Origin of the sequence: Chitinophaga qingshengii (assembly GCF_014529935.1) — a bacterium.
GTDB lineage: Bacteria > Bacteroidota > Bacteroidia > Chitinophagales > Chitinophagaceae > Chitinophaga > Chitinophaga qingshengii.
Map to the genome: position 1 here is coordinate 3,114,259 of NZ_JACVFC010000001.1, position 57,671 is coordinate 3,171,929.

At 48.1% G+C, this 57,671-nt stretch carries 53 protein-coding genes (2 of these 53 only partly in view); 30 read left to right on the forward strand and 23 right to left on the reverse strand.

Going from position 1 to position 57,671, the window contains the following annotated elements; genetic code table 11:
* Positions 1-1,306: the final stretch of an alpha-2-macroglobulin family protein gene (locus tag ICL07_RS12010; protein ID WP_188088139.1), read on the forward strand. 4,289 nt of this gene lie to the left of the window's left edge; the window shows 1,306 of its 5,595 coding nt (coding positions 4,290-5,595); the start codon falls outside the window, past its left edge; it ends in the stop codon at positions 1,304-1,306.
* Between the two features lie 36 nt (positions 1,307-1,342).
* Here the strand turns inward: ICL07_RS12010 and ICL07_RS12015 are convergent, their stop codons facing one another.
* Positions 1,343-2,509 (reverse strand): MFS transporter, encoded by a 1,167-nt coding sequence (locus tag ICL07_RS12015; protein ID WP_188088140.1) that lies wholly within the window; start codon positions 2,507-2,509, stop codon positions 1,343-1,345.
* Positions 2,506-3,453: an alpha/beta hydrolase gene (locus ICL07_RS12020; protein ID WP_188088141.1), complete on the reverse strand. Its 948-nt coding sequence runs from the start codon at positions 3,451-3,453 to the stop codon at positions 2,506-2,508. The genes ICL07_RS12015 and ICL07_RS12020 overlap by 4 nt, the downstream gene beginning before the upstream one ends.
* A gap of 88 nt (positions 3,454-3,541) precedes the next feature.
* Here ICL07_RS12020 and ICL07_RS12025 point away from each other — a divergent pair, with 88 nt between their 5' ends.
* The gene (locus tag ICL07_RS12025; protein WP_188088142.1) at positions 3,542-4,426 is read left to right on the forward strand and encodes a LysR family transcriptional regulator; all 885 of its coding nucleotides are present in this window, start codon (positions 3,542-3,544) and stop codon (positions 4,424-4,426) included.
* Between the two features lie 111 nt (positions 4,427-4,537).
* Here ICL07_RS12025 and ICL07_RS12030 read toward each other — a convergent pair whose 3' ends face one another.
* Positions 4,538-5,584, reverse strand: coding sequence for a PDDEXK nuclease domain-containing protein (locus ICL07_RS12030; RefSeq protein WP_188088143.1), 1,047 nt, complete (start codon positions 5,582-5,584; stop codon positions 4,538-4,540).
* A 171-nt stretch (positions 5,585-5,755) separates the two neighbouring features.
* Between ICL07_RS12030 and pbpC the strand changes: the two genes are divergently transcribed.
* The gene (gene pbpC, locus ICL07_RS12035; protein ID WP_188088144.1) at positions 5,756-8,152 is read left to right on the forward strand and encodes a penicillin-binding protein 1C; all 2,397 of its coding nucleotides are present in this window, start codon (positions 5,756-5,758) and stop codon (positions 8,150-8,152) included.
* Between the two features lie 44 nt (positions 8,153-8,196).
* On the opposite strand, the gene ICL07_RS12040 is transcribed toward pbpC, so the two are convergent.
* The 3 genes from ICL07_RS12040 to ICL07_RS12050 are packed head-to-tail and all read right to left on the reverse strand — an operon-like array spanning position 8,197 to position 10,003.
* A complete protein-coding gene (locus tag ICL07_RS12040; RefSeq protein WP_188088145.1) occupies positions 8,197-9,453 on the reverse strand; it encodes a replication-associated recombination protein A in 1,257 nt (418 codons plus the stop codon).
* 18 nt (positions 9,454-9,471) lie between these two features.
* The gene (locus tag ICL07_RS12045) at positions 9,472-9,663 is read right to left on the reverse strand and encodes a globin family protein (protein ID WP_188088146.1); all 192 of its coding nucleotides are present in this window, start codon (positions 9,661-9,663) and stop codon (positions 9,472-9,474) included.
* On the reverse strand, positions 9,641-10,003 hold the full coding sequence (locus tag ICL07_RS12050) for a hypothetical protein (RefSeq protein ID WP_188088147.1): 363 nt from the start codon (positions 10,001-10,003) through the stop codon (positions 9,641-9,643). Before ICL07_RS12050 ends, ICL07_RS12045 begins: the two co-directional genes overlap by 23 nt.
* A 286-nt stretch (positions 10,004-10,289) precedes the next feature.
* Between ICL07_RS12050 and ICL07_RS12055 the strand changes: the two genes are divergently transcribed.
* The 6 genes from ICL07_RS12055 to ICL07_RS12080 all read left to right on the forward strand — a co-directional run bounded on the left by ICL07_RS12055 (position 10,290) and on the right by ICL07_RS12080 (position 16,221).
* Positions 10,290-12,359 carry a M13 family metallopeptidase gene (locus tag ICL07_RS12055; protein ID WP_188088148.1) on the forward strand — a complete coding sequence of 690 codons (2,070 nt, stop codon included), beginning with the start codon at positions 10,290-10,292 and terminating at the stop codon, positions 12,357-12,359.
* A gap of 250 nt (positions 12,360-12,609) precedes the next feature.
* On the forward strand, positions 12,610-12,945 hold the full coding sequence (locus ICL07_RS12060) for a hypothetical protein (RefSeq protein ID WP_188088149.1): 336 nt from the start codon (positions 12,610-12,612) through the stop codon (positions 12,943-12,945).
* Between the two features lie 156 nt (positions 12,946-13,101).
* Positions 13,102-14,010 carry a transporter family protein gene (locus ICL07_RS12065; protein ID WP_188088150.1) on the forward strand — a complete coding sequence of 303 codons (909 nt, stop codon included), beginning with the start codon at positions 13,102-13,104 and terminating at the stop codon, positions 14,008-14,010.
* A 12-nt stretch (positions 14,011-14,022) separates the two neighbouring features.
* A complete protein-coding gene (locus ICL07_RS12070; protein WP_188088151.1) occupies positions 14,023-14,832 on the forward strand; it encodes an MbnP family protein in 810 nt (269 codons plus the stop codon).
* Between the two features lie 17 nt (positions 14,833-14,849).
* On the forward strand, positions 14,850-15,131 hold the full coding sequence (locus ICL07_RS12075; protein ID WP_188088152.1) for a YHS domain-containing protein: 282 nt from the start codon (positions 14,850-14,852) through the stop codon (positions 15,129-15,131).
* 25 nt (positions 15,132-15,156) lie between these two features.
* The gene (locus ICL07_RS12080) at positions 15,157-16,221 is read left to right on the forward strand and encodes a cytochrome-c peroxidase (protein ID WP_188088153.1); all 1,065 of its coding nucleotides are present in this window, start codon (positions 15,157-15,159) and stop codon (positions 16,219-16,221) included.
* Positions 16,222-16,383: 162 nt separating this feature from the next.
* On the opposite strand, the gene ICL07_RS12085 is transcribed toward ICL07_RS12080, so the two are convergent.
* Positions 16,384-17,247: a hypothetical protein gene (locus ICL07_RS12085; protein WP_188088154.1), complete on the reverse strand. Its 864-nt coding sequence runs from the start codon at positions 17,245-17,247 to the stop codon at positions 16,384-16,386.
* 163 nt (positions 17,248-17,410) lie between these two features.
* Between ICL07_RS12085 and ICL07_RS12090 the strand changes: the two genes are divergently transcribed.
* From ICL07_RS12090 to ICL07_RS12115, 6 genes are all read left to right on the forward strand, one after another.
* A complete protein-coding gene (locus ICL07_RS12090) occupies positions 17,411-18,013 on the forward strand; it encodes an RNA polymerase sigma factor (protein ID WP_188088155.1) in 603 nt (200 codons plus the stop codon).
* 72 nt (positions 18,014-18,085) lie between these two features.
* Complete coding sequence (locus ICL07_RS12095) at positions 18,086-19,267, forward strand: FecR family protein (RefSeq protein ID WP_188088156.1); 1,182 nt, start codon at positions 18,086-18,088, stop codon at positions 19,265-19,267.
* 415 nt (positions 19,268-19,682) lie between these two features.
* On the forward strand, positions 19,683-23,273 hold the full coding sequence (locus tag ICL07_RS12100) for a SusC/RagA family TonB-linked outer membrane protein (RefSeq protein WP_246485009.1): 3,591 nt from the start codon (positions 19,683-19,685) through the stop codon (positions 23,271-23,273).
* 11 nt (positions 23,274-23,284) lie between these two features.
* Positions 23,285-24,733: a RagB/SusD family nutrient uptake outer membrane protein gene (locus ICL07_RS12105; RefSeq protein WP_188088158.1), complete on the forward strand. Its 1,449-nt coding sequence runs from the start codon at positions 23,285-23,287 to the stop codon at positions 24,731-24,733.
* Positions 24,734-24,744: 11 nt separating this feature from the next.
* Positions 24,745-26,064 carry a zinc-binding metallopeptidase gene (locus ICL07_RS12110; protein WP_188088159.1) on the forward strand — a complete coding sequence of 440 codons (1,320 nt, stop codon included), beginning with the start codon at positions 24,745-24,747 and terminating at the stop codon, positions 26,062-26,064.
* 9 nt (positions 26,065-26,073) lie between these two features.
* Positions 26,074-27,390 carry a DUF4302 domain-containing protein gene (locus ICL07_RS12115; protein ID WP_188088160.1) on the forward strand — a complete coding sequence of 439 codons (1,317 nt, stop codon included), beginning with the start codon at positions 26,074-26,076 and terminating at the stop codon, positions 27,388-27,390.
* Positions 27,391-27,711: 321 nt separating this feature from the next.
* Here the strand turns inward: ICL07_RS12115 and ICL07_RS12120 are convergent, their stop codons facing one another.
* Both ICL07_RS12120 and ICL07_RS12125 read right to left on the reverse strand, forming a co-directional pair.
* The gene (locus tag ICL07_RS12120) at positions 27,712-28,086 is read right to left on the reverse strand and encodes a hypothetical protein (protein ID WP_188088161.1); all 375 of its coding nucleotides are present in this window, start codon (positions 28,084-28,086) and stop codon (positions 27,712-27,714) included.
* Between the two features lie 195 nt (positions 28,087-28,281).
* Complete coding sequence (locus tag ICL07_RS12125; RefSeq protein ID WP_188088162.1) at positions 28,282-29,109, reverse strand: UDP-2,3-diacylglucosamine diphosphatase; 828 nt, start codon at positions 29,107-29,109, stop codon at positions 28,282-28,284.
* Positions 29,110-29,290: 181 nt separating this feature from the next.
* On the opposite strand from ICL07_RS12125, the gene ICL07_RS12130 reads away from it, so the two are divergent.
* The 8 genes from ICL07_RS12130 (at position 29,291) to ICL07_RS12165 (ending at position 36,173) form a co-directional block, all read left to right on the forward strand.
* On the forward strand, positions 29,291-29,941 hold the full coding sequence (locus ICL07_RS12130; protein WP_188088163.1) for a DUF47 domain-containing protein: 651 nt from the start codon (positions 29,291-29,293) through the stop codon (positions 29,939-29,941).
* Positions 29,942-29,982: 41 nt separating this feature from the next.
* A complete protein-coding gene (locus tag ICL07_RS12135) occupies positions 29,983-30,984 on the forward strand; it encodes an inorganic phosphate transporter (protein WP_188088164.1) in 1,002 nt (333 codons plus the stop codon).
* A 154-nt stretch (positions 30,985-31,138) separates the two neighbouring features.
* Complete coding sequence (rfbA, locus tag ICL07_RS12140; protein WP_188088165.1) at positions 31,139-32,011, forward strand: glucose-1-phosphate thymidylyltransferase RfbA; 873 nt, start codon at positions 31,139-31,141, stop codon at positions 32,009-32,011.
* 31 nt (positions 32,012-32,042) lie between these two features.
* Positions 32,043-33,071 (forward strand): UDP-glucose 4-epimerase GalE, encoded by a 1,029-nt coding sequence (galE, locus tag ICL07_RS12145; protein WP_188088166.1) that lies wholly within the window; start codon positions 32,043-32,045, stop codon positions 33,069-33,071.
* Between the two features lie 51 nt (positions 33,072-33,122).
* Entirely contained in the window at positions 33,123-34,085 is a 963-nt protein-coding gene (locus ICL07_RS12150) for a transketolase family protein (RefSeq protein ID WP_188088167.1), read from the forward strand.
* Between the two features lie 215 nt (positions 34,086-34,300).
* Entirely contained in the window at positions 34,301-34,858 is a 558-nt protein-coding gene (locus tag ICL07_RS12155) for an RNA polymerase sigma factor (protein WP_188088168.1), read from the forward strand.
* Between the two features lie 100 nt (positions 34,859-34,958).
* Positions 34,959-35,675 carry a hypothetical protein gene (locus tag ICL07_RS12160; RefSeq protein WP_188088169.1) on the forward strand — a complete coding sequence of 239 codons (717 nt, stop codon included), beginning with the start codon at positions 34,959-34,961 and terminating at the stop codon, positions 35,673-35,675.
* Positions 35,676-35,681: 6 nt separating this feature from the next.
* Entirely contained in the window at positions 35,682-36,173 is a 492-nt protein-coding gene (locus ICL07_RS12165; protein WP_188088170.1) for a hypothetical protein, read from the forward strand.
* A 71-nt stretch (positions 36,174-36,244) separates the two neighbouring features.
* On the opposite strand, the gene ICL07_RS12170 is transcribed toward ICL07_RS12165, so the two are convergent.
* From ICL07_RS12170 to purD, 9 genes are all read right to left on the reverse strand, one after another.
* Entirely contained in the window at positions 36,245-36,595 is a 351-nt protein-coding gene (locus tag ICL07_RS12170) for a nuclear transport factor 2 family protein (protein WP_246485010.1), read from the reverse strand.
* A gap of 60 nt (positions 36,596-36,655) precedes the next feature.
* Entirely contained in the window at positions 36,656-37,498 is an 843-nt protein-coding gene (locus tag ICL07_RS12175; RefSeq protein WP_188088171.1) for a helix-turn-helix transcriptional regulator, read from the reverse strand.
* Between the two features lie 23 nt (positions 37,499-37,521).
* Entirely contained in the window at positions 37,522-38,268 is a 747-nt protein-coding gene (locus ICL07_RS12180) for an MBL fold metallo-hydrolase (protein ID WP_188088172.1), read from the reverse strand.
* A gap of 41 nt (positions 38,269-38,309) precedes the next feature.
* A complete protein-coding gene (rodA, locus tag ICL07_RS12185) occupies positions 38,310-39,596 on the reverse strand; it encodes a rod shape-determining protein RodA (protein WP_188088173.1) in 1,287 nt (428 codons plus the stop codon).
* Between the two features lie 31 nt (positions 39,597-39,627).
* A complete protein-coding gene (gene mrdA, locus ICL07_RS12190) occupies positions 39,628-41,565 on the reverse strand; it encodes a penicillin-binding protein 2 (RefSeq protein WP_188088174.1) in 1,938 nt (645 codons plus the stop codon).
* Between the two features lie 116 nt (positions 41,566-41,681).
* Positions 41,682-42,191, reverse strand: coding sequence for a rod shape-determining protein MreD (gene mreD / locus ICL07_RS12195; protein WP_188088175.1), 510 nt, complete (start codon positions 42,189-42,191; stop codon positions 41,682-41,684).
* Positions 42,188-43,075 carry a rod shape-determining protein MreC gene (gene mreC, locus ICL07_RS12200; RefSeq protein WP_188088176.1) on the reverse strand — a complete coding sequence of 296 codons (888 nt, stop codon included), beginning with the start codon at positions 43,073-43,075 and terminating at the stop codon, positions 42,188-42,190. The genes mreD and mreC overlap by 4 nt, the downstream gene beginning before the upstream one ends.
* A gap of 109 nt (positions 43,076-43,184) precedes the next feature.
* Positions 43,185-44,207 (reverse strand): rod shape-determining protein, encoded by a 1,023-nt coding sequence (locus ICL07_RS12205; RefSeq protein ID WP_078669179.1) that lies wholly within the window; start codon positions 44,205-44,207, stop codon positions 43,185-43,187.
* Between the two features lie 226 nt (positions 44,208-44,433).
* Entirely contained in the window at positions 44,434-45,711 is a 1,278-nt protein-coding gene (gene purD / locus ICL07_RS12210; protein ID WP_188088177.1) for a phosphoribosylamine--glycine ligase, read from the reverse strand.
* A 185-nt stretch (positions 45,712-45,896) separates the two neighbouring features.
* Between purD and ICL07_RS12215 the strand changes: the two genes are divergently transcribed.
* The 3 genes from ICL07_RS12215 (at position 45,897) to ICL07_RS12225 (ending at position 50,434) form a co-directional block, all read left to right on the forward strand.
* Positions 45,897-47,609: a peptide MFS transporter gene (locus ICL07_RS12215; RefSeq protein ID WP_188088885.1), complete on the forward strand. Its 1,713-nt coding sequence runs from the start codon at positions 45,897-45,899 to the stop codon at positions 47,607-47,609.
* A gap of 128 nt (positions 47,610-47,737) precedes the next feature.
* Complete coding sequence (locus tag ICL07_RS12220; RefSeq protein WP_188088178.1) at positions 47,738-49,786, forward strand: OPT family oligopeptide transporter; 2,049 nt, start codon at positions 47,738-47,740, stop codon at positions 49,784-49,786.
* A 132-nt stretch (positions 49,787-49,918) separates the two neighbouring features.
* Complete coding sequence (locus ICL07_RS12225; protein WP_188088179.1) at positions 49,919-50,434, forward strand: hypothetical protein; 516 nt, start codon at positions 49,919-49,921, stop codon at positions 50,432-50,434.
* 132 nt (positions 50,435-50,566) lie between these two features.
* On the opposite strand, the gene ICL07_RS12230 is transcribed toward ICL07_RS12225, so the two are convergent.
* The 3 genes from ICL07_RS12230 to ICL07_RS12240 are packed head-to-tail and all read right to left on the reverse strand — an operon-like array spanning position 50,567 to position 54,493.
* Positions 50,567-51,769: a DUF1501 domain-containing protein gene (locus ICL07_RS12230; protein WP_188088180.1), complete on the reverse strand. Its 1,203-nt coding sequence runs from the start codon at positions 51,767-51,769 to the stop codon at positions 50,567-50,569.
* Positions 51,770-51,793: 24 nt separating this feature from the next.
* A complete protein-coding gene (locus ICL07_RS12235; protein WP_246485011.1) occupies positions 51,794-53,242 on the reverse strand; it encodes a DUF1800 domain-containing protein in 1,449 nt (482 codons plus the stop codon).
* Positions 53,243-53,284: 42 nt separating this feature from the next.
* Positions 53,285-54,493 carry a molybdopterin molybdotransferase MoeA gene (locus tag ICL07_RS12240; RefSeq protein WP_223151821.1) on the reverse strand — a complete coding sequence of 403 codons (1,209 nt, stop codon included), beginning with the start codon at positions 54,491-54,493 and terminating at the stop codon, positions 53,285-53,287.
* Between the two features lie 46 nt (positions 54,494-54,539).
* Here ICL07_RS12240 and moaC point away from each other — a divergent pair, with 46 nt between their 5' ends.
* Positions 54,540-55,031 carry a cyclic pyranopterin monophosphate synthase MoaC gene (gene moaC / locus ICL07_RS12245; protein WP_188088181.1) on the forward strand — a complete coding sequence of 164 codons (492 nt, stop codon included), beginning with the start codon at positions 54,540-54,542 and terminating at the stop codon, positions 55,029-55,031.
* A 127-nt stretch (positions 55,032-55,158) separates the two neighbouring features.
* Positions 55,159-55,770, forward strand: coding sequence for an NTP transferase domain-containing protein (locus ICL07_RS12250; protein ID WP_188088182.1), 612 nt, complete (start codon positions 55,159-55,161; stop codon positions 55,768-55,770).
* On the opposite strand, the gene ICL07_RS12255 is transcribed toward ICL07_RS12250, so the two are convergent.
* Positions 55,745-56,149 (reverse strand): molybdenum cofactor biosynthesis protein MoaE, encoded by a 405-nt coding sequence (locus ICL07_RS12255; protein ID WP_188088183.1) that lies wholly within the window; start codon positions 56,147-56,149, stop codon positions 55,745-55,747. The two genes, ICL07_RS12250 and ICL07_RS12255, sit on opposite strands and share 26 nt — an antisense overlap.
* Positions 56,150-56,302: 153 nt before the next feature.
* A complete protein-coding gene (gene moaD / locus ICL07_RS12260; RefSeq protein ID WP_188088184.1) occupies positions 56,303-56,536 on the reverse strand; it encodes a molybdopterin converting factor subunit 1 in 234 nt (77 codons plus the stop codon).
* Between the two features lie 79 nt (positions 56,537-56,615).
* Between moaD and ICL07_RS12265 the strand changes: the two genes are divergently transcribed.
* Together ICL07_RS12265 and moaA are read left to right on the forward strand one after the other, a co-directional pair.
* The gene (locus ICL07_RS12265) at positions 56,616-56,987 is read left to right on the forward strand and encodes a DUF7009 family protein (protein ID WP_188088185.1); all 372 of its coding nucleotides are present in this window, start codon (positions 56,616-56,618) and stop codon (positions 56,985-56,987) included.
* Positions 56,988-56,989: 2 nt separating this feature from the next.
* A protein-coding gene (gene moaA, locus ICL07_RS12270) for a GTP 3',8-cyclase MoaA (protein WP_188088186.1) crosses the window boundary here: on the forward strand, positions 56,990-57,671 show its 5' portion. Its footprint extends 284 nt past the window's final position; 682 of the gene's 966 nt are visible here — the first part of the coding sequence; it begins with the start codon at positions 56,990-56,992; its stop codon lies off the right edge, out of view.

A 57,671-nucleotide genomic window follows, 5' to 3' on the forward strand; every position in this document is an offset into this window, starting at 1 on the left:
GGACCTGAAAGAAACACAGTTGGCAGAAATAGACCGTAACATCAAGGCGGGCCTGAACAGGCTGAAAGGCTTCCAGACCTCCGATGGTGGCCTCGCTTACTGGCCGGGTCAGGCACAGGCCGATGAATGGGGTACCAACTACGCCGGTCATTTCATACTGGAAGCACAGGCGAAAGGATATACACCACCGCCGGGCCTGCTGGACCAGTGGAAAAAATACCAGCGTAATAAAGCCACCACCTGGACGCCTAATACCCAGAACTTCTATGGCGGCGATCTTACACAGGCTTATCGCCTGTACCTGCTGGCACTGGCCAAAGTACCGGAAGTAGGCGCCATGAACAGACTGAAAGAATTCAAATACATTTCAGTGGCTGCTAAATGGAGACTGGCCGCCGCTTACAAGCTGGCCGGTCAACCGGAAGTTGCCAATTCGCTCATCCAGAACCTGAGTACAGAGGTTAAGCCTTACAATCAACTGGGTGGTACCTTCGGTTCCGATTTACGCGACAGAGCTATGATCCTGGAAACACTCACCATCCTTGGCCAGCGTAACCGCGCCAATGATTTGGTAAAACAGATCGCCAGCAACCTGTCCCAAAACGACCAGTGGTATAGCACACAAACCACTGCCTATGCGCTCATTTCAGTGGCTAAGTTCTGCGGCGCCAACAAAGGCAGCAGCAAAATCAATATCAGCTATACCCTCAACGGCACAAAAGGAAGCGTAAACAGCGAATCGTTTGTAGCGCAGATACCTGTTACCTTCAACGGTGCGCAAGGCAATATCAACCTGCAGAACAACGGACAAAATGTACTGTATGTACGCCTCATTCTGCGTGGTCAGCCGGAAGCCGGACAGGAACCTGTCGCCAGCAACAACCCTGATGTACTGGACCTGCAGGTACGTTACAGCACCCGCGACGGTAAAGCACTGGACCCCGCTACCCTGAAACAGGGCAGTGACTTCATGGCTACCGTTACCATTAAAAACCCCGGCAAACGTGGTTACTACGAGCAAATGGCCCTGTCACAAATATTCCCTTCCGGCTGGGAAATTCTCAATACCCGCCTGATGGACAACGACAGCTCCTTCCACTCGTCACCAGCTACGTATATGGATATACGTGATGACAGGGTATATACCTACTTCAACATTGAAGAAGGTAAAACACACACCTACAATGTACTGCTCAACGCAGCCTACCTGGGACGTTACTACCTCCCGGCCGTTTCCTGCGAAGCGATGTATGATAACACCATTCATGCTTTCGCTACGGGTAAATGGGTAGAAGTAGTGAAATAAAACAGCATATCTTTTACATAAAGCGGCCATCTCTTTTCAGGAGATGGCCGCCTTTTTTTGTACTGTCTTTTCCAGATAATGCTGCAGCAGGATCAGGCTTAAAGCCGCCACTCCAAACAGTCCCATCGCCCAGGGTATACGATCAATACCATACCGGCCAATCACCCATCCACCCGCGAGCGTACCAATGGATATACCCAGGTTACCAATTGAGATAGACAAACTATTCGCAAATTCAGGCGCCTCCGGTGCAAAGGCAATCATATAGGCCTGACCGGTTAAAAAACAAGGCGTGTGCAGAAATCCCCACACCGCAATTAAAAGGACGGTTGCCCAAAACGATATTCCGGAATAAGCAATGGGGATAGCAATTAGCGTCAAGCCAGCTAAAAAAATAATCGTTGTTCCGGTAAGACTTCTACCTAAAGCCCTTCCAGCCGCAAAATTACCCAACACTCCCATGATACCGAACAACAGCAGCATACCGCTGATAGTGGCGGCGTTCATCCCGTTCATCTTTCCCAGGTAATCGGCAAAATAAGCATAGGTAGTAAACATAGCTGCATTCATGAAGAACACCATCGCCGCGCTGCGTATAAATGCCGGTTTCCGGAGTATCGTCAAATGTTTTGCAGGCGATTTTTTTGTCATCACCGGCAGGGCAGGTAACAACAGCAGGATCATCACCAGTGCGATAAGACTGATAATACTTTGTACTATAAACGAAGACTGCCAGCTATCCAACACACCGGCAACGTAAGTGGCAAAAGGTACGGTGGTAACAGTGGCAATACCTATTCCGCCCAAAACAACCGCCATCATCTTATGCCGGTCCTGTTTACCCGCAGCCGCTGTAGCCGCTGCAATGGCGGTGGAGATATACACCGGCTGCAGGAAAGCCGGCAACATTCTGGCTACCAGCAGCAGCCAGAATGGAGGAGATAATAACGATATCAAACCGGAAGCCAGGAAGAGTGCAAGGCTCAACGCCATGATGTTTTTACGGTCAACCCGTGATAATAACAGCATCATAAAAGGTCCTGCAAAAGCAATCACACCTGCAAAGGCGCTCAACAATAATCCTGCATCTTCAATACTCACCCTGTAATACCGGGCTATCTGTGGCAGAATACCGATTACGCCAAACTCAGTTGTAATCACCCCGATCATACCGAGGCATCCTACATAGGCTATCTTCTTCATCGGGCAGATTGATTATGCGCTTTCAAAAAAACAGCTACTTCTTCGATAGCACGTTTTCCATCCGGAATCATGCCGCCCATCTGAAAGAAGCCGTGTATCATGCCTTTGTAGGCAGACAACTGCACGTTCACGCCTTCGGATTGAAGCCGGTCAGCATATTGTACCGCTTCATCCCGCAGCGGATCATATTCCGCTGTCAGGATGAGTGTTGGCGGTAATCCATTCAGATCGCCGGCTAACAGTGGCGCAGCATCCGGATGGTTTCTGTCGGCAGAAGCAGGAGTGTACATGTCCCAGGCCATACGGCCACCCTCCAGGGTAAGATTAGGTCCGTCCGCAAATGTTTGCCAGGATGCTGTTTGCAGCGATGAATCCGTAACGGGATAGATCAGTGCCTGGCAACGGACATCAATACCCATCGTTTTTACGGCACGCCGGGTAAGGGCAGCGGCGAGGGCGCCGCCGGCACTATCGCCCGCCAATGCGATACAGGAAGCATCTATACCCAGTTCCGCTGCATGTGCATGTACCCATTGCAACACTGCTATACTATCATTGAATCCGTAGGGAAAAGGGTATTCCGGAGCCAGCCGGTAATCTACCGCAATAAACACCGCATTAGACAAGCGGGCCAGCGAACGTACAGGCCTGTCGTGGGTTTCGAGGTTGCCCGCATTAAACCAGCCTCCGTGAAAGTAGAGCACCACCGGCAGCAACGGCAATGCCGACGGGCGATAGATGCGGATGGGAACTGCACCGGCTGATGAGGGCACCTCCCGGTCTTCTATATGAAACAGCGTTTCCGGTTCTCCTGCCATAGGAATAAATCCTTCGTAAAACTTTCTGCCAGCCAATACGGGATCAGCTATGGCCGGCATCGGGATAGCCTGGATAAAATCCAGCGCAGCCACCACTTCCCGCGATAAACTCAATTGCTCGTTCATTTTTTTTCAACAAAATTGCATCGCTTTTACCCATAAAATAAAATAGTATGATTTATCATCTTCATAAAAATATTTATACCTTCATAACATGGTAAATCTGGAATGGTACAGGACATTTAAGGCGGTATATCAAACAGGATCGCTGACCGCAGCATCCAAAGCACTCTTTATCTCCCAGCCTAACGTCAGTCAGCATATCTCCGCCCTGGAGGCCTATATCGGGCAACAGCTCTTTGAGCGAAAACCCAAACTAATCCCTACAGATCACGGAAAATTATTCTATACCCAACTGATTGCCCCATTGGAGAAACTGGAGCACCTGGAAGCCACTTTCACGGCGCTGTGCAATAACCGGCAACTGCCTGCTATCCGCTTAGGTACGGTGAAAGAAATATTTCATTCCGTGCTGCTGAAAAAGTTGCCCGCCTTACCGGCAGATATGATCACTACGTTCGGCTTAACAAAAGACCTCCTGGCAAAACTGGGTAACGGCGAACTCGATTTCGTGATCGCTACCCAACGTACCGATAGAAAGGATATTTTCTTTGAACCCGTTCTGACAGAGTCTTTTGTAATCGCCGCCCACCCGGCAGCAGACTGCAAAAAATTTCGCGCACTGCTTAAAAAGAATGACCTGGAGAAAGCAGAAGAATGGCTGCTGCAGCAAACATGGTACGCCTATAGCACCGACCTGGCTATTATACGGCGGTTCTGGCTCACGAATTTCAACAAACGCCCCACTATTAAACCCCGCTACGTTATCCCGGATATGAACACCATTCTGCAGTCCATCAGCAATAGTGAGGGGTTTACAGTAGCGGCAGACTACCTGGTGAAAGACCTTCAGAAAGAAGGTAAATTACAGGTGATATGGAAAGGAGCAGTGCCTACTACCAATGTTATTTATCTGGCTTATGACAAAACAAAAACCACTTCCAAACAAGTGGAAGTGGTGAAATCATTGTTGGCGTAAAATAATCGAATTAGGAATATTATTAAATTGTGTCATCAGTGATGAGACAAATTTTCACCTATTTATCAATTGTTTACAAATAAAAAAGTGATATTTTATTAAAAATATTAATCATTCTACTTCTTCAAATAATTCATGCAGTTTTTGCTGCAACAGTTTTTTATCCGGTAAAAAAGTTTGGTATTCAGCAATGATAGTAGGCGATAAACTTCTGTTGATAGCATATTCCACCACCTCGCTGTTTTGTTCTTTACACAGCAAAATACCAACACTGGGTCTTTCATGTGCCCGTTTCGCACGCCTGTCTAATGCTTCCAGATAAAAATTGAGCTTCCCGATATATTCCGGCATAAAGGCAGTTGTCTTTAGCTCAAACGCCACCAGGCATTGCAGATCACGATGATAAAATACCAAATCGATGTAGAAATCAGTACCACCAACAGTCACACGGTATTCTTCACCAATGAAGCTGAACCCATCACCTAATTCATGAATGAAGTCTTTTATTTTACGGATCAGGGCATGCCGTAAATCCTTCTCATCATGATTTTCAGGAAGATTTAAAAACTCGAAAACGAACTTATCTCTGAACAGCATATTTTCATCAGTACCAATTCTCTCCCTTGAGATCGGAGACTGTTGTTGTCCCAGTTGTACTCTCTCGTACAAGCTACTTTTAATCTGCCTTTCCAATTCGCGAACGGAATAGTTTTCCTGTACAGACAAACGTAGATAAAACTCACTTTCTTCTCGTGATTTTGTTTTACCCATCAGTGTAATATGATGGCTCCAGGTAACTCTTACCAACAGCGTATTACGAATATCCGTAAATTGTCTCGACAGTGTCGAGACAATTTCTTGTTGATTTCCAGATGATTTTGTAGATTTTTTTTCTAAATATGGGATATTAGAGCTATAAAACTGCCTCATCTTGTAAAGATTCGACCTCGTAAATCCCTTCAATTCGGGATGTTTTCTAAGAATATGGAGTGCCAACTCCTCAAGTGTACTTTCTCCCCAACTGGCACTTGCAATTTTCTGATGGATATATTCACCCACCTGCCAGTAGAGATTGATCATTTCAATGTTTACATTTTTTTGGGCATTGTACTGCGAACGCTTAATAAGCGTTACTATTTCCGTAAATTGCTCCGTCATAAAAAAAGTTTTTTTGGGTTAATTGGATATGGTTTCAAAAAAGAAGAAGTCAAATTTAAGTACAAGGAAACACAATACCCTGTTCATTTTGAAGGTGATAATGAACAGATCAAAGTGAATGATTTCCCTGCCTCAAAACAGTAACCCAATCAACAATACTATTATCACGCAATGAAATTTCAACGCTTCCCGCAATGGTGCAAAAAGAGAAAATGGTGGCTCACCGCCGCCGGTATCCTGCTGATTGCCTATTATTTTTGTTTGCCCCGCCAACTGTTTACCAGCCCTACTTCCTTTGTTTTGGAAGATGTCAACGGAGATTTATTAAACGCCAGTATCGCGCCGGACGGGCAATGGCGCTTCCCCTACAACGCTCATGTACCGGAGAAATTTGAAAAATGTATTGTTGCTTATGAAGACAAACGTTTTTATTACCATTGGGGGATAGACCCGCTGGCCGTTAGCCGCGCTATCCGGCAGAACCTGCGCGGAAAGAAGGTAGTCAGCGGCGGCAGTACCCTGACGATGCAGGTGATCCGTATATCCCGTAATCAGCCCCGCACCTTCTGGCAGAAGATGGTGGAAGCAGTACTGGCTACACGACTGGAATTTGCAGCCTCCAAAAAGAAAATCATCGCACTGTATGCGGCGAATGCACCTTTCGGTGGTAACGTAGTGGGACTGGAAGCCGCTTCCTGGCGCTATTACGGCCGCAAAGCGGATCAGCTCTCCTGGGGCGAAATGGCGGCACTGGCCGTGTTGCCGAATAGTCCGGCCCTGGTGCATCCCGGCCGTAACCGTAACACGCTGCTCAATAAACGAAACCAATTACTCGATAAACTCTATCATAACAAAACCATTGACAGTATTACCTGTCAGCTGGCGAAGCTGGAACCCTTGCCGGCACAGCCTTTGCCGCTACCGCAGGATGCGCCTCACCTGCTGGACCGCTTCCGCCTCGACTACCAGCAACAAAAATCCGATGGGCCTACCCGTATCAAAAGCACCGTGGAAGCCGCGTTGCAAAGGAATGTAACCGCCATCACGGAAAGATATCACAATGCCTACAAAGCCAACAACATCAACAATGCGGCGGTGTTGGTGCTGGATGTGGAAACAGGCAATACCCTCGCCTATGTCGGTAATATCTACACCCCTTCAGATCCTGAACTGGAAAGCCATGTGGATATTATACAGGCCAGACGCAGCCCCGGCAGTACGCTCAAACCGGTACTCTACGCGGCCATGCTCAACGATGGTCTGATACTCCCGAATACCCTGATACCGGACATTCCCACACAAATTGCCGGTTATTCGCCACAGAACTTCGATCTGGGCTACGACGGGGCAGTACCCGCTTCCCGCGCACTGGCCCGTTCGCTCAACATCCCGGCTGTACGTATGCTGCAGATGTACCGCTATGAACGTTTTCACACGCTGCTACAGAAAATGGGCATCACCACCCTCAACAAACCGGCCGATCACTACGGTCTGTCGCTGATCCTGGGCGGTGGAGAAACCACGCTATGGGAGATGTGCGGCATGTACGCCAGTATGGCACGCACGCTCATCCACCTGGACCAGTACAATGGCAAATACGATATGGATGATATTCATCCGCCAAATTATCAGGCGGATATACAACGTCCTTCTCAATATGGTCTCAGCAAGGAAGGCATCCTCAACGCCGGCGCTATCTGGTATACCTTTGAAGCGATGACGGAAGTGATGCGTCCGGGAGAGGAACTGTTGTGGCAACAGTTCTCCTCATCGCAGCGCATTGCCTGGAAAACAGGTACCAGCTTCGGTTTCCGCGATGGCTGGGCCATCGGTCTCACCCCTAAATATGTAGTAGGGGTGTGGGTAGGAAATGCTGATGGGGAAGGTCGTCCGGGGCTCATCGGGGTGTCTACGGCGGCGCCTATACTTTTTGATGTATTCCGCCAGTTACGCACGGGAGGCTGGTTTACGACGCCTACCGCACTGCTGAAAAAAGTGGAAGTATGCCGTAAAAGCGGTTATCGTGCCAGCGACCTTTGCGATGAAAAAGATTCCGTTATGGTACCGGCAGCTGGTATCCGTTCCGGCGTATGCCCCTTCCATCAGTTGGTACACCTGGACCGTACCGGTCAGTGGCGGGTTACAGAAGCCTGCGAATCGCCACAGTTCATGCAACACAAAGCATGGTTTATTCTGCCGCCTTCACAGGAGTACTACTATAGAAGCAAAAACTATTATGCGCCGCTACCGCCTTATAAACCGGATTGCCTGGCTTCACTGGGGCAGGACCGGGCGCCTATTGAGCTGATTTATCCGCGGCCCAATACCCGTATTTATGTGCCCACGGAGTTAAACGGCCAACCCGGCCAAACCATCTTCACCGCCACCCACCGTAACAGTGCCGCGAAAATATACTGGCACCTGGATAATAACTTCATCGGCGAAACAGTAGAATTTCATCAGATGGCATTACATCCGCCACCAGGCAAACATACCATCACACTGGTAGATGAAAATGGTGAACGGTTGGAACAAACTTTTGAAATCTTACAAAAAGATAAAGAGTAATAACAATAAAAAAGCGAAGACAAGGTCTTCGCTTTTTTATTGTATCAATAATTGTATTTGTCTTTCCACAACTGCTTCAAATGCTTACGCAGCTCGTCTTCCCGCGGGTTCTTTCCCGGATCATACAGCTTAGTGCCTTTAATAGCATCCGGTAAAAATTCCTGTTCCACGAAGTTATTGCCGTAATCATGAGCATAGGCATATCCCTTGCTATAGCCCATTTCTTTCATCATTTTCGTAGGGGCGTTACGGATATGCATCGGTACCGGCAGATCACCGGTTTTCGCTACCATGGCCTGAGCGGCATTGATAGCCATGTAAGAAGCGTTGCTCTTCGCAGAAGAAGCCAGGTAAGTCACGCATTGCGACAGGATAATCCGTGATTCGGGATAACCGATCAGGTTCACCGCCTGGAAGCAGCTGGTAGCCAGCAACAGCGCATTGGGATTGGCATTGCCGATATCTTCAGATGCCAGTATCACCAGCCGGCGTGCAATAAACTTCACGTCTTCACCTCCTTCTATCATGCGGGCCAGGTAGTACACAGCCGCGTTCGGATCGCTGCCACGAATACTTTTGATGAAGGCAGAAATAATATCGTAGTGCTGTTCGCCGGTTTTATCGTATATGGCTACCCGTTGCTGCGCAATGTCCATCACTTTCTGATCGGTGATCACAATAGGATCTTCCTGCAGCGTGCTCACCACCAACTCAAACAGGTTGAGCAGTTTGCGGGCATCGCCGCCGGAAATATTAAACAACGCAGCGGTTTCCTTTAATTCAATGTTTTTGCTTTGCAGCCATTTATCCCGCTCCATAGCCTGACGGAGCAGTTCTTTCAATTGGTCATCGCCCAGTGGTTTCAACACATATACCTGGCTACGCGATAATACCGCGGCATTTACTTCGAAAGAAGGATTTTCAGTGGTAGCACCTATCAGGGTGATAATCCCCTTTTCTACGGCTCCCAGCAGGGCATCCTGCTGGGCTTTATTGAACCGGTGGATCTCATCAATGAAAAGCACCGCATGCACCTGCCGGCGGGCCATTTCTATCACTTCCCGCACTTCTTTTACACCGGCAGAAATAGCGCTTAGCGTATAAAAAGGTACCTGAAGGGTATGTGCAATAATATTGGCGATGGTTGTTTTACCCACACCGGGAGGACCCCATAAAATCATGGAAGGTATTTTTCCCTGCTCAATGGCTTTTCTGAGGATACTGTCTTTTCCGGTAAGATGTTCCTGCCCCACCAGTTCATCCAATGTCACCGGTCTTAACCGTTCTGCTAATGGTTGCATAACTTATTTTCTAGCGGATTATGGTTTGGGTTGATTGATCTGCTGCATTTTGTACTGCATAATATCCCTGATAGAGCGGGCACGGCTGACAGCCAGCTCCGCTTTTTCTCCGGTAAACAGTTCGTTGACCGTGGCTTCAAACAAAGAGATCCTGCGGTCAAAATGAACCGGTTGCAGTGGTATTTTCTTATTCTTCTTCCTGTCTCTCATCCCGTTGTGTCCATTCCCTCAGGAAACGGAAAGACAGGTTGGCATTAAATGTCAGGATAAAACCAATCAGCAGGAACACGATGCCCATTGGTGTTAATACAGCCGGGTTATCTCCCCCCAATTGCTGTACCACATCTTTTTTGGCTTCCGGTGGCATAGCCAGGATACCGGCGCCCAACAAAAACAGGATACCACCCCAAATAAGGGTGATTACTCCCATGATCCGGATGCCACCCGGTGTATTTTCTTTCAGCTGTACCTCTGGTATAAGCAGGCTGCGCTGGAGATATATCGATAAAATACTATGTATAAAGCAGGCGCCCCAAGCCATGACCGACACGATCAACAATGGATAAAAGCCTACAGTAAAGATCGAAAGTATGCCCGCAAACGTAAAAAAACCTGTTATCATCAAGGCAAGGGCGGTAAAAATCTTGTATAATTTAAACATCAAACGCATCCAAAAAGCTCATTTTACGATACAAACCTACCTAATTCCCGCCTAATTTAGGAGAAAATCAAGGATCTTCTCCCGTTGTTTTTCTATAACCCTTGCCGCTCATGTAAAAGCGCTGATTTTTGCTCCCCTCTTTTCCATAACTTTAAACACTAAACCTGTTTTACATATGAAGAAAAACAATGCGGTAAAACTACCGTTGCTGGCCGCCATGGTTACGTTTGCGGCCTGTAACTCCAACAGTTCCACGCAGCAGCAACATTCCGAAGCAGCCACCGATACCGCCAAGGTACCGGCATTTAACCTGGCCGACATCGACACTGCCTACAAGGCCTGCGATGACTTCGACAACTATGCTAACGGAGGTTGGAAAAAAAACAACCCCATCCCTTCTACCGAAAGCCGCTGGGGCGCCTTCGGCATCCTTGACAAACAGAACAAGGAAGTCCGCCTGAAAGGCATCATCGCTGAGCTGAGCGGCAAAAAAGATTTGAAAAAAGGTACGGAAGAACAACAAATCGCAGACTACTATGCTTCCTTCCTGGATACCGCTACCATCGAAAAAAGAGGTATCACCCCGCTGAAACCCTACCTCGATAAAATTGAAGCTATCAAGAACCTGGGCGACTGGGCTGCGGTAACCGGCGAACTCCAGAAGATAGGCGTATCCTCCTTCGTGGGCTTCGGTGCGGAAGCTGATGCCAAAAACAGTAAAATGAATGTCCTCTATCAGGGACAAAGCGGTCTGAGCCTCGGCGAAAAAAGCTACTATGAGAAAACAGACGACGCCACTAAAAAAGTGCGGGAAGAATTCGTTCAACACGTAGATAAAATGTTCAGCCTCGCTGGTTTCCCGGAACAAAAACCAGGTGTGACCATCCTCGGCATCGAAACACAGCTGGCTAAAATCCAGCTCTCCAATGTGGAACTGCGCGATCCTGTTAAAACCTATAACAGAGCGGCCTTCACAGAACTGAAAACACTGGCGCCGGCCTTCGATTGGGATGCCTTCACCCAGAAACAGGATATCAAAACAGATACTGTCATCCTGCAGAATAAAGGTTATATCACCAATGCCGAAAAACTGCTGAAACAAACGCCCATTGAAGTACTGAAAACATATACCAAATGGCAACTGCTCACCAGCTTCGCCGGCTACCTGCCGAAGTCTTTTGATGAGGAGAATTTCCATTTCTTCGGTACTGTAATGACCGGCAAAAAAGCCCAGAAAACACGTCCGGAAAGAGCTATCCGCTCCACCGATTCCAAACTGGGTATGCCACTGGGCAAACTGTTCGCTAAAAAATATTTCCCTGAAAGCAGCAAGGAGAAAGTATCCAAAATGATCGAAAACGTACGCAGTGTATACGGCGAACGTATCGATAAACTCACCTGGATGAGCGACTCCACCAAACAAATGGCCCGCAAAAAACTGGCCTCCTTTACCTATAAAATCGGTTATCCCGATAAATGGAGAGACTATTCTTCTATCCAGGTTGACAAAGGCACACTCCTCGAAAACGCCATCTCCGCTGTGCTTTATGAGCATAAAGAGAATATCGATAAAATCGGTAAACCCGTGGATAAAAGCGAATGGGGCATGACACCACAAACTGTAAACGCATACTACAACCCGCTCAACAACGAAGTTGTATTCCCTGCCGGTATCCTGCAACCGCCGTTCTACAATCCTAATGCCGATGACGCGATCAACTACGGCGGCATCATCGCTGTAATCGGTCACGAATTTACCCACGGCTTCGATGATCAGGGCTCCCAGTTCGATGCAGATGGTAACCTCAAAAACTGGTGGACCAAATCTGACCGCGCTAACTTCGATAAACTGACCAAAAGCTATATCGACTACTTCAGCAAAATCGAAGTACTGCCTGGCGTAAAAATCAACGGCGCACTCACCATCGGTGAAAACGTTGCTGACCTCGGCGGCCTCACCCTCGCTTACTACGCACTGAAAAAATCTTTCGAAGGTAAAGAGGAACCCAAACCAATTGACGGCTTCACCTGGCAACAACGCTTCTTCCTCGGATGGGCGCAGGTATGGCACGGTAACATCACCGAAGCCGCACTTCGCCAGCAAATCCAGACAGATCCTCACTCTCCGGCAAGAGACCGTATCAACGGACCGCTGCCTCACCTGCAGGAATTCCAGGCTGCATGGGGATGTGCTCCGGGTAGCAAAATGGCATTACCGGAAGCACAAAGAGTTGTCATCTGGTAACGTTGATGAACATGATTTTTGCTGATTTCGCTGATTGGCGGAGATCAATGTATAATATCCTGAAACGCATGCCCACTGAAAAGATCAGTGGGCATGTCGCTTTATATAGCATCTCCTCAATATCAAAATATCCAAATAAACAAATAACATGATTTATATCAGTTTTGATAAATGCACGAATATTTTATGATGAAAATATCTATTTTTGCAACGCGTGAAAAAACTCTCCTGCATATTATTGTGTTTCATCATGCTACTGCAAAACTTTGGTTCAGTGGTGGTGTTTATCAGCTATAAGATAAACCAGGCCTACATTGCAGCCAACCTTTGCGAAAACAGGAACAACCCGTCCATGCATTGTAACGGGAAGTGCCAGCTACGTAAACAACTATTGAAGGAAGAACAACAGGAACAAAAAAATCCTTACACTCAAAAAGAAAACAAAGAGATCACTTTATTCTGCGAACAACTAATTTTCTCCGGTGAGGCGCCCTGCTTCGATATTCACACGGAACTTACCGCATTCTATCTCATAAAACCCACCCACAGTCCCGCCAACAGCGTATTTCACCCGCCCCTCTGCTAAACCGTCTGTGTTATTCATGTCAGTCTGCTGATAGTTATTTACTATCACGCATCTTTTATTATCGTCAGACATACACGCATCGTGTATCGTCCTTGTTATCGCTATTCATTTACGTATAGCCGATACTGTTATTGCTTTGCCGTATAAACCCTTACAATGAAAAAGTTATTTTTCATCATGGCTATGCTCATGCCTGTATCCGTCATGGCCTGCGACATCTGCGGATGTTCTGCCAGCGGTTACCAGCTGGGTATACTGCCGCAATACCATAAGAACTTCATCGGTCTCCGCTACGGATACCGGCAATTTAAATCCACCCATCCCATGGAATTGGGCAACACCATGAACCACGAGTCCAGGGAATTTTATCATACTACAGAAGTATGGGGCAGATGGTACGCTACCAAAAAACTACAGTTCTTTGCCTTTGTGCCGTTTCAATATTTCAGACGGGAAGAAGGGAAAAGTATCACCACTGTTTCCGGCCTCGGTGATATCACACTCATGGCCAATTACACCTTTATTGACAACAACTGGGACCTCAGCAAAAAATGGCACCATGTATTCCAGGCGGGTGGCGGTATTAAACTACCCACCGGCAAAACAGGCATCCCCGATGAAGGTGGCAATATCTACCAGAACTTTCAACCGGGCAGCCGCAGCACCGATTTTGTATTGAATGCGGTATATACTGTCCGGAGGGGAAAATGGGGCCTGAATACGGATGCCAGCTATCGTATCAATACCACCAACAAAGAAGAATACCGGTTTGGCAATCGTTTCAACACCTCGTTACGGGGTTTCCTGTACCAGCCGGTCAGCAAAACTGTGGCCTTACAGCCCTACGCAGGTCTCATGTATGAACACGCCGAAGGCGACCACCAGCTGCAAAAAACCAAGGAATATACCGGCGGCGATATGTTGCATACCAGCATCGGAGCGGATGTATATTTCAACCGTTTCTCTGCCGGGGTACAAGCCCAGCTACCGGTATACCAGCATCTTTCCGCCGGGTATAATAAAACATATGCGCGTTTATCCGCTACCGTTAATTTCTTCTTCTAAAAAGATCATCTCATGAAACAAAATATTCTACTCTTCAGCATACTCACCATCCTGGCTTCCTGCTCTAAAGACAGTACCGCACCGGCAAACGACCCGAACGAAAAAGGCGTGGTGGTACTGGAATTCGATAACCGCGCCGGCACCGACGACCTGATTCTGAACAATCAGCAGTACCGCAACGCGACCGGTGAATCACTCACCATCAGCAAGTTTGCCTACTATGTCAGCAATTTCCGGCTGATCACGGCTTCCGGACAGGTATATACCGTGCCCCAGGACAGCTCCTATTTACTGATCAGCGAAGACAATAAAGCCTCCGGCTTTCATACGCTCTACAATGTGCCGGCCGGTGATTATACCCAGGTAAAATTTATGATCGGGGTAGACAGTGCCCGGAATACCATGGATATCAGCAAACGCCCCGGTGTACTGGACCCGGCAGAAGGTGCGGCTGATATGTACTGGAGCTGGAACAGCGGCTATATCTTCGCTAAACTGGAAGGCGGTTCACCAGCTTCCACCGATGCACAAAAGTTGTTCCGGTATCATATCGGTCTGTATGGTGGCAATTTTAATAACGGCCCGCGTACGCTCAACAATACCCGGGAGGTAACGCTTACCATTCCCAACAACGGCAAAGCCATCGTCCGCCGCGACCGCCGGGCACAAATCCATTTCTTCGCAGATGCGCTGAAAATGCTGAACGGCACCACCAATGTGAGCGTCGCTGTTAATCCAAATGTAATGGCGGGGCCATATTCAGAGAAAATCGCGGATAATTACACGCAAATGTTTAACATTGACCATGTGCATAACGAGTAACATTAATTAATTCTATCATGAAACAAGTGATCTTAACCTGTAGCGTCCTCCTGGCCCTTGCCTGCAATCAAAACAGCAAACCTGCTGAAACCCAAGATGCACCCATGCCTGAAGTACCCGCTACTACGGAAACCGCTGTCAGCGATAAACTGCCCGATCCTGTATGCCAGATGCCTTATGACACGGCCTACAAAGAATGGACTGTTTATGAAAAAGACACGATTCATTTTTGCTCTGTCACCTGCAAGGAAGTCTTTCTTAAAAATCCGGGAAAATATATGGCTAAACTGAAAAAGTAAGCATTCCTGATTAATTTATTCGTTTATGCATCATCGTTATAGGTGGGGCAGGGGCATTGTATTGCCTTTACTCACCGTTGTTACCAGCGTTGCTTGTCACAAACAAAGCACCCCTCCCGGGCCGGCTACCAACATCACTTTTGTGAAGCCGGCCGGCTTCCCCGAACCGGTGTACCGGCTGGCCGACAACCCGGTCACCAACGACGGGTTTGCCCTCGGCAAAGTACTCTTTTACGACGGCGTCCTCAGCCGCGATGGCACCATCAGCTGCGCCAGTTGCCACATACAGGCCAACGCGTTCACCCATCACGGGCATGATGTGAGTCACGGTATCGAAGACCGGCTGGGTACCCGTAACTCCCCGCCTATTCAGAACCTGGCCTGGTCCACCACTTTCTTCTGGGATGGTGGCGTGCATGACCTCGACCTTCAGCCCATTGCCCCCATCGAAAACCCGGTGGAAATGGACGATAAGCTGAACAACGTTATCGGGAAACTGCAACGCAACAATCGCTACCAGCAGCTGTTTGAAAAAGCATTCGGCTCACCGGGCATCAACAGTACCCGGATGCTGAAAGCCCTGTCCCAGTTTATGGTGATGCTGGTCAGCGCCGACTCCCGCTATGACCGTTTTATAGCCGGCAAAGAAAACTTCAGTGAAACAGAGAAAAAAGGTCTCGCTCTTTTTGAGCAACGCTGCGCCAGCTGCCATAAACCGCCTTTGTTCACTGACAATAGTTTCCGTAACAACGGCGTAGCACCCCGCCCGTTTGGCACCGATTCCGGACGTGCTAAAATAACCCTGCTGGAAGAAGACCTGTATAAGTTTAAAGTCCCCTCCCTGCGGAACGTAGCCCTCACGGCACCTTATATGCACGACGGGCGCTTTGGCAGCCTCGAAAGCGTAATGAATCATTACGACAACGGCTTTTATCCCACAGCGTCACTGGATCCGGTTTTCAAAAGCGGTTTTACACTCAGCCAGGATGATAAACAAGCGCTGATTGCTTTTCTGAAAACCCTCAGCGATAAAGGTTTTATTACCGATGAACGGTTTGCCCCGCCACCGGGATTTGTGCAGGGAGATTGATTTTCGAAGGGTTGGCTCAAAAAGCAAGCACAGCAGACAAACAAGAACAAGCGTTCACCAGACACTCAATAAACAAGGGCCGACCAAAAGCAGTGGTCAGCCCTCTAAAATGTTTATCGTGTTGAATTTTCCTCAAAAAATCACGATGATATAATTTGATCGTTACCACGGCGCATTTTTCATGTTTTCAAACTTCCTGTTATAATGACGCTTATTATCAAACCCAGCATAACCCAAATTATCCGCTGGAGAAATGTCTCCATCCAAAATATTGGTATTAACAAAACTGAAGAATCCCAGCTCTTTCAGATTTCGGACGAAATCGATCGATGGTAGTGGCCCGCAATCCCCTAAGATAATTTTTTTGAGATGGACCAGCTGACGAAGAACGGTGTCGTAGTTAGACAATTTTCTGCAATATTCTAAAATCAAGGTCATCAGGTGTGGCGCTATAGCCTCTAATCCATCCAGGGTGGTTAATTTCGACAAATAATGCCCCTCGAAATGCCCCAGAGATCGCATGGCATCAATTCCCTTGAAAGATTCAATGTTTGATTCAGTAATTTTCAGAATATTGGTTTGGGTACAACCCGAAAGGATTGTAAAATCTTTTGAAGCGGGTTTAAATTTCCATATTTCAAGATGCAGGATGTTGTTAGGCTGATCTAAGCCTTTTATTTTGTTATTCCAATCAATTGAACACTCCTTCAGAGCGCTGAATCGGGTAAGATCTACTTCATGTTTACCATTACTGATTGAAAGCTTTTGTAACTTTTTTAGCGCATAGATAGCAGAAATATCTTCTAAGTCTGCTGCACAAAAAACTTCGGTAAAAAAATCATACTGATGAAGGAAATTCAGGTCGGGAAGGTAATCTTCGTAATCATTAATGATTATAGCTTTGATGTTCTTTTTAACGGCATAGTTAAGGCATGCCTGTAATCGGTTTGACTCAAGGACAAGAAACTTGGTACTGCTCCCATGCTGGGATGTTATTTGGAAGCCATCGGTGATTACTGTTTTCATTTTCCGAAGATTACTAAACACCAGAAACCTGCTTTTCAGGTTTCCCCCCGGAACATAAATTCCATCTGTCCGCTGTATTTTGATACCGGAAACAATCTAATCCCGCAAGGTTGGAACACTTAAAAAAAATACATATTTTTATCGCCAACCGGTTTACTGCCATTTGTCAACTAAAATATTATATAACGAATCGAACCTGATGCTGCAGGCATCGCAAGGGAGTAGGGAAGCTTTTACCCAGCTTTATTCCCAGCACCTGGATGCTGTAACTCAGTACGTACATCTTTTCACCACTTCCCGCGATGAAGCCGACGAAATTATACAGGACGTGTTTGTCCGTGTATGGGAGCAACGCGATAAGTTGGCAACGGTAACAGCCTTCAGACCCTATATTGCCCGGTCGGCCAGGAACCGTTTATTGGACCATCTCCGGCATCAGCAGGTACGCAAAGCCGCCATCGTGGAGCTGGTACAACGGGACGCTACCGCCGAAACACCCGAGGATATCTGGAATTACCGCTTTATCTATGAAAAAGTGCAACGGCAAATTGCGGCCCTTCCAACCCAGTGCCAGCATGTTTTCCGCCTCAGCGTGGAAAAAGGCCTGAGCCTCGATGAAATAGCAGCGGAACTGAACATCTCCAAATCAGGCGTTAAAAACCAGCTATACAAGGCCCAGAAGCTGGTTCGCCAGTGTTTTGAAGAAAAAGACACCTTTGCTTTTTGCTGGTTTATCCTCTCTCTCCCGCTTTTTTTCAACAACTGAAATTTTTTTTTTCTTGGGCGTGTCCTTTTGAATAATTGAAACGTCCTTATGTCTGGAGACATATTCCGGTTTATGACGAAGGATCAACGAGACCAATTTTTACAAGACTATGCTGCTGGTAATTATTCCCAGGAGCAATACGCAGCGTTCCGTCAATGGCTGGCAGCCGCCGGCCCCGATGAACAGCTGGAAGTCCTGGATAAATACAGTCACCTGTTGCCCGGCATGCCGGAGCTGCCTTCCCTTGATCTCCGGCGTATAGCCATGATTGAGGAAGCGCTCGATGAAGCCGAATCAGAACAGCGGCCAGCTGCCTCCCGGGTGATTTCCTTTCGTAGATGGTGGGCCGCTGCTGCTATACTGGTATTACTGGGAGCAGGAACGGCACTGATCATCAGCCGTCAGGCTAAACCACAACCGGTGGCTAAAGCAGATTTTCCTCCGGGGCGTGACGGTGCTGTACTCACACTGGGAGATGGCTCGCAGATTGTACTGGACAGCCTGGGCAACGGTATTGTAGCCACCCAGAACGGCGCCAGTATTGTGCTGCACAACGGTAAAATTGGTTATGACCGTGCCAACGGTGAACCGGCGGCGCCACAGTATAACACGCTCACCACACCGGTTGGCCGCCAGTTTAAAGTAATGTTGCCCGATGGTACGATCGTCTGGCTCAATGCCAAAAGCAGTATCCGGTTTCCCACTTATTTTATGGGGGATGACCGTACAGTGGACATCTCCGGGGAAGTATACCTGGAAGTAGCCCAGGATGTGAAACATCCATTTAAAGTAAATATCCGGCGCAGCGATAAAAAGATAGGGACCGTGGAAGTACTGGGCACCTATTTTAATATCAATGCCTATCCCGATGAAAACTCCTGCAGGGTGACCCTCGTACAGGGCGCCGTGATGGTATCTGCCGGAACAACCGAAAATAAAACATTACTGAAACCCGACCAGCAGGCCAATATCTCCCCTGATCATCCCATCAGCGTATTGCCTGTCAACACAGAAAGCGCTATTGCCTGGAAAAACGGGTATTTTGATTTTGAAGATAATGACCTGACCATGCTGGCACGACAGCTCTCAAGATGGTACGGTATCGACACTAAAGTCATGGAAAACGCACCAGATGCGGAATTGGGCGGTAAAATAAACCGGAACCTCGCCCTGCCGGAAATGATCAAAGTCTTAAACCAGGCAGGCGTACATTGTCGCCTGGAAAATAATAAAACAATAGTGTTCATTCCTTAACCTGAATATGAGCAATAATCATTGAATAATGAAAGACGGGAGACTGTCATCAACCAAAAAATAAAAGTACTGTTTATCAGGCTGCGCTATGAGATGTAGCAGCACTTCTCTTTTTGTAAAATTTTAAAAACGGATATAACCAAAAAGAAGGGACAGTTAACAAAAACCGGAGGTGTCATCACCACCCCCGGAAAGCGTTTGCGTGATCCTGATCGAATGAAACCAATTTTTTAAACAACCAGTTAAAATCATCAAACTAATGCAATTTAAGCAAAAAAATGCGAATTGTAGTTGGTATGCTATGCCCGGAAATGTAGTACCGGCCGGCCTTCCTGACGAGGTCGGGGCGGTATCGGTAAATCGGCAACATCCGGTGAAGGGAATAGCTACCGGACTAAAAAAACTGCTGATTACTATGAAATTAACAGCAATGTTTATCCTTGTGTCCTTTTTGCAGGTGAGCGCGGGAGCCAAGGCGCAGCTCGTTACGTTCAGTGCCCGGAAAGCCAGTCTGCAAAAAGTGTTTTCTGCTATCGAAAAGCAGACAGGATACCTGGTATTCTATAAGAAAGAGGTGCTGCAACGGGCACACGATGTAAGCGTAAACGCCAACGGCGTACCGCTGCATGAGTTCATGGACCAGGTACTGAAAGACCAGCCCATTGAATATGAACTGCTGTCCAGCACCATTATACTGAAAGCGAAAGAAGAACCGGCTGCGAACACCGCTACCGAAACAACGCCGCAACAACAAACCCAGCGTTCGGGTAGAGTGGTGGACAGGAAAGGCTCTCCCCTGATCGGTGTATCCGTACAGGTTAAAGGACAACAAAAGGGGGTCATCACCAACCAGGAAGGCCGTTTCTCCATCAATGCCCATAACAACGACATCCTGGTGTTTAACTTCCTCGGTTTTAAACCGCATGAAGTGCAGGTCGGCGAAAAGGCGGTCTTCAATATCACCATGGAAGAAAATGTGGCCGGACTGGGAGAAGTGGTGGTAACAGGCTATCAGAATGTGGCCAAAAAACTGTTTACCGGCGCCGCAACAAATGTGAGCGGCTCTGATGTAAAACAAGACGGTATCCTTGACGTAAGCCGTATGCTGGAAGGTAAAGTGGCCGGTGTATCCGTACAAAACGTTTCCGGCACCTTTGGCGCCGCCCCCAAAATCCGCGTAAGAGGCGCTACCTCTATCTCCGGCGAAAACAAACCGCTGTGGGTAGTGGATAACGTTGTACTGGAAGATATCGTGAACATCAGTAACGACCAGCTCTCCAGTGGAGACGCCCTCACGCTGATCGGTTCCTCCGTTGCCGGTATCAATGCCGACGACATCGAATCATTCACCATCCTGAAAGATGCGGCCGCTACCGCCCAATACGGCGCCCGCGCGATGAACGGCGTAGTAGTAATCACCACCAAAAAAGGACGCTCCGGCTCCACCCAGGTGAATTATAACGGTAACTTCTCTACGTTCCTCAAACCGGATTACAGCACTTTCAACATCATGAATTCTGCCGACCAGATGTCTGTATACGCAGAATTATACCGTAAAGGCAACCTGACTTCCAGTATCGCCAACGGAAATACCGGTGGGGTATATGCGAAAATGTACCAACAGCTGAAAGCTTACGACGCCTCCACCGGCAAATTCGGATTGCAAAACACTCCCGAAGCCAGGGAAGCCTTTTTGCAACGTTATGCAAAAGCCAATACCGACTGGTTCGGACTGCTCTTCAGAAACTCTTTCGTACAGGAGCACTCCCTCAGTATCTCCTCCGGTACGGATAAATCCAGGCATTATTTCTCCCTGGGTTATTATAACGACAACGGCTGGTCTATCGCCGACCGCGTAAGCCGTTACACAGCCAACCTCCGCGGGACCTACAACCTGACCAACCGCCTCACAGCCGATGTGATCGTAAACGGATCTATCCGGCAACAACGCGCTCCGGGTACACAGGGCCGCTCCAGCAACGTAGTGGAAGGCGTATATACCAGGGATTTCGATATCAACCCGTATAGCTACGCACTCAATACCAGCCGCGCTATGACTGCCTATGATGAATTCGGAAACCTCGAATACTTTAACCGCAACTATGCGCCGTTCAATATCATCAATGAACTGCAAAACAACTCCATCAACCTGGATATGCTGGATACTAAAATCCAGGGTGAACTGGGCTATAAAATCTCCAAAGAATTTAACTTCCGTACTATCGGTGCTATCCGTTTCGTAAAAACTACCCGCGAAAATATTATCACCGAAAACTCCAACATGGCCGCGGCATACCGGTATCTCCCCAATACGACCGTGGGAAATGCCAACCCGTTCCTTTACAACGACCCTGACCATCCGGAGCTCACCATCAAACAAATCCCGCTGCCACAAGGTGGTTTCTACAACCGCAACGACGATAAACTCACTAACTATTACGTGCGTAACCAGCTGGACTGGAGACATGACTTTGGTACCAAACATGCTGTGAGCGCCTTCGTGGGTCAGGAAATCAAGTACACCGATCGTCAGAACAGCTACTCCAATGGGTATGGCTACCAGTACGATAAAGGTGGTACTCCTTTTACTGATTACCGGATGATTAAAATGCTGCTCGAAGGAGGTTATAACTACTTTGGCATGAACCAACAGTATGACCGCTACGCTTCTTTCTTCGGAAACGCCAGCTACTCCTACGATGGTAAATATATTTTCAACGGTACCGTTCGTTACGATGGCTCCAACAAAATGGGAGAATCCAGAAACGCCCGCTGGCTGCCTACCTGGACGATGAGCGCCGCCTGGAACATAGACCAGGAAGACTTCATGAAGTACAGAGACAAAATCAGCTTCCTGAAACTCCGTGCCTCTTATGGTCTTACCGCCAGCATCGGCAGCGCCACCAACTCCAGCGTTGTATACCAGAATGGCTCTGCTACCCGTCCGAGATTATCGGAAGTAGAACCTAAGATCGACATCGATCACCTTGAAAACAGCGAACTTACCTGGGAAAAACAATACGAAGGCAACGTCGGTATCGATGCAGGTTTCTGGGGCGATAAACTGTCTATCAGCGTAGATGCGTACAAACGCAATGGTTTTGACCTGATCAGCTCCATCCGTACTTCCGGTATTGGCGGCGAAAGCACCAAACAGGCCAACTATGCAGACATGAAATCCCACGGGATAGAATTTACCATCGGTGGTAAACTGGTGAAAACCAAATCCTTCTCCTGGGGGTCCAACCTGACTTTCGGCTACAATAAAAATGAAATCACCAACCTGAAAAGCAAACCCCGTATTTATGACCTGATCGTGCCCGAAGGTGGCGCTTCTGAAGGCCATGCGGTACGTGGTTTATATTCCATCAACTTCCAGGGCCTGGACGACATCGGCAAACCTACTTTCATCGATGAAAACGGTAACGTAGCCAATGGCGTGTATGTACAAAGCACCAACAAAAGTAACCTGATCTATGAAGGTTCTGTTGATCCTGTTATCACCGGAGGCTGGAACAACACCTTCAACTACAGGAATTTCACGCTGAATTTCTTTGTCTCCTACCAGGCTGGTAATAAAATCAGGTTAAACAACGCATTCGCATTAAACTATTCCGATGCAGACGCGCTGCCAAAAGAATTCCTGGACAGATGGACGCTTCCCCAGGACCAGCAACGCACAGATATCCCGGCCATTGCTGACTATCTTACCCGTAACAAAGTAGGCTCCGTTTATCCCTATACCGTTTACAACTATACATCGGGCCGTGTAGCCGACGGCGGTTTCGTCCGGCTGAAACAGTTATCACTGGCCTATAACCTGCCTTCCAGCGTAGCCAGGCTGATACGCGCTAACAGCGCCGCCGTGAAATTCCAGGGCAACAATATCTGGCTGATTTATGCCGATGAAAAACTGAAAGGACAAGATCCTGAATTCTTTACCTCCGGCGGCGTAGCCATGCCGGTACCGAAGCAATTCACATTTACCTTAAAAGTTGGATTTTAATTGTGATCATTATGAAAAGAACGTATCTGTATATAGCGGCCGTGGCATTAATAGGCGCCACCGGTTGTAAAAAATACCTGGAGCAGGCACCCGACCAACGGGCTACCCTGAACACACCGGAGAAGGTTTCCGAATTACTGGTAACTGCCTATCCCGGCGGTAACTACTTCCTGCTGGCAGAATCCATGTCGGATAACTTTATGGATGTAAGCACTACCGGCGTACAGGACCCCAAAAATGCAGACGCCTATTTTTGGAGAGATGTCACCTCCACTTCCCAGGATGGCCCCAGTTATTACTGGAATGCCTGCTATAGCGCCATTGCATCGGCCAACCAGGCGCTGAATATCTGTAACAAAGCAGCCAACCCACAGTTGTATGCCGGCCAGAGAGGAGAAGCACTGGTAGCCAGAGCCTATGCACACTTTATGCTGGTATGCCTGTATGCCAAAGCATATGATCCTGCTACCGCCAGCCAGGACATGGGCATCCCGTATGTGTCGGAACCGGAAAAAGTGGTCCTCAAACAATATGACCGGAAAACAGTAGCCTATGTATATGAGATGATCGAAAAAGACCTGAACGAAGGCATACCGTTACTGAACGACAAATACGCCATCCCGGCCTATCACTTTACCAGAAAAGCGGCCCACGCTTTTGCAGCCCGGTTCTATCTCTGGAAACGCAACTATGATAAAGTAATAGAAGAAGCTAACCTGGCATTTCCTACCAATGACTTCGCCACTAACGTAAGACCCTGGCTGAATTACCAGGCGGCCTCCGTTACCACGAACGACCTGCAGACATTTTATACCAATGCCAATAACCCTGGCAATCTCCTGCTGGCCGAAACGGTATCCAGCTTCGGACGTTACTACTACGCCAATCAGTATGCGATGTCACAAGACAGGGTAAACCTGATCCGCAGCCCAATGGGTAGCCGCTGGGATGCGCTGAAGGTGTACAGTACCAGCAGCACTTTCTATTTCGTGATGAAATACCTGGCTTACTTCAAACGCAGCAGCATCAACGCCAACACCGGTGTTTACTACACCATGGTACCCCTGCTGACCACGGAAGAAACGCTGCTCAACAGGGCAGAGGCTTACCTCAGCAAGGAAATGTACGACCAGGCGCTGGTAGACATGAATACCCTCGTGAAAACACGTATCGTCAACTATAATGCTACCCACGTTATTTCCGACGCCCGTATCATGAGCTACTATGGCAACAGGGTTACCGACAAGAAAGAAGCCTATCGCCTGGCCTTACTGGATATTAAACGTGCCGAGTTTGTGAGTGAAGGCATGAGATGGCTGGATATTCTCCGCCTGAAAATGCCGGTAACACACACTACCTCCAAAGGAGAAGTGTTTGACCTGGCTGCGGATGATAAGCGCAAACTGCTGCAATTGCCGGAAGAAGTATCCTTGTCCGGTGTTCCTCTTAATCCCCGTTAATCTTCTGTTCGATGAAAAGAAATTTTTTCCTGATCATAGCTTTAGCGGCAGCCTCCCTGTCCGCCTGTAAAAAGTCAGACAACCTGGACAAGCCCCTGGTAGGCCTTGGCGGCGACACCTGGGTAAAAACGCCACTGGATAACTGGCTGTTTAAAACATTCACAGAACCTTATAACCTGGAAGTAAAATACCGGTTCGACGGATCTGAACTGGACCCGACTAAAACCCTGGTACCACCGGATTCCGCCAAAGTGCGGCCACTGATGGAAACCGTCAACTCCGCCTGGATACAACCTTATATAAAGGAAAGAGGCGCCGACTTTATTAAAACCTATTCTCCCAAACAGTATATGCTGGTAGGTAGCGTGGAATATAATACAGGCGGTACCGTTAAACTGGGTGAAGCAGAAGGCGGATACCGGGTTACCCTGTATAATGTCAACAACTTCAACAAAAGTAACCGCGGTAACGTACAACAAGTGCTGAAAACCATTCACCACGAGTTTGCACACATCCTGCACCAAACTACGTTGTACCCGAAAGAGTTCCCCTTGCTGACGGGTGGCGGCTATACCGCCGACTGGAACAACCAGCCTATTGCTGATGCGTATAAACTGGGCTTTATCAGCCAATACGCCAGGGCCGCTCCGGAAGAAGACTTCGCAGAAATGGTGTCTATCATGCTGACTCTGGGCCGGGGTGGCTATGAAACCATCCTGAAACAAAGTGGTGTCAATGTGGATATCCTTCGTAAAAAAGAAGCGATTGTAGTATCCTACTTCAGACAAACCTGGGGTATTGACTTCACTGGTTTGCAAACAAAAGTGCAGCAGGACTTCAACAGCTATTCCAATCCGCCGGTGTATTCCCATATCGGCTTTGGTAAAGCGTTCACCAATATTGTCATCAATCCTGCACTGACAGGCGGACAATCAGATGCGTTCAATACTGCCTGGGAAGCAGCTAAAGCAGCAGTCATAGCGTTTACCAATCCGGATGTCGCTACTCTGGAGAGCCTCAACATTACGTTTAACGCAGCCACTACCATGCAGCTGAAAGCCAATTTCCGTACCGCCAATGGTATACTGACACCTGCAGTTTACAATTATAACGTTACAGCTAACAACGCCGCCGAAACGTATACATTTACGCTTGTCAACGGCGATGCATTTGGCGCTTTGTTTGCCCCAATGATGAAACCAATAACCGATTTCTTCAGCGGTGTACAGAAACCAAAATACTTCTATGGCGCCGACGCCAAAGTGGAATTCGGAGGTTTTGAGAAAGCCAGCGATGCCACCGCATTTACATTCGGAACTTTAAATCTGTAATGAACAACCATGAAAAAAATCACGCTATATACCTTGCTCGCCATGGCTTCCATGGCCTGTAACAAGTCTTCCGACCCATTTATGGAAGACCCGGATAAAAGGCTGACCCAACGCCTGGAAGAGAATATGCAGTTGCTTACCAGCTCTCAATACGGCTGGAAGGCCACCATCTATCCCAAAGGCGGAAAGGGCTTCTACTACTACTTTAAGTTCAATAAGGACAATTCTGTAGAAATGGTCAGCGACTTTAACAGCACCACCGCTGTTACGCCCAAAGTCTCCACCTTCCGGCTCAAAGCCCTGCAATGGCCTACGCTGATATTCGATACCTATAATTACATACACCTGCCCAACGATCCTGTTCCAGGTAACAGTGGGGGTACTGCCGGCGCCGGCTTACAATCCGATTTCCAGTTCGCCATGGACAAAATGACGGGCGATACCTTTTATATTAAAGGAATAGACCGGCAGAATATGATGATGATGGTGAAACTGACTACCGCCGAACAGCAGGATATCCTCGCCGGTAAAATTGCCGACCGTATGGCCGACAACAATACCTATGTAAGTACTGTTGCGGCGCCTTACATCAAATTCAAGGATGACAAGGCTATTGATGCGGCCATCTCTACTGCTTCCCGGCGCATCCGTTTTACTTATATAGACGATAAAAATGCCGCCAACAGCAAAGTCAGAGCCTTTGCCTTTTCCCCCAATGGTCTGATCCTGGATTCTGCCTTTGTTTACAATGGCATTTCCATCCGCGAACTGCTGTGGGACGCAGCCAACAAGGTGTATTATGTAAAAAGCGGTAATGATACCTATAATCTTCAGGCCGGTACCATGCCGGTTGTGCCGTTAAACCTGTTGTTTGGTCCCGGTAAAGACTATACGGCCATCGACTATACGCCCGCTGTCCTGAAAGGTACCCTGCAAACGGATTTCAATGCCGTATTCACCCAATGTGCAGCCGGGATCAAAGCGTTCAATAACACCTATACGCTCAACACGATCCGTATAATGCAGACCGACCAGACCTTTACCCTCCGGTTTGCCTTCTCCAGTCCTACCACCAACTACCTGGCGAACATCGTTTATAACGTAACAAAAAATCCGGACGGTTCCCTCAAGCTGATATTTGCATCGGCGGATGGTAATGCCGGAGCGCTGGCAGCGGCACTCACCAGTGCCAGGAACTATTTTGAAACCAATACATTCAATCTGTCGTGGGTACCTAATACCATCCAGGGATCAACACTGGTCCTCGGAGGATTGGTAAAAACCACCAATAATGCCCAGTTCTTCTATGGTACTGTAGGCAACTAACAATTACTGTAGCATTCACCAAAAGAAAATGCCCTCTCCGGAGGGCATTTCTTTTTTATATCCATGGCATAAAAAACCATCCCGGTATAAACCAGGACGGTATTTTAATACAGCTTATGAAATCTAAAAAATTACTGTGGTCTCACAGTAATACTGTCCCATACCTGTTTATTGCCAGGCAGGGAATACGGTAAACAACGGGTATCACCGGTTAATATCTTGATGGCGGCGTTAACAACGATGCATATACGAAAATGGGTATATAGGATAAGGTCATCAGTAACAAGGGATATGGAAAGGCCGGAACAGCAGTGATAAGCGCTACATCAGATAGGAAGGGGGTGTGGTTCTGTTGTTGTTCATCAGCATGTCCAGGGAAATGTCCAGCTGATAATTACGTTCCTCCCTCGGGCCCTGTGGCGCAGAAGATATCTGGAACAGATGCTGGCTTTTGTTGGTGAAAGGCTTATTATCCTTGTTGCAAAGTTCCAGGCTGAAGTTGAACCGCTCTTCCAGATCTTCCTCAAATTCACGTAAACTGAGCGTTTCATCGATAGGATATTCTACCAGGTCTTCTTCTTCAAAACCGGCTTCTTTAAGGGTGTCAAAAGCATTGGCCAGAGAGTGACGGACATATACCGCAATATTGCAGGATAACAAACGCTGCATTTGCATCTGCAAAAGGGATATCGTCATTAATGGGTGTAGTTTAAGTACTTTCATTGCTGTTCAAACTTCATTTACTGCGCTTCCAAATAGGTTTTCTTGATAGTAATAAGCAAACTTAGAAGTCTACTTTTAATTTAATATTAAGCAGTTGTTATGATTATGTGAAAATCCTATTCAAATATAAAAATATTTGAATATTTAAAGTTTACTATTTTTTGAAAGTCAGATATCGGAGTAACGGAAGGTTTTAATATCCCAGTCAGGCGAGGCATCGTCTTCATCTTCCGGGAGAACGACCTTCGTTTTCGTAACGGGGTGTTGGTAAAGGGTCCATTGTTGCTGGGAATATTCAAGCGCGGTAAGGCTTTCCACCCAGTCACCGGAGTTCAGGTAAGTCACGGTTTTATCTCCTACCGGCATCTCTTTGATCAGCGGCTGGTGGATATGCCCGCAGCAAACCACATCAAATCCTTTATCGACCGCTATTTCCGCTACTGTTTGCTCAAAATCGGAGATAAACTTAACGGCTGATTTTACCCCTTGTTTTACTTTTTTGGAGAAAGACATCTTTTCCCGGCCCATGCTTTCCAGGATATTATTGACTAACCGGTTGATAATAATCAGCAGGTCATATCCCTTCCCGCCCAGTTTAGCCAGCCATTTGGAGTTTTTCATGGTTACGTCATATACGTCGCCATGAAAGAACCAGTGCCGTTTGCCATCTACATCCAGGATCAGCTTATTATCGATGGTGAAGTTACTGAGTTCGAACCCGGCATATTTGCGCAGGGCCTCGTCGTGGTTACCTGTCAGATAGTACACTTCCGTGCCTTTGCCGATCATTTTGAGGATTTTCCGGATTACCTTGGTATGGGCCTTGGGGAAATAACGTTTGCTAAACTGCCAGATATCGATGATGTCTCCGTTAAGCACCATAATGCGGGGATCTATGCTGTCCAGGTATTGGACCAGCTCTTTAGCGTGGCAGCCGTATATCCCGAGGTGGACGTCGGAGATAACAACTATATCTAATGCGCGTTTGTCGGACATCTATGTAAAGAATGTGACAGGTTGTAGGTACCTGTTTATGATTATAATTTCTTATACAAAGGAAAAATTGCTATATTACTTTTATATTAATCCAGTGTTAAGGAATTATTAATTCACGTTTTTTTCTGGCTCCGATTGATTCTGAAAGCTATTTTTGCGGCAAATTTTTAAACTCAAACGTATGGGAGGCTTCAATTCCTTTGTTAAACTATTCATGCCGAAAGACCGGGTATTTTATTCTTTGTTTGAAGACGTGGCTTCCAACCTTGTGGAAATGGCTCAGGTACTCAACGAACTGGTAGCGACCACTGATCCTGCCGTACGTAAAGACAAAGTACACCTGATTGAGAGACTGGAGCATAAAAACGACGATTATACCCACCGCATATTCGTAGAGCTGGGCCAGAACTTCATCACTCCCTTTGACCGGGAAGATATCCACTACCTGGCCGCCACACTGGATGATGTAGCTGACTATATTCATGGTTCCGCCAAAAGGATGGACCTGTACAAAGTGAACACACCCAATGAGAGCATCCGCAAACTCGCTGAACTGATCCACCTCGGCGTACTGGAACTGCACAAAGCTATCCCTGAACTGCGCAATATGCAGAATATGCGCGTGATCACCGATGCCTGCGTAAAAATCAATAGTCTCGAAAACCACGCCGACGATATCTACGACCGTGCTATTGCCGACTTGTTCGACACCGAGCAAAATGCCGCAGAGCTGATTAAAATGCGTGAAATATACCAGGCACTGGAAATCGCTACCGACAAATGCGAAGACTGCGCCAACGTTATTGAAACCATTATTATCAAATATTCCTGATAAAGGGTATTTAGCTCAGACCGCATAATCCTCGTGTTACCATGACTTTATTAGTAATAATTGTAATACTGGCTTTCATATTTGACTACATCAATGGTTTCCATGATGCTGCCAACTCCATCGCCACGATCGTTTCCACCAAGGTACTAACGCCCTTCCAGGCAGTACTTTGGGCCGCAGTATTTAACTTTGCGGCTTTTTTTATCGCCAAATATGTAATCGGCGAGTTTAAAGTAGCCAATTCTGTAGCCAGCTCTGTATTTGAACAGTTTATCACCCTGAAAGTGATCTTCGCCGGGCTGGTAGCTGCTATCACCTGGAACCTGTTTACCTGGTGGCTGGGTATCCCTTCCAGCTCCTCCCATACACTGATCGGTGGTTTTATCGGAGCAGCGGTAACCAGCGCAGGTACCCTCGACGTTATCAACTACCACAAAGTGCTGCCCATCGTGTACTTCATCGTACTGGCGCCACTGATTGGTATGATAGTCGCCTTTATTATTACCATCATTATCGTGAATATCTGCCGGAAGGCAAACCCTTTCCGGGCAGAAAACTGGTTCAAACGCTTGCAGCTGGCCTCTTCCGCTGCATTGAGCCTTGGCCACGGCAGTAACGATGCCCAAAAAGTAATGGGTATCATCGCCGCTGCCATGGTATCTGCCGGTTATATTCCCAATATCAAGGCTATGCCCGACTGGATTCCCCTGGCCTGTTTTACCTGTATCGCCCTCGGTACCATGAGCGGCGGCTGGAAAATCGTAAAAACCATGGGTACCCGTATCACTAAAGTAACCCCGCTGGAAGGTGTGGCTGCTGAAACTTCCGGCGCCATTACCCTGTTCCTCACCGAACACCTGGGTATCCCCGCCAGTACCACCCACGTTATCACCGGTGCTATCATGGGTGTGGGTGCTACCAAAAGGTTGTCAGCCGTTCGTTGGGGCGTTACCGTCAGCCTGCTCTGGGCCTGGGTACTCACCATCCCCATCAGCGGTATCCTGGCGGCAGTGACTTACCTCATTACCAGCATCTTCATTTAAATATTAAAATATTTAAATATTAAAATACTAAAAAGCTCTCCGCCACCTGTGGAGAGCTTTTTTTTATATAAAAATGCCGTCATGTGGAATAGAGCAACTATTTTTGTGCGGCTTTACATAGCCCTTAACGTCCAATCAAAAACTTGAATTAAGCATGAAAGGAATTATCCTGGCCGGCGGCTCCGGTACCCGATTACACCCAATCACTTATGCCATCAGCAAGCAGATAATGCCGGTATATGATAAACCCATGATCTATTACCCGTTGTCTACACTCATGCTGGCCGGTATAAAAGATATCCTGATCATCTCTACGCCGCACGACCTCCCTTCCTTTCAACGCCTCTTCGGTGATGGCAGTCAGCTGGGCCTGAACCTGTCCTACGCCGAACAGCCCCAGCCCAATGGTCTGGCGCAGGCATTTGTCATCGGTGAACAATTCATCGGAAAGGATAATGTGGCCCTGGTGCTGGGAGATAACATCTTCTACGGCGCCGGCCTCGGTACCCAACTGGCCAATAACACCCAGCCCGATGGCGGTATCGTATATGCATACCAGGTATCCGATCCTGAAAGATATGGCGTAGTGGAATTTTCAGACGATATGCGGGTATTGTCTATCGAAGAAAAACCCACTCAGCCGAAATCCAACTTCGCCGTGCCCGGCCTCTATTTTTATGATAACGAAGTGGTAGATATCGCCAAAAACCTGCAACCCAGTCCACGCGGCGAATACGAAATCACAGATGTGAATAAAGAATATTTGAAGCGCGGAAAGTTAAAAGTTTCTATCTTACCCCGCGGAACAGCCTGGCTCGATACCGGTACCTTCGATTCACTGATGCAGGCCTCCCAGTTTGTACAGGTGATCGAACAACGGCAAGGCATCAAAATCGCCTGTATCGAAGAAATTGCCTATCGTAAAGGCTTTATTAACGCCAGCCAACTGAAAGAGCTGGCCAAACCATTGCTGAAAAGCGGCTATGGCCAGTACCTGGAAACAGTGCTGGAACAAAAAAAGATCTGACATCTCATTAAAACGTAAATCTGAAATTATCATGAAGGTTCTTGTTACGGGTGGTTGTGGCTACATTGGCTCCCATACTATTGTAGATCTAATCAATCATGGCTTCGACGTGGTTTCTGTTGACAGCAATATCAGAAGTACCACACAGTTGTTGGATGGCGTGGAAAAAATTACCGGCAAAAAAGTGCGTAATTACAAAGTTGACCTCTGCAACCTGGAAGATACACATGCCGTATTCCATGAAAACAGGGATATCATAGGGGTGATCCATTTCGCCGCCCTCAAAACGGTACCCGAATCAGTAGCAGACCCGCTGTTGTATTTTCATAATAACCTCACTTCTCTCATCAATGTACTGAAGTGCATCAAGGAATTTAATGTCCCCAACTTCGTTTTCTCCTCTTCCTGCTCTGTATATGGTAATACCACTGCACTACCGGTAGTGGAAGAAACCCCGCTGGGTGAAGCGCAATCACCTTATGCCCGCACCAAACAAATGGGAGAACAGATCATTGAAGATTATAGCCGGGTAAACGATACCCAGTCTATCCTCCTCCGTTACTTTAATCCCGTAGGCGCCCACCCCTCTGGTCTCATCGGCGAACTGCCCCTGGGTAAACCAGACAACCTGGTACCCGTTATCACCCAAACCGCTATCGGCAAAATCCCGAAAATGGTTGTTTATGGCAGCGATTACGATACCCGCGACGGCTCCTGCGTAAGGGATTATATCCATGTAACCGATATCGCCAACGCACATACGAAGGCCTTACAATACCTCATTGAGCATAAAAATGCCTCTAACTGCGAAGTCTTTAATCTTGGTACCGGCAACGGTGTTACCGTACTGGAAGCTATCCTGGCCTTCGAAAAAATATCCGGTGTAAAACTCAACTACACCACCGGCCCACGCCGCCCCGGCGACGTGATCGCCATCTATGCCAATAACTCCCGTGCCAAGGAAAAACTCGGCTGGTCACCTGAAATCGGGATAGAAGACAGCATGCGCACAGCATGGCAATGGGAAGTAAGCCTCCGCAATAAAGTGCTGAGCAACTAACTTCCTGCTATTAAATGTTTACATTTACGCCTCAATTTTAAACAGACCGCAATGGTAAAAGATATTCAACCGCTAAACGAAAAAGAAACCCGCGCCGGATTCGGTGAAGGTATACTGGAAGTGGGCCGCAAAAACCCAAATGTAGTAGCACTCACCGCCGACCTGCTCGGTTCTATGAAGCTGAACGCTTTTGTGAAAGAATTCCCCGACCGCTTTGTACAGGTAGGTATCGCTGAAGCCAATATGATAGGCATCGCCGCTGGGATGACCATCGGGGGAAAAATCCCCTATACCACTACCTTCGCCAATTTCTCTACCGGTAGGGTATATGACCAAATCCGCCAGTCTGTAGCATATTCCAATAAAAACGTGAAAATATGCGCCTCCCACGCAGGTCTCACCCTGGGTGAAGATGGTGCTACCCACCAGATACTCGAAGATATCGGGATGATGAAAATGCTGCCTGGCATGACCGTGATCGTACCCTGCGATTTCAACCAGACCAAAGCTGCTACCATCGCGATCGCTGATCACGAAGGCCCCGTATATCTCCGCTTTGGCCGCCCGAAATGGCCTAACTTCACCGCCGAAAACCAGGACTTCCAGATCGGTAAAGCGCAAATCCTCCATGAAGGAACCGATATCACCCTCTTCGCCTGCGGCCATCTCGTGTGGATCGCTGTAGAAGCCGGTAAAATACTGGAAGAAAAAGGCTATAGCGTGGAAATCATCAACATCCACACTATTAAACCCCTGGATGAAGCTGCTGTCATCAAATCCCTCAGCAAAACACGCTGCGCGGTAACTGCCGAAGAACACAACGTACTCGGCGGCCTGGGCGACAGCATTGCACAGGTAGCTGCCCGCCATATCCCCGTACCCATCGAATACGTGGGCACCAACGATACTTTCGGCGAAAGCGGCAAACCAGTGGAACTGCTGAAAAAATACGGCCTCGATGCAGATCACATCGTTGCCGCTGCAGAAAAAGCGATCGCACGCAAAAAAGCATAATTGCATCTGCATAAAAAAATAAAATGAAAGGCTGGCCCGCTCAGGTCAGCCTTTCATTTATCTCCCCGGTGCTAAATCTTTGTGCCCCATTAAACTTTCACCGTTTCTGCATATCATACAGGAAACAATACTTTATCATCATTAAAGTACCCTTTAGCAGGATTTTTCTTTATATTCAGGAAAATAAAACCACCTGTCCAAGAACCATTTAACCTATGGCCGTTACACAGGACGATAAAACACTACTGGCACTATACCGGATGCCCGAAACCCGTGAACAGGGTTTTACACAGATCATCCGTAAATACCAGGAAAGACTTTACTGGCATATCAGACGGCTGGTCGTTTCTCATGACGATGCCAATGATGTGCTGCAGAATGTTTTCATTAAAGTGTGGAAAAACCTCGAGAACTTCCGGGAAGATGCCCAGTTGTTTACCTGGCTCTATAAAATAGCTACCAATGAATGCCTCACTTTCCTGGAACAACAAAAACGAAAATTTGCCGTCTCCCTCTCCGATGTGGAAGATGGCCTGAGCAACAAACTGAAAGCGGATGCCCAGTTTGATGCCAATAAACTGGAATGGAAACTGCAACAAGCGATATTACAACTACCTGAAAAACAGAGAATTGTGTTTAACCTGCGGTATTACGACGAAATGCCCTACGAAGAAATGAGCAGGGTACTGGATACCTCCGAAGGCGCCCTGAAAGCGTCGTACCACCATGCAGTCAAAAAAATCGAGGATTTTATCAAAGGAACGGATATTTAATCGCCTGTATCGCCCGATTTTAAGCTGTCTTTAAAGTTTTTTGCCAAAAGATTAAAATCTCATTAAACTATTGAAGCAGCTACCTGTCTAAAAAATGTATATGAACAAGCACGAAAATATCAGCAATGAATTAAAACAACTGGTGCCGGATGCCCAGTGGCCCGCCGATGCACCATTTACGGTGCCGGCTGGTTACTTCGACCGGCTACCGGATGCAGTGCTGCAACAGGTTCATTTACTGCAACCCGATCGCTCGGAACCGTTGTTACCCGATCATCCTTTTTCAGTACCTGCCGGTTATTTTGAAGGGCTTCCGCAAACTATCCTCCAAAGGATTCACCAGGAAGCGAAAAACCCAATACAGGCCGAACTGGAAGCCTTATCGCCCTTACTGGCCGCCATGCCCAGAGAAGTGCCCTTTACCGTACCCGCAGGTTATTTCGGTTCCCTAACTGCTCTCCCGTCTGCTCCAATAGCACCCACACTGCATGTTGTTCACCGGAACCCAATCAGGAAATGGCTGAAATACGCCGTGGCCGCCTGCCTGATCACCTTTGCCGGTACCACCGCCCTGCTCTTCATTCAGAAAGACAGCAGCGTTAGCCTGGAAAGACAACTGGAACGGATCGATAACCAGGATATTGAATACTATCTCCAAAACCATACTGATGCTTTTGATAATGACTATGCCGGCTTTGCCGACGTGGCCGCTCCGGAAACCTTGCAACAGGAACTCAATGACCAGATTCCGCCCGCTGCCATAGAGCAATACCTGCAACAATCTTCCTTATCAAAAGAGGTATTACCTAACCAGTAGTGATGCATGAAACGCTTAAATTTTAAAATAATAGGGATTGTCCTGCTTATGTTGACCAGTGCCTTCACACAGGCACAAAAACCACCATCTGATGAGGCGACAGAAAAAATTAAAACCCTCCAGATGCAGTACCTCTCCCAGAAACTAAACCTATCCGCAGACGAGGCGGAAAAATTCTGGCCGGTATACAAAAACTATACAAAAGAAGTGGAAACACTCATCGCAGAACGCCACAGCAGAAGACAACAGGATAAAATCACAGAAAGCGATCCCGATGATCTGGCCAGAAGAAATATGGATAACGATCTCGGATACGAGAAAAGAATGTATGATATCCGCTCCAGATATACCAACGAATTCCAACGCGTACTACCCGCCCGTAAAGCCGGCGCCGTATTTAAAAGCGAACGGGAATTCCGGAACATCATGATCAATCACCTGAATAACCAGCGCCTCAACCGGATTAACCAGGGAGGCAACTTTAGGAAAAGACCATAAATCGAAACATAAAAAAGGGAGATCCACATGGATCTCCCTTTTTTTGCCATTCACATTAAAAAATCTATTGTCTATTGCGCTTTGTAGTGTGCCCTTACTTCTGTTACCTTCCCGTCTTTTAATACCATCATCTCCGCACTCAGTAAATTGTTGACGCTCTTATAATAAAGTACCACTGAATTCACCCCCTCCAATACATGATATAATTCAAAATGCAGATCAGGATAAGCCGTCAGCGCCCTGCTGAAATAAGCACGCAGGTTCTCAATCCCCTGAATACGGCCTTCGGGATCATTATTGATTTTTTTGATAAAGGGAGAATAAAAGGTAATATCCGGTGAATAGTGGGACATCACTTCATCCAGGTCATGGTTGTTCCACGCTGCTACCCAGGCATCGGCAAAGGAGGTCATGTTTTCCATTATGTTCGCTTTTGAATGACAAGATAGGGCTTTTACCACCGGCGTTATTGGCTGAAAAGCTCAAATTTCCGCCCGGCGCCATCGCGCCGGCGTCATACCAAAACAGCGACGGAACTGCCGGTAAAAATGGGAGAGATCCTCAAACCCGGTACTATAAGCTATCTCCGGGATAGGTTGCTCACTGGTACGCAGTAACAGAGCCGACATCTGCAATCGTTTACCCCATATCCATTGCATAGGACTGCATTGGTAGGTTTCCCGGAAACGCCGTTTTAAAGTAGCGGGACTCATATTCCCCAGAGACGCTACTTCTTCCAGCAACCGCACTTCATGTATACCATTATGCAACCGCGCCATCATGTGTTGCATACCGCCGGAGGGTTTCCCCGCCACGGCCCGCCTCACGGCGACCGGCTCCTTCTGCAGCAAGTGCTGTAACCGGTCCATCATATTTTCGTAAGCCGGCATAGCGCCGTCTTCCCGGAAATGTTGTAATAATGCCTGTGTTAACTGTCGCCAGTCGGCCGAGGGAGAAATAGTAAGAGTAGTACCTGCCACCTGCCTGCCTGTACCGGCGCCTGTATGTTGCGCGGCCTGCAGCATTTCCGGCAGGAAAAAATTGATGCTGGCGAAATCTTCCGCCGGCCGTAATATTTCAGAGCAGATAACACTACCGGCCGGTATTAAAAATACATCGCCAGTCCGCAGATGATGCACCTGCAAGCCGTCGTATATTCTCTTTTCTCCACGAATGATCAGGTTCAGCACAGGCTGCGGTATATACAATCCATGCGCAGCCGGCTGACGGTAGTTGGTGAAGGCAGCCCAGCTGTGGCCCTGCCTGTCCCATGTCCTGATATGGTGTTGTCCCGTTAAGGTAAAGCGGTCATACAAGGCGTACATAGGTATGCTAATAGTACCTTTTCCTAAAATTTGGCAAAGGGCTCTTTGGTATCATGATAGAAAAGGAAAGTCCAGCCTTCCTGTTTACCACGTTCCAGGAACTCCTGCCTTAACTCCATACTACGTTTACCATCGTAATCGTATTTAGCCACAAAGCGGCTCTTCATCTGCGAAATCTGTGGCGCTACATCGCCGCCAAAAAACACTTTATCTTCTCCGTCGTCTATCAAAAATACCTGGTGATAGGGGCAGTGGCCGCCGGTCAATTCATAATGAATATAACCATCGATCGTACCGTTGCCGGTTGTAAACACTACATTATCGCGTTGTTGCAGCAATACAATATCTTCTGCCAGGTAAGATTTGCCTGCATGCTCCATGGCATACAGCATTTCTTCGTTATTCACATAATAGGTGGCATTGGGGAAAGTGAGGGTACGCTCACCGGTGATGGGATCTGCTGCCGATACGCCGCCGGAGTGGTCTTTATGCAGATGGCTCATCAGTACTTTGGTAATTTCCATGGGATTAACGCCATGGTCTATCAGGTGCTGATGGATCTGTAAAACACCATCTTCATTGCGGAAACCCAGCCCGGTGTCCAGCAATATATAGTCACGGTCGGTAATTACAAGAAAAGGCTGTATCTCTACCAACAGGGAGCCATGAGGCCGGTCCTGCAGATTATCTGTGCCCAGTCTGAAAGGAGAAAACCGTTTGGTAGCATCTACCGTAAATGAACCTTCTGATAATGGAATAATTCGTGCCATGATGCAAAGATAGCCCATTCACCATTAGTTTGCAGCCCTGGTTACCGCAACACCATCTGCCGGTCGGCATCAAGGCGCAGCATAATAAAGATGAGCATGGTAAAGGTCATCAAAGAGGAACCACCATAACTCACCAGTGGCAGGGGAATACCAATTACCGGCGCCAACCCGATGGTCATCGAAATATTAATAGCCAGGTGGAAGAAGATAATACTGGCTACCCCATAGGCATATACGCGCGAGTAGGTCGATCGCTGTCGCTCCGCTACAAAAATGATCCGGAAGAGCAGCGCCACATATAACCCCAGGAAGATCACACTGCCTAAAAAGCCGAAATCTTCGCCTACGGTACAGAAGATAAAGTCAGTACTTTGTTCCGGTACAAAGTCGTAACGGGTTTGGGTACCTTTCAGGTATCCTTTGCCCCAGAAACCGCCGGAACCAATAGCAATCATACTTTGACGCGTATTATAGGTAGCCTTGGGATCGTTTTCCTTACCCAGCATTACCTCAATACGACGCACCTGGTAGTCTTTCAGCACTTTGGTGAAAGCAAAAGGCACGATGAACATCACAAATATGGAACAGAAAGCATATACGCCAAGAATCACGAGCAGGCGCGTTCGTTTCCGTTTGATCTCCCGTCGCATAAAGTAGATCACCAGGGCGGTGATGACGGAAAAAATGATAAACAACACGTATTTATCCACCAGCAAGGCCGATAATACCAGCACAATGCCGGAGAAAGCGATGACCAGCAGCACACCCGGCAAGCCTTCACGGAACATCACGAGGAAGAAGGAGAAATATACGAGTGCCAGCCCTGTTTCATCCTGCAGGATGATAATACCCGCCGGAATCAATGCGATGGCGGCTGCAATCAACCGCGACCTTAGTTTGGTAAAATCCGTTTCCTGCGATGACAGGTATTTAGCCAACGCCAGGTTGGTACATAGTTTAGTGAGCTCTGCCGGCTGAAACTGGAAACCACCGATCACCAGCCAGGAGTGTGAACCTTTTACATCCTTACCAATTCCCAGTACCAACAGGAGTAACAACAAACCACCGGCATATAACAGGTTGGAGGTGGCCGTGAAAAACTTACTGTCCGTTAGCCAGATAACTGCCGCCAATACCAGTGATATGCCGAACCACATCATCTGGCGCGAATAGTTTTTATTCAGATGGATGATGTTCTGCCAGATATTATCATCGCCCCGGTATTCCGCAGCAAAGATAGACATGATGCCGATGGTCACCAGCGCCAGGTACAGGCCAACTATCGGCCAGTCAATCCCTTGTGTCAGTTTGGCTTGCGAGCGGTTCATGAGCGGTTTCTCCTCTTTATTCGTTTATAAGTTATTTAGTTCCGTTTTTCTTGATGGCAGCACTGGCGTTCAGGGAATCCAGTTTGGATTTAGCTACCATAGCGGCATCCAGTGTAACTGTTTCCATCACTGTTTTCATGAGCGGTTGTCTTTTGGTGGAGATAGAGTCCTTCAGGTATTTCTCCATCATCAAACTGGCGATAGGCGCCGCATAGCGGGCGCCAAAACCGGAGTTTTCCACGATCACGGCAACGGCTATACGTGCTTTCTCCGCCGGGGCAAATGCCACGAACACCGCGTGGTTTTTCAGCTTTACGCGTTTGCCGTCTACAATACCATAGTTTTCTGCGGTACCGGTTTTACCACCGATAGTAATGCCTTCGATCTGGGCTACACGGCCGGTGCCACTTTCCACCACATCGGTCATACCATGGATTACCGCGCTGTAAGCCGTATCGGAGATATGCGCTACCACGTGTTTTTCCTTGTATTTGTCGAGTAAGTGGGTATCGTCGTTGTCAATACTTTGCACGAAGTGCGGGATATAGTAGGAACCGCGGTTAGCTACGATACACATCGCATTGGCCATCTGCAGGGGAGACAGTGTCAGCTCACCCTGACCGATACCGAGGAACACGGAAGTACAGGAGTTCCAGCTGCCTTTATACATTTTGTCGTAGAAAGCCGGATTAGGCACGATACCACGGGCTTCACTGGGAATATCCACCCCGATGCGGTGACCGAAGCCGAAGCTGTTCATATAGTCGGACCATTTCTGGAGGCCTCCCACGCGGATGCCGCCAAATTTCGCTGCGTCTACGCTCAGGCGGTATACATGCGAGAAGTAGGAGTTACAGGAGTGGGAGAGCGCCAGGCGCAGGTTGGCCGCGTGGCCGGCGTCATGGTGCTCACATTTGATAGGGCGGCTACAACCATAATATGCGCCGCCGCAGGGATAGCCGAAGCTGGGTGTGATCACCCCTTCATCCAGCCCTACCAGTGCGATCATGGGCTTAAAGGTAGACCCCGGCGGGTAAGTAGCCTGGATAGCACGGTTAAAGGTCGGTTTGGTAGTATCGCGGTTGAGCAGTACCGAGTTGGTGCTGCGGTAGGAACCGGTGAGCAGGTTGGGGTCGAAGGTAGGAGCGCTGATCATGGCAAGGATACCGCCGGTTTGCGGATCGATGGCTACGATGCTGCCCATTTTACCTTTCATGAGTTTTTCCCCGAACTGTTGTAATTCAATATCGAGTGACAGGCGCAGGTTTTTACCCGCAATAGCAGCGCTGTCAAATTCACCTCCTTCGTAAGCTCCCTGTGGCCTGTTAAGGTTATCTTTTACCAGATACTGAATACCACGGGTACCCATGAGAACGGCTTCGTAGGTCCTTTCCAGACCGGCCAGTCCCAGGTAATCCCCGGAGTTATAGGAAGCATAAGCGCTGTCTTTGAGTTTTTCCGGTGAAATTTCCCCGATATACCCCAGGATATTGGCAGCCGCCGCATAAGGATAGGAGCGGATCTGCCGGGGTACCAGTTCAAATCCCGGCTGGAAGAGGTACATACTTTCCTGCAGCTGGCCAAATACTTCAGCCGGGAGCAAGGCAGCAAATACGGATTGTCTTACACGGCCGTTTCTCACGATCGCATTGACAATACGTTTACGGAACTCTTCTTTATCGATGTTTAATATCTTACAGAGATAGCCGGTATCGATGGCTTTCACGCTGGCAGGTGTTACTACCAGATCGTACAACACGTCGTTACTGAGGATGGCGCGGTTTTGCCGGTCATAGATAATACCACGGCTGGGATACACCACTTTTCTGAGCACAGCGTTGGCATCCGCCAGCTTAGCGTATTTCTTCTCTACAATCTGCAGGAAAAACAACCTGGTAATGATCAGCACCACCATCCCAAGTATAATCGCCTGTATAACTCTTTTTCTGGGCTGATTAAAAACTGACATGCTATTGAGGACGGATAAATTTTAAAATGCAGGTTGCTGGCATTACTGCTCACAACATCCCATTTTCCGATGTATAAATTTAATAGTAATATTTGGCAAACAGCTACCGCAAACTGCTATTTCTTTGTGAAAAATAGTAATTCATACAAAATGATCAGAACAAGGCTGGCAGCGGTGGAAAGTACGATTTTCAGCAGCAGGTATAACGGGTTGCCGAAACCGAAAACTTCCAGGATAAAAAAGACTATGTGATGCAGAAATACCAGTACTGCCGCATAAATCAAAAACTGGGTTACGCCCATGCTGGTCATGGAAGGCGTTTTCTGGGTGGTTTCAAAACCGCCCTGGGGAGATAGGATGTTGATAATAAACGGTCGCAGGTAGGCAATGAATACGCAGGCTGCGGCATGTATCCCCATGGTGTCGGAAAACATATCGAGGGAGATACCCATCAGGAAACCCAACAGCATGACTACCGGGCGCGGCAGGTTAAAAGGCAGCGCCAGGATGAAAAGCATGTACAAATAAGGGCTCACCAGCTGGTGGATCAATATCTTATTGAGTACAAATACCTGTATCAGTAACAGGAATGCGAACCGGATAATATTTCTTAACAGTATACTCATTTGATCAACTTGTAAGTTGAGTCTTCTAGTCTTTGTTGTTCATCTTTCAGCAGGTTTTCTATCACATACACATATTGCACGTTATAGAAATTGGTGGCCAGTCTCAGGCGGATATTGAAGGAGGTACCGGATTTATCCGACACCATGACAGTATCCACATACCCGATGGGAATATTTTCCGGGAACAGGGCAGAAAAGCCGCTGGTCACCACGGTATCCCCTTTATGTACTTTGGCGCTCTTTGGAATGTCCCGTAACTGGGCATAACCGGCACTTTCGCCGTCCCAGTGTACCGATCCCATTTCCTTACTCTGACCAAGGCGTGCGCTGATGGATACGGAGTTGGATTTGGAGAGCATGGACAGCACCACTGCATAGTTATCGCTCACACTTCTTACCACGCCTACCACGCCGCTGTTACTGATCACCCCCATATTCGGGCGGATACCCTGCAGGCTGCCCCGGTGGATGGTGAGATAGTTGATCGGTTTGCTGATGGAGTTGTTAATCACTTTAGCCTCGAAGTATTTATAACGGCGGATCTGGGTACCGATTACGCGGTGAAGGGTATCATCGCTGTACTGGCGGATCGTGTCTATCTTCAGGCCGGTGCCGGTCACCATGGAATCAAAGCTGGTGTGCAAGGCATTATGAAGGCGGGTATTTTCCGCTACCAGGCTATCGTTGGTAGCTTTCAGGTGAAAGTAGTATTGTACGTTGTTGTATTTGTCGTATAGTTTCCCACTAATATTATTGGCGGAGTTAACGTAGGCAGATCGCTGGAGGTTATTGTTCTGGACCACCAATACAATACAAATCACTTCCAGCAGCAGAAATAAGAAGAAGTTGAAATATCGCCTAAAGAAAATGATTAAATTCCGCACAAGCGCGAGTCATTTAGAGATTTTATTATTTAGCTATTTGGTTATTGAAGGATTTTTCTTCCATGAGAGAATTCCCTGAATAACCAAATAGCCAAATACCTAAATAGGTTTATTGCATCAGGAACGGATATTTACCCACATGTTTCAGCGCTATGCCAGTGCCCCTTACTACGGCGCGCAGTGGATCATCTGCTACATGAACAGGCAGTTTGATTTTCTGGGCCAGGCGTTTGTCCAGGCCACGCAGCAGCGCACCGCCACCGGTCAGGTACAAGCCTCTGCGGTAAATATCTGATGCCAGCTCCGGAGGCGTTGTTTCCAGCGCTTTCAGGATGGCTTCTTCGATTTTAAAGATAGATTTGTCCAGTGCTTCGGCAATTTCCTGGTAAGATACCATGATCTGTTTAGGAATACCGGTCACCAGGTCACGGCCATTCACCGGGATATCATCGGGTGGGTTGTCCAGCTCTTTCAGGGCTGATCCGATGTGAATTTTGATCTGTTCAGCGGTTCTTTCACCGATCAACAGGCTATGGTAGCGGCGCAGCGCTTCCATGATATCGGCGGTAAACTCGTCACCGGCGATGCGGATACTCTGGTCACACACAATACCTGCCAGTGCAATCACGGAGATACCGGTGGTACCGCCTCCGATATCGATGATCATGTTACCTACCGGTTCTTCCACGTCGATACCGATACCCAGGGCAGCGGCCATCGGTTCGTGCAGCAGGTACACTTCCTTGGCGCCCGCCTGCTCCGCAGAGTCACGTACCGCTCTCTTCTCCACTTCAGTAATACTGGAAGGAATACAGATCACCATACGCCAGCTGGGTGCAAACAGCGGCTTTTTAGGATAAACCATTTTTATCAGTTCCCTGAGCATGCCTTCCGCAGCGTTAAAGTCCGCGATCACACCATCCTTCAGGGGACGTATCGTACGAAGATATTCGTGTGTTTTTTCGTGCATCATCATGGCCTTCTTACCTACAGCCACAATTTTGCCGCTAGCCCGTTCTATCGCTACAATGGAAGGCTCGTCCACAACCACTTGGTCATTATGTATTATCAGCGTGTTCGCTGTACCCAGATCAATCGCGATTTCCTGCGTTAAAAAATTAAAAAATCCCATTGTTGATACGGTCAAAAATTAGAATGCAAAAATGAATAATTCTAACGAATATACGATGCAAAAAGTGGATATTCTTGCAATAATACGGCTAAATATTAAAAAAAGTTATTTGTTGTTTAAACGGCAACCCGACACGATTATTTTAACCTTTTTAATATTTAGTGATTTGGCTATTTAGCAGACCTTCTTTGTTAAGAAATCCTTCAATATCCAAATATCCAAATTTCTAAATAAATTCATAGCCTATGTCCCGACGATAGGTCTTACCCTCAAATGCAATCTGTTCGGCAGTTTGCACGGAATGAGCCAATGCCATTGCCAGGTTGGTAGCCAGCGATGTAACGGCTAATACCCTTCCTCCATTGCTAACGATCTCTGCTCCTGATGCTTTGGTTCCGGCATGAAACACGATCTGGTCATTGGTAGGCGCCGGTATCCCGGTGATCACCTTGTTTTTCTCATACGCCTCCGGATATCCTTTGGATACCAGCATAACAGTGGCGGCAGCACGTGAATCGGCATAGATAGTCTGCTCCGCCAGTTTACCGTCGATAACGGCAGTAAACAACTCCAATAAATCATTTTGTAAACGGGGCATTACGACTTCCGTTTCCGGATCGCCCATGCGACAGTTGTACTCAATTACAAAAGGCTCTCCTTCTACATTAATCAAGCCAAAAAAGATGAATCCGTTATATTTTATACCCTCTTTCGATAAACCTGTTACGGTAGGACGGATAACCTGATCTTCCACCTTTTTCATGAACGCTGCATCCGCAAAAGGCACCGGTGATACGGCACCCATACCGCCGGTATTGAGACCTTTATCTCCTTCGCCAATCCGTTTGTAGTCTTTGGCTTCCGGCAATATCTGGTAGGAATGACCATCGGTCAGTACAAATACAGACAGCTCAATACCAGTCAGGAATTGTTCTATCACAACGGTTTTGCCGGCATCGCCAAATTTGGCGTCCCGGATCATCTGTTCAAACTCTGTTACGGCTTCTTCATGGGAACTGGTGATCACCACGCCCTTACCTGCTGCCAGCCCATCGGCTTTCAGTACAATTGGTAAGGAATGCTGTTGAAGATAAGCCACGCCTTCTTCAAAATTATCGGCATTAAACTCACGGTAAGCAGCCGTAGGGATCTGATGCCGCTGCATAAACAATTTGGCGAAAGCCTTACTTCCTTCCAGGCGGGCGCCTTCCTGCGACGGGCCCATTACCGGGATATGCTGCAGGGCTGCATCACCGGCAAAAAAATCATAGATACCGTTTACCAGGGCCTCTTCAGATCCCGGTACTACCAGGTCGATGGCATTTTCCAGGCAAAAAGCCCGGATTTTCTCAAATTCACTCACGCCCATGTCGACGTTCGTTCCACATTGCGACGTTCCGGCATTACCCGGCGCGATAAATAACTGGCCACACTGTGGACTTTGGGACATTTTGCGGGCCAGGGCGTGTTCCCGGCCACCACTACCTAGTAATAAAACGTTCATATGAATTGCCTAATAAATGCAGGTGCGAAAGAAAATGCAAAGAAAGATGAAAAAAGCACAAAAACCCACAAAAACTGCCCATTTCCACCATTTTTTTATGAGATAACCTATTTTATTTTAAATTGCCTCCTTTAGAGACTTAACAGAACCTTAAAACAACTATTGCTAAAACTAACCAATTTATGATGCAAACTGCTGTTGCACAGACGCCTGCTGATGCCTCGTCAAAGAGTCATCCGAAGGGGCTTTATGTTCTATTTGCCACGGAAATGTGGGAACGATTTAACTTTTACGGCATGAGGGCGTTACTGACCCTCTTCCTGGTAAATGCACTGGCATTCTCTGAAGCTGACTCCTCCTATGTCTATGGCGGCTTCCTTGGTCTTTGTTACCTAACTCCTATGCTGGGCGGATATATCTCCGACCGCTACCTCGGCAACAGGAACTGCATCCTGCTCGGTGGCTTCACCATGGGCATAGGTCAGTTACTGATGGTGGTGAGCGCCGTCCTCTACGCCACTAACATAGAAACAGCTAAATTAATGGTATGGATAGCCCTGCTGGTCATCATCTTCGGCAACGGCTTCTTTAAACCCAATATCTCCTCTATGGTAGGGCAGCTGTATTCTAAAACGGATAACCGTCTCGATGCTGCTTTCACTATCTTCTATATGGGTATCAATGTCGGCGCTTTCCTGGGTATGTTTATCTGCTCCACCGTGGGTGATGTGATCGGCAAAGACAACGTGCGCATTGTAGGCGCCTTCAAATGGGGCTTCCTCGCAGCCAGCATCGCCATGTTCCTCGGCTCCGTGATGTTCTACTTCCTGAAAGACAAATATGTAATAACGCCCGATGGGAAAGCCATTGGCGGCAAACCGGATTTCAGCAAACCTGTAGCCCACCTGGCAGAAGGCGAAGCTGATAAGGCTAAATTCTCTACGACCGCTATCTTCGGCGTACTGGGCCTCATGATCGTTCTCTTCTTTGTGATCCACTACCTCTCCCTCGATCCCAACCCGATCAAATCCTGGCTGTATCCCTTTATTTATGCTGCCGGTATTAGCCTGGCTGTCCTGATCCTTACCGATAAAAGTATTACCAAAGTAGAAAGGCAACGTATTCTCGTAATCTACTTTGTGGCCTTCTTTGTGATCTTCTTCTGGGCCTGTTTTGAACAAGCCGGTTCCTCTCTCACCTTCGTGGCCGACTATCAGACAGACCGTCACTTCCTCTGGTGGAACCTGCCACCCAGCCTGATACAGAACTTCAACTCTGTTTTCATTGTCATATTTGCCTTCCCGTTCAGCTGGTTATGGATGAAACTGAACAAACGCAACATGGAGCCTATCTCCCCGGTTAAACAGTCCATCGGACTGGCTTTGCTGGCATTTGGCTTCTTCATCATCGCCATGCAGGTAAAAGACCTGGGCCCCGGTCAGAAACTGGGCGTGATCTGGCTGATTGTGATGTACCTGTTCCATACCCTGGGTGAACTTTGCCTGTCACCGATAGGTCTCTCCCTGGTGTCCAAACTGGCGCCTCACCGTTTCTCCTCCCTGCTGATGGGCGTATGGTTCCTGGCCAATGCTGCCGGTTATGCACTGGCAGGTACCCTGGGCGCCTTGTTACCGCCTACACAGGACAAGTTTGAACTGGCCACTAAAAACAATATCGACCTGAAAGGCATCCTGGATGGCACTATTACCGCTACTGCCCAACAACTCGATAAATTACACGAACTGAAACTGGCTGCTCATTACCCGACTTTTGCCGGCTTCACCATCCATAACCTCTATGAGTTCTTTATGGTGTTCGTGATCCTGCCAGGTGCTGCAGCCGTACTGCTGTTCCTGTCCACCGCTTTCCTGAAAAAATGGATGCATGGCGTAAGATAACTGCCTGCCTCTTATCTATATAGGAAGACCTGAACAAATGAATTTGTTCCGGTCTTCCTTTTTATGCGCGGTAAGTACCTTCCTAATTCGTAAATTTCAGCCCTTAATACTATCACTTAACTTAAAATATGGCTGACAACAATTTCAAACCTTTTGTGCCACCTGGTGCACAAATGAAAGAATTTACGCTTAAATCCATCCTACTGGGCTGTCTTTTCGGAATTATCTTTGGCGCCGCTACCGTATACCTGGCGCTGAAAGCCGGTCTAACCGTTTCCGCCTCCATTCCGATTGCCGTTATTGCGATTACTTTAGGCAGAAAGTTTTTTAACACCACCATTCTGGAAAACAACATTATCCAGACAACCGGTTCCGCCGGTGAATCCATTGCTGCCGGCGTGGTATTTACCCTGCCCGGATTCCTTTTTCTCAGCGATGGCGGTGGCGCCCAGTTTTTTAACTACTTCACTATTCTGATCCTGGCTATTTTCGGTGGTATTCTCGGTACGCTGATGATGATACCGCTGCGCCGGTCGTTGATTGTAAAAGAACACAAAACCCTGCCCTACCCGGAAGGCACCGCCTGTGGCGATGTGCTGATTGCCGGTGAAAAAGGGGGCGACTTCGCCCGTACCGCCTTCTATGGCCTGGGCTTCGCCTTTGCCTATGCTATTTTTCAGAAGATATTGCATGTAATCGCCGAAACACCGGCCTACATGACCAAACAAACCAGCAAGTTCTTTCCATCTGCTAAAATCAGCGCAGACATCACACCGGAGTATATGGGTGTGGGTTATATCATCGGGCCGCGTATTGCCGGTGTACTGGTAGCCGGCGGCGTATTGTCCTGGCTGGCCCTCATCCCGCTGCTGGCCTCCCTGCTGCCCGGCGACGTTATTGCCGCCCAACTGGTGAAGATCGGCTACCTGGCCAGTCTGCAAACACCCGGCGGACAAGGTAACTGGGACCCTGTTGCCCATACATTCGCTGATTATTCCTCCGCCGTATACTACGCCTATGTACGCCAGATCGGCGCAGGCGCCGTAGCAGCCGGCGGTTTTATCACCCTGCTGAAAACAATTCCTACCATCATCTCTTCCTTTAAAGGCAGCATCGGCGCTATCAAAGACCGTAAAGCGGATGGCGGCGCACCTGCCGATGTACCCAGGACAGAACGGGACCTGAGCCTCAAGGTAGTAGCATTCGGCAGCATAGCCCTGATACTGCTGATGGCCTTCCTGCCACAGCTGCCAGGTGACTCTATCGGCAAAAAATTACTGGTAGGCCTGCTGGTAGTAGTTTTCGGCGCTTTCTTCGTAACGGTGTCCAGCCGTATCGTAGGCCTCATCGGTTCTTCCAATAATCCTATTTCCGGTATGACCATCGCTACGCTGATGGGCACCTGCCTGGTGTTTATCGCCGTAGGCTGGACCGGCAAAGTATATGAACCCATGGCCCTCGTGGTAGGCGGTATGATCTGTATCGCCGCCGCCAACGCCGGCGGTACTTCACAGGACCTGAAATCCGGTTACATTGTAGGCGCTACCCCCAGGTACCAACAGCTGGCCCTTTTCATCGGCGCAATTGTATCCTCTATCGTGATCGGTCTTACCGTGAAGTTCCTGGATAAGCCCACTGCTGAAATGATCAGCAAAGGGGTAACGGAACATGCTATCGGCAGTGCGTACTACCCGGCTCCGCAAGGTACGCTCATGGCTACACTGGCTAAAGGCATCCTGTCGTTCAACCTCGACTGGCAATTTGTGCTGGTAGGCGTTTTCCTGGCTGTCACCATGGAACTGTGCGGCGTCAACTCCCTGTCTTTCGCTGTGGGCGCTTATCTGCCGTTGTCTACTACCTTCCCCATCTTCATTGGTGGCGCTATCCGTGGCGTGGTAGACTATAAAAACAAAAAAGCCAATATCCATACTTCCGCAGCAGAAGAGGAACTGGGCAAAGGCAACCTGTTTGCAACAGGCCTCGTGGCCGGTGGTGCTGTGGCAGGCGTTATCATCGCTATCCTCGCCGGATTCGACAGCTCTGCGGCTATACTCGCCAAACTCAATGCAGAAGGAGCACTCGCCGGTATATTGGGCACCGGTGGCTACTTTGTGCTGGGATGTGCCTTCTTTGCCTTTATGGGCTGGTATCTTTACCGCACTGCCCGCAAAGCATAAACATCAATTTATCAAGATAAACGGAAATGCCGGCAAGGGAATGTAACAATCCCCTGCCGGCATTCGTTTTTCTATCTTGAAAATGATTATTTTTATCGGAATTTTTATTACATCTTTCTATAATAAGTACCTATGCGCATACTTATCACCGCACTGCTCAGTGCTGTTGTTATCCTAAGCAGCTCCTGCGGAAAAGACAAAGACAATAGCAAAGACCGTAAGTTTGTTTCCGTAAAGCTGGACAACAGAATTTTTCTCAGTGAAAATCCAAAAGGCCTGTTATACGCTCCGACCTTTGATCCGAGCGACCCTACTTCTGACTATGCCCACATGGAAATTACGGGGAAAACCAAAACAGGCGATATCATCAACTTTACGATGGCTGGACCCGGCATACCGCTTAAACCGGGCGTATATCCCTGCTCACAGAAAGGCAACGGTATCCTGATGGTAGTGAACAGCGGTGATTATCCGGCGAGCTACAGCTCTCAGGGCAGTACAGACTGTATGATCACCATCACCGACATCAATAATATTTATGTGGAAGGTACTTTCTCCGGTACCCTGAAAGATCTTAACGGCGTGGCTGGTACCCGCACCATCCAGAACGGCGCCTTCAGAGCTATTTACACCGTAACCACGCAATGATTTAGGGATTTTTTGATTTACGGATTTTTTGATTTCGTGATTAAAAAGCGAAGACCCAAGCGAGTAAGTCATCGCTTGGGTCTTCGCTTTAGGTCATCCCCGAAATCAAAAAATCCGTAAATCAAAAAATCCCTAAATGAAGTCCAGTTTTGTATAATCCGCTTTCAGGATCTCCCTGTCATTGGCGCCCAGCCATTTATCCAACAGGGTGGCATACACGCTTTTAAAGTCCAGCTTATATTGCAAATCCCCGTCTTTCAGGTTCATCAGGTCCGGCCCTTCATTGAGCACGCCCTGCTTCTTTAAACCACCACCTATCAGGAACATGTTGTTAGCGGTGCCATGATCGGTTCCCCCGCTGGCGTTCTGGCCCACCCGGCGCCCGAATTCAGAGAAAGTCATCACCACTACATCCTGGAAACGGTTGTTCTTTTTAAGATCACCGGTAAACACTGTCAGCGCATCGCTTAACTGCTTAAAGAGGCGGGCTTGCTGGTCCTGCTGGTTCACATGCGTATCAAAACTGCCGTGCGACACGTAATACACTTTGGTATTGATGTCTGACATGATCAGGTTGGCAATGGTTTTCATATTACGGCCCAGCTCCGTAGCAGGGTAATTTTCCTTGGACTGATACGTCTTAAACTGTTGCTGGATATAGGCCGCAGAAGAAATGGTTTCCCCCATGGTTTTATAGAGATATTCTACATTATGGTGCTCATCTTCATGGGCATGTTGTTGCAACAGCTCTTTAAAAAACCGGTCATTGCTGGTATTGGACAAGCGGCCCGGATCAGTGAGCGCCAGTCCTTTATTACGTTCGCCTTTCAGCGCCAGGCTTAAGGTATCGTCTATTTCCAGCGCCTGTGTGGGTTTATCGCAACCGTTGCATTGTGCGTCCAGGTAGCGGCCTACCCAGCCGTCGTTCCATATTTCATTGGACTGGCTGGCGGAATGCCAGATATCCATAGAACGGAAGTGGGAACGGTCAGGGTTAGGATACCCCACATTATTGAGGATACCGAGGGAACCGTCGTCGTACAAGGCTTTCAGGCCATCCAGGGAAGGATGGATACCCAGCTCATCATTGAGTGACAGGGCAGTTTCGCGCTTGATACCCAATGCAGGGCGGGAACGGTAATAAATATCGTTGCGATAAGGGATGATGGTATTCAGGCCATCATTCCCACCTGACAGCTGAACAATGACCAGCACTTTATTTCCCGGAGGTACCAATGCACCGGATTCAAAAGCCTTCAGGAACTTGGGCATCAGCATGGCTGCGGAAGCCAGGGAACCTACCTGTAAAAAACGTCGCCTGTTAACTATATACATGATGGGTAGCTTTCTGGTGAATGACTAACAAAGTTGATATTCCGGTGTGCTCATCACATCGATGGTCACGGTTTTAATGTATCCTTCGCGGGAACCGGTATCGGCGTATTTTTCCAGCAACGATTTTTTGATGTTGCCCGGCTGTTGCAGTAAAACGCCGGCGATAGCATCTGCCAGGTTTTCCCGGGGCGTATCGCTGAAGCCCTGTATGTAAGGGTCCCAGTTGATCCGTGCATTCACTTTTTTAGCGAATTGCCTTTTCAGGAAATCATTGATCTGCAACGTCATTTTATAATTACCGCCATCCCCCATTTCCGGTGTCAGTTCTTTCGGACGGATGTTTAATACCTGTGAATAGAGAATAACCTGCGGAATGCGTAACCGGAACATCAGGCTGGAACTGTCTATCCAGCTACGGCCTCCCGGCCATCCGGCCACGTTGGGCGGGTAAAACAGCACCTGGCCCAGGATACGCTGGAACACCAGCATCACTTCTTCCTGTTCAAAAGCCATAGGCACCGTACGGCGAATACCGATCAGCAGTTCCACAGGCGATTTGATACGGTTGCCAATGTATTTGCTGTCATAAAACCAATCGGCCATGAATATCTCACGCATCAGTGTTTTGATGTCATAACCTGAATGGTAAAACTTATCTGACAGGGATTGAATAAGGGCAGTATCGGGGGTATCATCTACAAAATACCGGAATATTTTAGTGGTGATAAAGGTGGCGGTTGTTTTTTGTTCCAGCAGTATTTTCAATACATCATCGCCGTTGTAGTTACCGCTTTTACCCAGTATATTTTTGATGCCGTCGTCGTGTTGTTTCTCCCGGAATACAAACTGGCCGTTTTCATCGAAACCCCATCCGGTAAAGGCGCGTGCAGCTTCCTTGATATCTGTTTCCGCATAATGTCCGCGGCCCATGGTAAACAGTTCCATCACCTCCCGGGCAAAATTTTCGTTGGGATGTTGTTTGCGGTTTTGCTGGTTGTTGAGAAACTGCAGCATAGCCGGCGATTTGGAGACCGCGGTAAGCAGATCACCAAAGTTGCCCAAAGCATTTTCGCGGATCACGCCTATCAGTTGCTGGTTATACAACACATCCTGCGTGCGGCAGGCAAAATGCCCGTGCCAGAAGAGGCTCATCTTTTCGCGCAGCGGATGTTCACTTTTCTCCATCATGTTCATCCAGGCCACGTTCAGGTCTTTGATGCCTTGTGTGTTCATTTCCCGGACGGCTTTTTTCTGGTCTGCCGACATATCCTTAAAACGTTTATAATCCGGCAGGTCGGTGGCGTTGATCACGTCTACCGATTCCAGTTCAAACCTTTTAGGTCCGATCAGCACTTTATTTACGATTTCTTTTCGTCGTCTTTTTTCCCATTCGGAGATAACAGGCAGGGTTTCACCAAAGCCGGCGCGCCAGGCGAGATGTTGCATTTCCAGTTTTTTGGCAACTACAGGCATACGCAAATATTTTAATGTAAGACTGAGTTTTATCGCCGAAGTTTAACGGAATTTCCAGACAGGATAACAACTTCCCGGCTCAAACGTATTCTTATCCAGTGGAAGCGCCATAAATGCATCGGCCATCAGCAGGCTGGCCAGATCTCCGGAGCCATGATAGGGTTGGGGGAAAGCCCCCCATCGGCCATCCGGCAGGGATTGCAACTTAACAGGAAGATAATATTCCAATGCCGGCCGGAAGTTGACGGTTTCCTGCAGCACAGCGTATAAAGTGGCATCTTGTTGCGCCCCCATCGCAGCTTTTAGCCAGGGCAGCACATAACGGTAAAAACACATAAAGCCCGATACCGGGTTACCAGGTAATGCAAAAACAACGGGGCCATTGTCGAAAGTCCCGAATAGGAACGGTTTTCCCGGTCTTTGCTGCACTTTATGAAAACGTTGCTGCATACCCAATCGCTGTAATACCGCCGGCAGATAATCGTATTTTCCGGCAGATACCGCGCCTGAACTGATCCATACATCCGTTTCCTGCAACAATGGTTCCAAACGCTCCCGCATGGCAGCTTCTTCATCACTCAGGTGAACATAGGTAGCAGTAATGCCACATTGCTGCAATGATGCCATCAGGTTGTATATATTGGAGATACGCACCTGGTGCTCTTCCGGTGTAGCATCTACCGGCACCAGTTCATTACCGGTAGCGATAACGGCTACACGCGGCAATTTTGCTACCAGCACCTGTGTTTTGCCCACAGTGGCCAATACACCTGCTTCCGCAGGACCGATCACCGTACCGGGAGATAATAACACCGCACCTTCCGCTACATCGGAACCTTTGCGGTGAATATTTTGTCCCTGTGTAACTTCACCGGTAACGGTAAAACGGCGAAATCCTTCATGGTCAGTAGGTTGCAGCTGTTCATAAGGTATCACGGTATCTGTCAGCTCGGGCAAGATAGCGCCGGTCATCACTTCTATGCAATTAGCGGTATTGGATAACTGCAACCGTGGAAGGCCCGCCGCCTGTATATCTTCTACTCCAAAAATCTGCTGTCCCCGCGCATAGCTGTCGTACAGGATAGCGACACCATCCATCGTAACCCTGTCGAAGGGCGGAAAAGGACGGTCCGCCTTCACAGGCTCCCGCAATACACGGCCATTAGCCGCCTCAAACGGCAGCATTTCCGTGCCCATATCCCTCACGGTCTGTAATACGGCAGTAAACGCGTCAGCAACAGTCAGCATCATTTTGTATTATTTTTGTACAGGTGAAGATGACTAAATTTATGATATTATGACCAATCCGTCAAGCCACGATTTTACGCACCTCGATTCTTCCGGGCAACCAGCCATGGTAGATGTAAGCGGCAAAGGCAGCACTTATCGTGTAGCCGTTGCCGAAAGCCGGGTGTATTTACCGGCACCGGTACGCGAACAATTCCGGGACAACGACATCCAAACCCGCAAGGGCGCGGTATTCCAAACCGCTATCATCGCAGGTATCATGGCCGCTAAAAAAACGCCGGACCTCATTCCGCTCTGTCATACCCTGCTGCTGGATGGCTGCGATGTCCAAATTCAACTCGAAGCGGAAGAAGCCGTTATCCGTTGCACCGTGAAAACAACCGGTAAAACAGGAGTGGAAATGGAAGCCCTCACCGGCGCCAGCGTGGCGGCGCTTACCATCTACGATATGTGTAAGGCTTTCACACAGGAAATGATCATCCGCCAAACCCGGCTGATCAGTAAAACCGGCGGTAAGCAGGACTATGGACATGCGGGTTGAGTTTCCCGCGAAGAGAGCAAAGGCCCGCAAAGGGGGAAGATGATGGAAGTTTAATAAAGATTGGAGATGGAAACGAAGACAAACAGACTGACGCACGCAAAGGCGCAAAGCAGCAAAGATGCAAAGTATGACTATAAATAATGCGGCGCCGCTGAAAGGACTGGTGCTCTGTGGCGGGCAAAGTACCCGGATGCAGGAAAATAAAAGCAATATCCATTATCATGGTATACCGCAGTGGCGTTACCTGGCGGACTTGTTGGCTTCCTTTCAACTGGAAACATACCTGTCTTGCCGGAGGGATCAACAAACAGATTTTGATCACTATCCCCGGTTGATACCGGACAGTGTGCCCTATGGCGGTCCTTCCGCGGGATTACTCAGTGCTTCGCAGCTGCAACCGGACACCGCCTGGTTGGTACTGGCCTGTGATCTTCCCCTGATCAGCCGGCAAAGCCTGGAAATCTTACTGCGGGAACGGGATACACAGCTATCGGCCACAGCCTTTATCAGTCCGGTCAATGAATTACCGGAACCGTTGATTGCTATTTGGGAACCGGCCGGTTTACATGCTTTAGCAGAAAATGTGGCAGCAGGGAAAAACTGTCCCCGGAAAACCTTGCTGAATATGAATATCCGGCTACTGCACAATCCTTATGCAGCAGAACAGTACAACGCCAATACACCGGAAGAGAAAGCCGAAGCGCTCAAACAGGTTACTGACCGATCCCTCCATCCGTAAAAAATTCTTTTTTCCAGATAGGTACCGTTTCCTTTAAAGTATCGATCACAAATTCACAGGCATCAAAGGCAATCCCGCGATGGGCGGACGCTACCGCGATGATGACGGCAATATCTCCCGGGTATTTATCGCCGATGGCATGTAACATCACCAGTTTTTTAATATCCCACTGTGCCTGTACCCGGTCTGCAATTTTTTGCATCTCGCTGAGAGCCATGGGTTCATAACATTCATAAAACAACCTGGTGACCGCACGGCCACGGGTATCGTTCCGTACCTTACCGGTGAAAATCACTTCCCCGCCGCATTCCGGTCCCTGGATGAAATCCAGCGCTTCCTGCATGGTAATCGTATCCCTGATGGCTATTAATGTTTCCATAACTATTTTTTATCGCTAAAACCTGCCTTTGCGCCTTTGCTGCTTCGCGCCTTTGCGTGCGCCAGCCTGTTTATCTTCGCTTCTATCTCCGCTTCCTTTATCAAACTTCCATCATCTTTCCCCTTTGCGGGACTTTGCGCTCTTTGCGTGAAACTACCCACCACTAACCGGTGGGATGACTGCTACCTCATCTTCCAAATGAATGATTTGTTCATCGGCCGCATATTCCCGGTTCACCGCTATCATAAGCGAGTTAAGCTGCTGTATGGCGGGATAACGCTCATACAACCACTGTTTCAACTCCGCCACCCGGGTAACGGTTTCCGGAAAATCGATCTTTGCCGCGCCGGCAATATCTTTTGCCACACCAAAAAACAGGAGACCCATACCTTCAAATTTATTGGCTAAAACTACAATATAGCCCTGATAAAATAGTACTTTTAATACCGGAGAAAATTCACTTGCTATGAAGATCAGGTTAAGAGGGAACAGCATTCGTTACCGGCTGGACAAAACCGATGTGGAACTACTGGAAGCTACCGGCAAGGTAGAATCCATCACGCATATCGGCGCTGCCACGCTTCATTTCTGCGTGCGGTCCAAAAACATCACCGATCCGGTGATCAAAATGGAACATGACGGAGTACACCTGCTCCTACCTGCTGAACGGTTGCAGGCATGGTATGCACCGGACCAGGTAGGTTTTGAGCTGATACTGCCCAACCCCGATGGTTCCGAGCTGAAAGTATTGGTAGAAAAGGATTTCCAATGCCTTTCCCCCAGGGGGGAAGATGATAGCCAGGCTTTTGAAAATCCTAATGCCGGCAAAAACTGCTGATCATGCTGACAGACGCGCATCATCGTATAATCGATTACGTTAGACTGTCTGTTACGGACCGTTGCAATCTCCGCTGTACCTATTGTATGCCGGAGCAGATGCGTTTTGTGAAGTCGTCCGCTTTGCTGACCGATGAAGAGATCGTTACCCTGTTGCAAACACTGGCCCGGGCTGGCATTTCCAAGGTAAGGATTACCGGCGGCGAACCTTTCCTGCGCCCCGGCCTGATGCAGCTACTGGCTGAAATCAAGGCTATTCCCGGCATCAGGGAAATTGCCATCACTACTAACGGCGTTCTCACCCACCAGCATATCCCCGGCCTGCAGGCGCTGGGCATCACCCATATTAACCTCAGCCTGGACACCCTGCAGCCACAACGTTTCCGGCAAATCACCCGCCGTGACCAGTTTGCGACTGTGATGCAATCGCTCGAAAGCCTGCTGGCACACCAAATGAAGGTAAAAATCAATGTAGTGGTGATGGACAATGTGAACACCGACGAGCTGGTGTCTTTCGCTGCGCTTACCCGCGATCAGCCTATATCTGTAAGGTTTATTGAAGAGATGCCGTTTAACGGGCAAGGACATACTTTTTCCGGCATCAACTGGAATTATGAGAAAATACTGAACACACTCCGCGAACAACACACGCTGCATAAATTACCCGACGCGCCGCATGCCACGG

What these genes read in the sequence shown, in the direction of transcription:
- purD (WP_188088177.1), bottom strand. Translation starts at nt 45,711, where the DNA reads ATGAACGTTTTATTACTAGGTAGTGGTGGCCGGGAACACGCCCTGGCC.
- ICL07_RS12225 (WP_188088179.1), top strand. Translation starts at nt 49,919, where the DNA reads ATGCGCATACTTATCACCGCACTGCTCAGTGCTGTTGTTATCCTAAGC.
- ICL07_RS12215 (WP_188088885.1), top strand. Translation starts at nt 45,897, where the DNA reads ATGCAAACTGCTGTTGCACAGACGCCTGCTGATGCCTCGTCAAAGAGT.
- ICL07_RS12170 (WP_246485010.1), bottom strand. Translation starts at nt 36,595, where the DNA reads ATGGAAAACATGACCTCCTTTGCCGATGCCTGGGTAGCAGCGTGGAAC.
- ICL07_RS12015 (WP_188088140.1), bottom strand. Translation starts at nt 2,509, where the DNA reads ATGAAGAAGATAGCCTATGTAGGATGCCTCGGTATGATCGGGGTGATT.
- ICL07_RS12060 (WP_188088149.1), top strand. Translation starts at nt 12,610, where the DNA reads ATGCTACTGCAAAACTTTGGTTCAGTGGTGGTGTTTATCAGCTATAAG.
- ICL07_RS12120 (WP_188088161.1), bottom strand. Translation starts at nt 28,086, where the DNA reads ATGACGATATCCCTTTTGCAGATGCAAATGCAGCGTTTGTTATCCTGC.
- ICL07_RS12160 (WP_188088169.1), top strand. Translation starts at nt 34,959, where the DNA reads ATGAACAAGCACGAAAATATCAGCAATGAATTAAAACAACTGGTGCCG.
- ICL07_RS12040 (WP_188088145.1), bottom strand. Translation starts at nt 9,453, where the DNA reads ATGCAACCATTAGCAGAACGGTTAAGACCGGTGACATTGGATGAACTG.
- ICL07_RS12020 (WP_188088141.1), bottom strand. Translation starts at nt 3,453, where the DNA reads ATGAACGAGCAATTGAGTTTATCGCGGGAAGTGGTGGCTGCGCTGGAT.
- ICL07_RS12055 (WP_188088148.1), top strand. Translation starts at nt 10,290, where the DNA reads ATGAAGAAAAACAATGCGGTAAAACTACCGTTGCTGGCCGCCATGGTT.
- mrdA (WP_188088174.1), bottom strand. Translation starts at nt 41,565, where the DNA reads ATGTCAGTTTTTAATCAGCCCAGAAAAAGAGTTATACAGGCGATTATA.
- ICL07_RS12070 (WP_188088151.1), top strand. Translation starts at nt 14,023, where the DNA reads ATGAAACAAAATATTCTACTCTTCAGCATACTCACCATCCTGGCTTCC.
- ICL07_RS12065 (WP_188088150.1), top strand. Translation starts at nt 13,102, where the DNA reads ATGAAAAAGTTATTTTTCATCATGGCTATGCTCATGCCTGTATCCGTC.
- ICL07_RS12165 (WP_188088170.1), top strand. Translation starts at nt 35,682, where the DNA reads ATGAAACGCTTAAATTTTAAAATAATAGGGATTGTCCTGCTTATGTTG.
- ICL07_RS12115 (WP_188088160.1), top strand. Translation starts at nt 26,074, where the DNA reads ATGAAAAAAATCACGCTATATACCTTGCTCGCCATGGCTTCCATGGCC.
- ICL07_RS12125 (WP_188088162.1), bottom strand. Translation starts at nt 29,109, where the DNA reads ATGTCCGACAAACGCGCATTAGATATAGTTGTTATCTCCGACGTCCAC.
- ICL07_RS12235 (WP_246485011.1), bottom strand. Translation starts at nt 53,242, where the DNA reads ATGCCTGTAGTTGCCAAAAAACTGGAAATGCAACATCTCGCCTGGCGC.
- ICL07_RS12095 (WP_188088156.1), top strand. Translation starts at nt 18,086, where the DNA reads ATGACGAAGGATCAACGAGACCAATTTTTACAAGACTATGCTGCTGGT.
- moaC (WP_188088181.1), top strand. Translation starts at nt 54,540, where the DNA reads ATGACCAATCCGTCAAGCCACGATTTTACGCACCTCGATTCTTCCGGG.
- ICL07_RS12220 (WP_188088178.1), top strand. Translation starts at nt 47,738, where the DNA reads ATGGCTGACAACAATTTCAAACCTTTTGTGCCACCTGGTGCACAAATG.
- ICL07_RS12155 (WP_188088168.1), top strand. Translation starts at nt 34,301, where the DNA reads ATGGCCGTTACACAGGACGATAAAACACTACTGGCACTATACCGGATG.
- ICL07_RS12150 (WP_188088167.1), top strand. Translation starts at nt 33,123, where the DNA reads ATGGTAAAAGATATTCAACCGCTAAACGAAAAAGAAACCCGCGCCGGA.
- mreD (WP_188088175.1), bottom strand. Translation starts at nt 42,191, where the DNA reads ATGAGTATACTGTTAAGAAATATTATCCGGTTCGCATTCCTGTTACTG.
- rodA (WP_188088173.1), bottom strand. Translation starts at nt 39,596, where the DNA reads ATGAACCGCTCGCAAGCCAAACTGACACAAGGGATTGACTGGCCGATA.
- ICL07_RS12085 (WP_188088154.1), bottom strand. Translation starts at nt 17,247, where the DNA reads ATGAAAACAGTAATCACCGATGGCTTCCAAATAACATCCCAGCATGGG.
- ICL07_RS12240 (WP_223151821.1), bottom strand. Translation starts at nt 54,493, where the DNA reads ATGATGCTGACTGTTGCTGACGCGTTTACTGCCGTATTACAGACCGTG.
- ICL07_RS12100 (WP_246485009.1), top strand. Translation starts at nt 19,683, where the DNA reads ATGAAATTAACAGCAATGTTTATCCTTGTGTCCTTTTTGCAGGTGAGC.
- ICL07_RS12110 (WP_188088159.1), top strand. Translation starts at nt 24,745, where the DNA reads ATGAAAAGAAATTTTTTCCTGATCATAGCTTTAGCGGCAGCCTCCCTG.
- ICL07_RS12180 (WP_188088172.1), bottom strand. Translation starts at nt 38,268, where the DNA reads ATGGCACGAATTATTCCATTATCAGAAGGTTCATTTACGGTAGATGCT.
- ICL07_RS12175 (WP_188088171.1), bottom strand. Translation starts at nt 37,498, where the DNA reads ATGTACGCCTTGTATGACCGCTTTACCTTAACGGGACAACACCATATC.
- ICL07_RS12230 (WP_188088180.1), bottom strand. Translation starts at nt 51,769, where the DNA reads ATGTATATAGTTAACAGGCGACGTTTTTTACAGGTAGGTTCCCTGGCT.
- ICL07_RS12265 (WP_188088185.1), top strand. Translation starts at nt 56,616, where the DNA reads ATGAAGATCAGGTTAAGAGGGAACAGCATTCGTTACCGGCTGGACAAA.
- ICL07_RS12105 (WP_188088158.1), top strand. Translation starts at nt 23,285, where the DNA reads ATGAAAAGAACGTATCTGTATATAGCGGCCGTGGCATTAATAGGCGCC.
- ICL07_RS12075 (WP_188088152.1), top strand. Translation starts at nt 14,850, where the DNA reads ATGAAACAAGTGATCTTAACCTGTAGCGTCCTCCTGGCCCTTGCCTGC.
- ICL07_RS12135 (WP_188088164.1), top strand. Translation starts at nt 29,983, where the DNA reads ATGACTTTATTAGTAATAATTGTAATACTGGCTTTCATATTTGACTAC.
- ICL07_RS12205 (WP_078669179.1), bottom strand. Translation starts at nt 44,207, where the DNA reads ATGGGATTTTTTAATTTTTTAACGCAGGAAATCGCGATTGATCTGGGT.
- ICL07_RS12080 (WP_188088153.1), top strand. Translation starts at nt 15,157, where the DNA reads ATGCATCATCGTTATAGGTGGGGCAGGGGCATTGTATTGCCTTTACTC.
- ICL07_RS12250 (WP_188088182.1), top strand. Translation starts at nt 55,159, where the DNA reads ATGACTATAAATAATGCGGCGCCGCTGAAAGGACTGGTGCTCTGTGGC.
- ICL07_RS12255 (WP_188088183.1), bottom strand. Translation starts at nt 56,149, where the DNA reads ATGGAAACATTAATAGCCATCAGGGATACGATTACCATGCAGGAAGCG.
- rfbA (WP_188088165.1), top strand. Translation starts at nt 31,139, where the DNA reads ATGAAAGGAATTATCCTGGCCGGCGGCTCCGGTACCCGATTACACCCA.
- ICL07_RS12030 (WP_188088143.1), bottom strand. Translation starts at nt 5,584, where the DNA reads ATGACGGAGCAATTTACGGAAATAGTAACGCTTATTAAGCGTTCGCAG.
- ICL07_RS12045 (WP_188088146.1), bottom strand. Translation starts at nt 9,663, where the DNA reads ATGAGAGACAGGAAGAAGAATAAGAAAATACCACTGCAACCGGTTCAT.
- ICL07_RS12130 (WP_188088163.1), top strand. Translation starts at nt 29,291, where the DNA reads ATGGGAGGCTTCAATTCCTTTGTTAAACTATTCATGCCGAAAGACCGG.
- moaD (WP_188088184.1), bottom strand. Translation starts at nt 56,536, where the DNA reads ATGGGTCTCCTGTTTTTTGGTGTGGCAAAAGATATTGCCGGCGCGGCA.
- galE (WP_188088166.1), top strand. Translation starts at nt 32,043, where the DNA reads ATGAAGGTTCTTGTTACGGGTGGTTGTGGCTACATTGGCTCCCATACT.
- pbpC (WP_188088144.1), top strand. Translation starts at nt 5,756, where the DNA reads ATGAAATTTCAACGCTTCCCGCAATGGTGCAAAAAGAGAAAATGGTGG.
- ICL07_RS12025 (WP_188088142.1), top strand. Translation starts at nt 3,542, where the DNA reads ATGGTAAATCTGGAATGGTACAGGACATTTAAGGCGGTATATCAAACA.